This is a genomic window from Sphingomonas agri (assembly GCF_038148795.1).
GTDB classification, from domain to species: Bacteria; Pseudomonadota; Alphaproteobacteria; order Sphingomonadales; family Sphingomonadaceae; genus Sphingomicrobium; species Sphingomicrobium agri.
Genome location: NZ_JBAPEU010000001.1, coordinates 451,719 through 506,244 on the forward strand (window position 1 = coordinate 451,719; position 54,526 = coordinate 506,244).

General features: G+C 63.5%; 57 protein-coding genes and 1 pseudogene (2 of these 58 only partly in view). 38 read left to right on the plus strand and 20 right to left on the minus strand.

All coding sequences use genetic code 11. The annotated features are described in order from the left end of the window. The 4 genes in view from ftsE to V8192_RS02325 are tightly spaced (each overlapping or abutting the next) and all read left to right on the plus strand, a layout consistent with a single transcriptional unit that may run on beyond the window. Window positions 1-562: the 3' portion of a cell division ATP-binding protein FtsE gene (gene ftsE / locus V8192_RS02310; protein ID WP_341631442.1), read on the plus strand. 146 nt of this gene lie to the left of the window's left edge; the window shows 562 of its 708 coding nt (coding positions 147-708); its start codon lies beyond the left edge, outside the window; its stop codon occupies window positions 560-562. After that, window positions 562-1,431: a cell division protein FtsX gene (locus tag V8192_RS02315; protein ID WP_341631443.1), complete on the plus strand. Its 870-nt coding sequence runs from the start codon at window positions 562-564 to the stop codon at window positions 1,429-1,431. Before ftsE ends, V8192_RS02315 begins: the two co-directional genes overlap by 1 nt. Next, window positions 1,428-1,964: a YdcF family protein gene (locus tag V8192_RS02320; protein WP_341631444.1), complete on the plus strand. Its 537-nt coding sequence runs from the start codon at window positions 1,428-1,430 to the stop codon at window positions 1,962-1,964. Before V8192_RS02315 ends, V8192_RS02320 begins: the two co-directional genes overlap by 4 nt. Further along, window positions 1,961-2,665 (plus strand): lysophospholipid acyltransferase family protein, encoded by a 705-nt coding sequence (locus tag V8192_RS02325; protein WP_341631445.1) that lies wholly within the window; start codon window positions 1,961-1,963, stop codon window positions 2,663-2,665. Before V8192_RS02320 ends, V8192_RS02325 begins: the two co-directional genes overlap by 4 nt. On the opposite strand, the gene pheT is transcribed toward V8192_RS02325, so the two are convergent. Both pheT and pheS read right to left on the minus strand, forming a co-directional pair. Further along, window positions 2,642-4,996, minus strand: coding sequence for a phenylalanine--tRNA ligase subunit beta (gene pheT / locus V8192_RS02330; protein WP_341631446.1), 2,355 nt, complete (start codon window positions 4,994-4,996; stop codon window positions 2,642-2,644). The genes V8192_RS02325 and pheT overlap by 24 nt on opposite strands. Next, a complete protein-coding gene (pheS, locus tag V8192_RS02335) occupies window positions 4,993-6,054 on the minus strand; it encodes a phenylalanine--tRNA ligase subunit alpha (RefSeq protein ID WP_341631447.1) in 1,062 nt (353 codons plus the stop codon). The genes pheT and pheS overlap by 4 nt, the downstream gene beginning before the upstream one ends. A gap of 52 nt (window positions 6,055-6,106) precedes the next feature. Between pheS and V8192_RS02340 the strand changes: the two genes are divergently transcribed. Further along, a complete protein-coding gene (locus V8192_RS02340) occupies window positions 6,107-7,018 on the plus strand; it encodes a DUF5996 family protein (protein WP_341631448.1) in 912 nt (303 codons plus the stop codon). On the opposite strand, the gene V8192_RS02345 is transcribed toward V8192_RS02340, so the two are convergent. Next, the gene (locus tag V8192_RS02345) at window positions 7,015-8,430 is read right to left on the minus strand and encodes a helix-turn-helix domain-containing protein (protein ID WP_341631449.1); all 1,416 of its coding nucleotides are present in this window, start codon (window positions 8,428-8,430) and stop codon (window positions 7,015-7,017) included. The genes V8192_RS02340 and V8192_RS02345 overlap by 4 nt on opposite strands. A 124-nt stretch (window positions 8,431-8,554) precedes the next feature. Here V8192_RS02345 and aceA point away from each other — a divergent pair, with 124 nt between their 5' ends. From aceA to aceB, 3 genes are read left to right on the plus strand one after another with little or no spacing between them, the layout of a single operon-like run. Next, window positions 8,555-9,832 (plus strand): isocitrate lyase, encoded by a 1,278-nt coding sequence (gene aceA / locus V8192_RS02350; protein WP_341631450.1) that lies wholly within the window; start codon window positions 8,555-8,557, stop codon window positions 9,830-9,832. 9 nt (window positions 9,833-9,841) lie between these two features. Next, on the plus strand, window positions 9,842-10,039 hold the full coding sequence (locus V8192_RS02355; RefSeq protein WP_341631451.1) for a DUF4170 domain-containing protein: 198 nt from the start codon (window positions 9,842-9,844) through the stop codon (window positions 10,037-10,039). Then, window positions 10,036-11,616 (plus strand): malate synthase A, encoded by a 1,581-nt coding sequence (aceB, locus tag V8192_RS02360; protein WP_341631452.1) that lies wholly within the window; start codon window positions 10,036-10,038, stop codon window positions 11,614-11,616. Before V8192_RS02355 ends, aceB begins: the two co-directional genes overlap by 4 nt. Window positions 11,617-11,701: 85 nt before the next feature. Here the strand turns inward: aceB and rplT are convergent, their stop codons facing one another. Next, on the minus strand, window positions 11,702-12,070 hold the full coding sequence (gene rplT, locus V8192_RS02365) for a 50S ribosomal protein L20 (RefSeq protein WP_341631453.1): 369 nt from the start codon (window positions 12,068-12,070) through the stop codon (window positions 11,702-11,704). Between the two features lie 12 nt (window positions 12,071-12,082). Continuing rightward, complete coding sequence (gene rpmI, locus V8192_RS02370; protein ID WP_341631454.1) at window positions 12,083-12,286, minus strand: 50S ribosomal protein L35; 204 nt, start codon at window positions 12,284-12,286, stop codon at window positions 12,083-12,085. A 130-nt stretch (window positions 12,287-12,416) separates the two neighbouring features. On the opposite strand from rpmI, the gene V8192_RS02375 reads away from it, so the two are divergent. Next, window positions 12,417-12,872, plus strand: a complete 456-nt coding sequence (locus V8192_RS02375) for a VOC family protein (RefSeq protein WP_341631455.1) — start codon at window positions 12,417-12,419, stop codon at window positions 12,870-12,872. A 4-nt stretch (window positions 12,873-12,876) separates the two neighbouring features. Here V8192_RS02375 and V8192_RS02380 read toward each other — a convergent pair whose 3' ends face one another. Together V8192_RS02380 and V8192_RS02385 are read right to left on the minus strand one after the other, a co-directional pair. Beyond that, the gene (locus V8192_RS02380; RefSeq protein ID WP_341631456.1) at window positions 12,877-13,533 is read right to left on the minus strand and encodes an SDR family oxidoreductase; all 657 of its coding nucleotides are present in this window, start codon (window positions 13,531-13,533) and stop codon (window positions 12,877-12,879) included. A gap of 93 nt (window positions 13,534-13,626) precedes the next feature. Further along, window positions 13,627-14,562 (minus strand): ribose-phosphate pyrophosphokinase, encoded by a 936-nt coding sequence (locus tag V8192_RS02385; RefSeq protein ID WP_341631457.1) that lies wholly within the window; start codon window positions 14,560-14,562, stop codon window positions 13,627-13,629. 93 nt (window positions 14,563-14,655) lie between these two features. Here V8192_RS02385 and V8192_RS02390 point away from each other — a divergent pair, with 93 nt between their 5' ends. From V8192_RS02390 to ribH, 8 genes are all read left to right on the plus strand, one after another. Further along, entirely contained in the window at window positions 14,656-16,323 is a 1,668-nt protein-coding gene (locus V8192_RS02390; protein ID WP_341631458.1) for an NAD+ synthase, read from the plus strand. Beyond that, window positions 16,320-17,639, plus strand: a complete 1,320-nt coding sequence (gene gltX, locus V8192_RS02395) for a glutamate--tRNA ligase (RefSeq protein ID WP_341631459.1) — start codon at window positions 16,320-16,322, stop codon at window positions 17,637-17,639. Before V8192_RS02390 ends, gltX begins: the two co-directional genes overlap by 4 nt. Window positions 17,640-17,727: 88 nt before the next feature. Next, window positions 17,728-18,399 (plus strand): energy transducer TonB, encoded by a 672-nt coding sequence (locus V8192_RS02400; protein WP_341631460.1) that lies wholly within the window; start codon window positions 17,728-17,730, stop codon window positions 18,397-18,399. Between the two features lie 42 nt (window positions 18,400-18,441). Continuing rightward, on the plus strand, window positions 18,442-18,765 hold the full coding sequence (locus V8192_RS02405) for a hypothetical protein (protein WP_341631461.1): 324 nt from the start codon (window positions 18,442-18,444) through the stop codon (window positions 18,763-18,765). Beyond that, window positions 18,758-19,735 carry a bifunctional diaminohydroxyphosphoribosylaminopyrimidine deaminase/5-amino-6-(5-phosphoribosylamino)uracil reductase RibD gene (gene ribD, locus V8192_RS02410; protein WP_341631462.1) on the plus strand — a complete coding sequence of 326 codons (978 nt, stop codon included), beginning with the start codon at window positions 18,758-18,760 and terminating at the stop codon, window positions 19,733-19,735. The genes V8192_RS02405 and ribD overlap by 8 nt, the downstream gene beginning before the upstream one ends. 9 nt (window positions 19,736-19,744) lie before the next feature. Beyond that, window positions 19,745-20,353 (plus strand): riboflavin synthase, encoded by a 609-nt coding sequence (locus V8192_RS02415; RefSeq protein WP_341631463.1) that lies wholly within the window; start codon window positions 19,745-19,747, stop codon window positions 20,351-20,353. A 52-nt stretch (window positions 20,354-20,405) separates the two neighbouring features. Continuing rightward, window positions 20,406-21,689 carry a 3,4-dihydroxy-2-butanone-4-phosphate synthase gene (ribB, locus tag V8192_RS02420; RefSeq protein WP_341631464.1) on the plus strand — a complete coding sequence of 428 codons (1,284 nt, stop codon included), beginning with the start codon at window positions 20,406-20,408 and terminating at the stop codon, window positions 21,687-21,689. Beyond that, window positions 21,689-22,111 (plus strand): 6,7-dimethyl-8-ribityllumazine synthase, encoded by a 423-nt coding sequence (gene ribH / locus V8192_RS02425; RefSeq protein ID WP_341631465.1) that lies wholly within the window; start codon window positions 21,689-21,691, stop codon window positions 22,109-22,111. Before ribB ends, ribH begins: the two co-directional genes overlap by 1 nt. On the opposite strand, the gene V8192_RS02430 is transcribed toward ribH, so the two are convergent. Next, window positions 22,108-23,196 (minus strand): alkene reductase, encoded by a 1,089-nt coding sequence (locus V8192_RS02430; protein ID WP_341631466.1) that lies wholly within the window; start codon window positions 23,194-23,196, stop codon window positions 22,108-22,110. The two genes, ribH and V8192_RS02430, sit on opposite strands and share 4 nt — an antisense overlap. A 165-nt stretch (window positions 23,197-23,361) precedes the next feature. On the opposite strand from V8192_RS02430, the gene V8192_RS02435 reads away from it, so the two are divergent. From V8192_RS02435 to ssb, 5 genes are read left to right on the plus strand one after another with little or no spacing between them, the layout of a single operon-like run. Continuing rightward, window positions 23,362-24,258: a DMT family transporter gene (locus tag V8192_RS02435; protein WP_341631467.1), complete on the plus strand. Its 897-nt coding sequence runs from the start codon at window positions 23,362-23,364 to the stop codon at window positions 24,256-24,258. A gap of 5 nt (window positions 24,259-24,263) precedes the next feature. Continuing rightward, a complete protein-coding gene (locus V8192_RS02440) occupies window positions 24,264-24,911 on the plus strand; it encodes a COQ9 family protein (RefSeq protein ID WP_341631468.1) in 648 nt (215 codons plus the stop codon). Window positions 24,912-24,953: 42 nt separating this feature from the next. Beyond that, on the plus strand, window positions 24,954-25,220 hold the full coding sequence (locus tag V8192_RS02445) for a FeoA family protein (protein ID WP_341631469.1): 267 nt from the start codon (window positions 24,954-24,956) through the stop codon (window positions 25,218-25,220). After that, window positions 25,217-27,064 (plus strand): ferrous iron transporter B, encoded by a 1,848-nt coding sequence (gene feoB, locus V8192_RS02450; protein ID WP_341631470.1) that lies wholly within the window; start codon window positions 25,217-25,219, stop codon window positions 27,062-27,064. Before V8192_RS02445 ends, feoB begins: the two co-directional genes overlap by 4 nt. Window positions 27,065-27,091: 27 nt before the next feature. Further along, window positions 27,092-27,580 (plus strand): single-stranded DNA-binding protein, encoded by a 489-nt coding sequence (ssb, locus tag V8192_RS02455; RefSeq protein WP_341631471.1) that lies wholly within the window; start codon window positions 27,092-27,094, stop codon window positions 27,578-27,580. An 82-nt stretch (window positions 27,581-27,662) separates the two neighbouring features. Here the strand turns inward: ssb and V8192_RS02460 are convergent, their stop codons facing one another. Then, window positions 27,663-28,187, minus strand: a complete 525-nt coding sequence (locus V8192_RS02460) for a YceD family protein (protein WP_341631472.1) — start codon at window positions 28,185-28,187, stop codon at window positions 27,663-27,665. After that, a complete protein-coding gene (locus tag V8192_RS02465) occupies window positions 28,184-28,696 on the minus strand; it encodes a ubiquinol-cytochrome C chaperone family protein (protein ID WP_341631473.1) in 513 nt (170 codons plus the stop codon). Before V8192_RS02465 ends, V8192_RS02460 begins: the two co-directional genes overlap by 4 nt. 125 nt (window positions 28,697-28,821) lie before the next feature. On the opposite strand from V8192_RS02465, the gene V8192_RS02470 reads away from it, so the two are divergent. The 12 genes from V8192_RS02470 to V8192_RS02525 all read left to right on the plus strand — a co-directional run bounded on the left by V8192_RS02470 (window position 28,822) and on the right by V8192_RS02525 (window position 42,902). Further along, window positions 28,822-29,292, plus strand: coding sequence for an outer membrane protein assembly factor BamE (locus V8192_RS02470; protein ID WP_341631474.1), 471 nt, complete (start codon window positions 28,822-28,824; stop codon window positions 29,290-29,292). Between the two features lie 45 nt (window positions 29,293-29,337). Beyond that, entirely contained in the window at window positions 29,338-30,105 is a 768-nt protein-coding gene (locus tag V8192_RS02475) for a tryptophan 2,3-dioxygenase (protein WP_341631475.1), read from the plus strand. Next, entirely contained in the window at window positions 30,102-31,259 is a 1,158-nt protein-coding gene (locus V8192_RS02480) for a kynureninase/PvdN C-terminal domain-containing protein (RefSeq protein WP_341631476.1), read from the plus strand. The genes V8192_RS02475 and V8192_RS02480 overlap by 4 nt, the downstream gene beginning before the upstream one ends. Then, entirely contained in the window at window positions 31,256-32,524 is a 1,269-nt protein-coding gene (locus V8192_RS02485; RefSeq protein WP_341631477.1) for a spinster family MFS transporter, read from the plus strand. The genes V8192_RS02480 and V8192_RS02485 overlap by 4 nt, the downstream gene beginning before the upstream one ends. Window positions 32,525-32,646: 122 nt before the next feature. Then, window positions 32,647-34,248: a hypothetical protein gene (locus tag V8192_RS02490; protein WP_341631478.1), complete on the plus strand. Its 1,602-nt coding sequence runs from the start codon at window positions 32,647-32,649 to the stop codon at window positions 34,246-34,248. A gap of 75 nt (window positions 34,249-34,323) precedes the next feature. After that, window positions 34,324-34,929 carry a fasciclin domain-containing protein gene (locus V8192_RS02495; protein ID WP_341631479.1) on the plus strand — a complete coding sequence of 202 codons (606 nt, stop codon included), beginning with the start codon at window positions 34,324-34,326 and terminating at the stop codon, window positions 34,927-34,929. A 126-nt stretch (window positions 34,930-35,055) separates the two neighbouring features. After that, window positions 35,056-36,159: a DNA polymerase III subunit beta gene (dnaN, locus tag V8192_RS02500; protein WP_341631480.1), complete on the plus strand. Its 1,104-nt coding sequence runs from the start codon at window positions 35,056-35,058 to the stop codon at window positions 36,157-36,159. 16 nt (window positions 36,160-36,175) lie between these two features. After that, a complete protein-coding gene (locus V8192_RS02505; protein WP_341631481.1) occupies window positions 36,176-36,844 on the plus strand; it encodes a hypothetical protein in 669 nt (222 codons plus the stop codon). A 52-nt stretch (window positions 36,845-36,896) separates the two neighbouring features. Continuing rightward, window positions 36,897-37,949 (plus strand): DNA replication/repair protein RecF, encoded by a 1,053-nt coding sequence (recF, locus tag V8192_RS02510; RefSeq protein WP_341632289.1) that lies wholly within the window; start codon window positions 36,897-36,899, stop codon window positions 37,947-37,949. Window positions 37,950-38,165: 216 nt separating this feature from the next. Beyond that, window positions 38,166-39,536 (plus strand): DEAD/DEAH box helicase, encoded by a 1,371-nt coding sequence (locus tag V8192_RS02515; protein ID WP_341631482.1) that lies wholly within the window; start codon window positions 38,166-38,168, stop codon window positions 39,534-39,536. Between the two features lie 71 nt (window positions 39,537-39,607). Then, window positions 39,608-42,103 (plus strand): DNA topoisomerase (ATP-hydrolyzing) subunit B, encoded by a 2,496-nt coding sequence (gene gyrB / locus V8192_RS02520; RefSeq protein ID WP_341631483.1) that lies wholly within the window; start codon window positions 39,608-39,610, stop codon window positions 42,101-42,103. A gap of 34 nt (window positions 42,104-42,137) precedes the next feature. Then, a complete protein-coding gene (locus V8192_RS02525) occupies window positions 42,138-42,902 on the plus strand; it encodes an endonuclease/exonuclease/phosphatase family protein (RefSeq protein ID WP_341631484.1) in 765 nt (254 codons plus the stop codon). On the opposite strand, the gene rpoN is transcribed toward V8192_RS02525, so the two are convergent. The 5 genes from rpoN to V8192_RS02550 are packed head-to-tail and all read right to left on the minus strand — an operon-like array spanning window position 42,899 to window position 46,958. Further along, on the minus strand, window positions 42,899-44,359 hold the full coding sequence (gene rpoN, locus V8192_RS02530; protein ID WP_341631485.1) for an RNA polymerase factor sigma-54: 1,461 nt from the start codon (window positions 44,357-44,359) through the stop codon (window positions 42,899-42,901). The two genes, V8192_RS02525 and rpoN, sit on opposite strands and share 4 nt — an antisense overlap. An 11-nt stretch (window positions 44,360-44,370) precedes the next feature. After that, window positions 44,371-45,126, minus strand: coding sequence for an LPS export ABC transporter ATP-binding protein (lptB, locus tag V8192_RS02535; protein ID WP_341632290.1), 756 nt, complete (start codon window positions 45,124-45,126; stop codon window positions 44,371-44,373). A gap of 14 nt (window positions 45,127-45,140) precedes the next feature. Continuing rightward, a complete protein-coding gene (locus tag V8192_RS02540) occupies window positions 45,141-45,710 on the minus strand; it encodes an LptA/OstA family protein (protein WP_341631486.1) in 570 nt (189 codons plus the stop codon). Beyond that, window positions 45,707-46,342 (minus strand): LPS export ABC transporter periplasmic protein LptC, encoded by a 636-nt coding sequence (gene lptC, locus V8192_RS02545; protein WP_341631487.1) that lies wholly within the window; start codon window positions 46,340-46,342, stop codon window positions 45,707-45,709. Before lptC ends, V8192_RS02540 begins: the two co-directional genes overlap by 4 nt. After that, window positions 46,335-46,958 carry a ribonuclease D gene (locus tag V8192_RS02550; RefSeq protein WP_341631488.1) on the minus strand — a complete coding sequence of 208 codons (624 nt, stop codon included), beginning with the start codon at window positions 46,956-46,958 and terminating at the stop codon, window positions 46,335-46,337. The genes lptC and V8192_RS02550 overlap by 8 nt, the downstream gene beginning before the upstream one ends. Window positions 46,959-47,171: 213 nt before the next feature. Between V8192_RS02550 and V8192_RS02555 the strand changes: the two genes are divergently transcribed. After that, the gene (locus V8192_RS02555; RefSeq protein WP_341631489.1) at window positions 47,172-47,984 is read left to right on the plus strand and encodes a cold-shock protein; all 813 of its coding nucleotides are present in this window, start codon (window positions 47,172-47,174) and stop codon (window positions 47,982-47,984) included. 63 nt (window positions 47,985-48,047) lie between these two features. Here the strand turns inward: V8192_RS02555 and V8192_RS02560 are convergent, their stop codons facing one another. Genes V8192_RS02560 through V8192_RS02575 form a run of 4 tightly spaced genes read right to left on the minus strand, consistent with a single transcriptional unit; the run spans window position 48,048 to window position 52,879 of the window. Further along, window positions 48,048-49,589 (minus strand): S10 family peptidase, encoded by a 1,542-nt coding sequence (locus tag V8192_RS02560; protein WP_341631490.1) that lies wholly within the window; start codon window positions 49,587-49,589, stop codon window positions 48,048-48,050. Next, window positions 49,586-50,887 carry a metal-dependent hydrolase family protein gene (locus tag V8192_RS02565; RefSeq protein ID WP_341631491.1) on the minus strand — a complete coding sequence of 434 codons (1,302 nt, stop codon included), beginning with the start codon at window positions 50,885-50,887 and terminating at the stop codon, window positions 49,586-49,588. Before V8192_RS02565 ends, V8192_RS02560 begins: the two co-directional genes overlap by 4 nt. A gap of 48 nt (window positions 50,888-50,935) precedes the next feature. Further along, a complete protein-coding gene (locus V8192_RS02570; protein WP_341631492.1) occupies window positions 50,936-52,537 on the minus strand; it encodes a cisplatin damage response ATP-dependent DNA ligase in 1,602 nt (533 codons plus the stop codon). A 33-nt stretch (window positions 52,538-52,570) separates the two neighbouring features. Beyond that, entirely contained in the window at window positions 52,571-52,879 is a 309-nt protein-coding gene (locus V8192_RS02575; RefSeq protein WP_341631493.1) for a hypothetical protein, read from the minus strand. A 155-nt stretch (window positions 52,880-53,034) separates the two neighbouring features. Here V8192_RS02575 and rpmG point away from each other — a divergent pair, with 155 nt between their 5' ends. Beyond that, a complete protein-coding gene (rpmG, locus tag V8192_RS02580) occupies window positions 53,035-53,202 on the plus strand; it encodes a 50S ribosomal protein L33 (RefSeq protein WP_294075001.1) in 168 nt (55 codons plus the stop codon). A gap of 153 nt (window positions 53,203-53,355) precedes the next feature. On the opposite strand, the pseudogene V8192_RS02585 reads toward rpmG, so the two are convergent. After that, window positions 53,356-53,715, minus strand: a pseudogene (locus V8192_RS02585) (response regulator); the annotation flags it as partial. A gap of 34 nt (window positions 53,716-53,749) precedes the next feature. Here V8192_RS02585 and V8192_RS02590 point away from each other — a divergent pair. Further along, window positions 53,750-54,025 (plus strand): DUF3572 family protein, encoded by a 276-nt coding sequence (locus V8192_RS02590; protein WP_341631494.1) that lies wholly within the window; start codon window positions 53,750-53,752, stop codon window positions 54,023-54,025. After that, window positions 54,022-54,526: the 5' portion of an SDR family NAD(P)-dependent oxidoreductase gene (locus V8192_RS02595; protein WP_341631495.1), read on the plus strand. Its footprint extends 239 nt past the window's final position; only the first 505 of its 744 coding nucleotides appear in the window; the start codon lies at window positions 54,022-54,024; its stop codon lies beyond the right edge, outside the window. The genes V8192_RS02590 and V8192_RS02595 overlap by 4 nt, the downstream gene beginning before the upstream one ends.

Here is a 54,526-nt window from a genome sequence, read left to right on the forward strand (position 1 = left end):
ACTGCTGTACCTCGCGCAGCGCCCCACGCGCGGGCGAATCAAGCTCTTCGGCGAAGAGCTGACGGAAGCGCCACGCGATTCCTTCCCGCCCTTCAGGCGGCGGATCGGAGTCGTGTTCCAGGACTTCCGCCTCATCCGCCACCTCTCCGCCTTCGATAACGTCGCTCTGCCTCTGCGCGTCTCGGGTGCGAGTGAGGGGGACATCGAGGGCCCGGTCCGCGAAATGCTCGCCTGGGTAGGCCTTGCCGATCGAGCGAGCGCCCGGCCCCCGACCCTGTCCGGCGGCGAGCAGCAACGCGTCGCGATCGCTCGCGCGGTCATCAACCGCCCCGAGCTCCTGGTGGCGGACGAGCCGACGGGCAACGTCGATGCGGAGATGGCCAATCGCCTCATGGGTCTGTTCACAGCGCTCAATCGGCTCGGAACGACGGTCGTCGTTGCAACGCACGACATGGGCCTCGTCGATGCAACACCCGGTGCGCAGTCGATCAGGCTTGAAAACGGGACCCTCGTCGATCCGTCGGGGTCGCTGAGAAACCCGCGCTCAAAGGGCGCGAGCTGATGCTCGACTGGCTCTTGGTGACTCCTGCCGAACGACGGCTGCTGGGAACCGCGCGGCTCGGCGGGCCGACGCCTTGGGTCATCGCGATCATGAGCTTTTCAATCATGCTCATCGCGGCCTCGGGCCTCGCGCTGGCCAATACCGCCGCCGTGCTCAGCCAAGCTATCCAGGCACGATATGCGCTCGAGGTGCCGGGCGGGAACCCGCACCTCGACGCACTCGTGGCGGCCGTCCGTGCGGTGCCCGGCGTCTCTTCCGCCGAGGCCGTTCCCGAAAGCGAGATGCGAAAGACCTTGGCCAAATGGCTCGGACCGGAGAGCCAAAGCGCTGATTTGCCGGTGCCCGCGCTCGTCAATTTCGACGCGCCCGCAGGAACGGACCTCGCCGGCATCCAGCGGCGCATGCAACAACTCGCGCCCGGCGCACGGATCGTCGCGCATCGCGACAGTGTGGCGCCGCTGCTGCGGTCGCTGAGCGTGCTCCAGGTCGTGGCCTTCGGGCTCGTCCTGCTGCTGAGCGCGGCAGCGGCCGCCGCCGTCGTGCTGGCAGCGCGGGGTGCTCTCGATACGCACCGGTTCACGATTGAAGTCATGCATGGAATTGGGGCTACCGACCTACAGGTAACGCACCTGTTTCAGCGCAAGATCCTCATCGATGCATTCGTGGGGAGCGTTACCGGGGGAATAGCTGCAGCAGGCGTGCTCCTCCTTCTTGCCGGCGGCGCAGCGTTTGCGGGCGAACTCACCGGCGGTGCGACGCTGGGCCTCGTCGATTTCTTCGTCCTCGCGTTATTGCCGCTCGCGCTTACGGTGCTTGCGACCTGGGTTGCCCGCATCGCGGTGCTGAGAGCGCTGGGGGAGGCTCTGTGATCACCCGTCTGGGCTCCCTCTTGCTGCTCGTCTACGCCCTGGGGTTCGTGCTGTTCGCATTCACGCTCGGCAGGCCCGCTGCGGCAGATTTGGCGGCCAGTGATGCCGCCGTAGTGCTGACGGGTGGTCCCGGCCGGATCGAACATGCAATCGAGGTTCTAAGGACACACAAGGCACGGCGTCTCCTCGTTGCCGGGGTCGATCCTGCGGTCACCAAGCCTGATCTCGCGCGGCGAATCCCTGGAAGCAGCAAGTGGCTTGCCTGTTGCGTGGACCTGGGAAGCGAATCGGTCGACACGCGCTCCAACGCGGAGGAGGCGGGCCGCTGGCTCACCAAGCACGATTATCGCTCGTTGCGACTGATAACGAGCGACTGGCACATGCGCCGGGCCCGATACGAGTTCGAGAAGGCGCTCGGCAACAAATACGTGCTGGTGACCGACGCAGTTCGCACCGAGCCGAGCTTCCTCACCCTGTTCGGCGAATACAACAAATACCTGCTTCGCCGCCTGGCAGTGTGGGCGGACCTGTGAATGCGATAATCCGATCCCTGCTCTACGCGGCGATCTTCTATCCCGGAACCGTCCTTTGGGTGCTTGCCGGCATCGGCTCGCTCGTCCTTGGACGGCGGGCGACGCTCGCTGTCGTCCTCGGCTGGGTCGATTTCCATCACTGGCTTGCCACGCACATACTTGGCATCCGCACCCGCCTTGAAGGCGAGATCCCGCAAGGACCGCATCTGATCGCGGTCAAGCACCAGTCGATGTACGAGACGCTCGAGATGGTACGCATCGCGCATCTCCCCGCGATCGTTATGAAACGCGAACTTGCCGACATTCCGCTCTTCGGGACGCTGACCCGCCGCTACGGCGTCATTCCCGTCGAGCGAAGCGCGGGATCGAAAGCCCTCCGGCAGATGGTGGCGGCTGGCAAATCCGCGGTCGAGTCGGGCCGGCCCGTGATCATCTTCCCAGAAGGCACCCGGGTTCGCGTCGGCAATGCGCCGCCCCTGCGGCCAGGCTTTGCCGGTCTTTACCGTGCGCTTGGGCTCCCCGTTGTTCCGATCGCGCTCGACAGCGGAGTCGTCTGGGGCCGGGGCTTCGTGCATCGCGGCGGGACAGTCACGATGAGGATAGGCAAGACCATCCCTGCCGGTCTCAAGCGCGACGAGGTCGAAGCGCGCGTGCATCGCGCGATCAACGCCCTCGAGCTAACTCCTCAGGCGCGCTCCTAGCTTCTCGGCGGCTCCGACGATGCGCTGGGAGATTTCCGCGATCTCTTCATCTGTGAAGCTCTTCTCCACGGGCTGAAGAGTCACTTCGAATGCGAGGGACAGGCCGTCGGCCGCCTCAAAGCGGTCGAACAGCCGTGCCGAGGTTATCGCCGCTTTGTCGGCACCGCGGATCGCGCGCAGCAGCTTGTCTGCAGGTAAATCGGCCGGAACGAGGAACGCGAAGTCCCGGGAAACCGCCTGAAGTCCGGGGGGCGCATAGGCGCTTCGGGCACGTCCGCCCGGGCGTCCTGCGGGGATGGCATCGAAATAGATTTCCGCAGCCACCGCCCCTGCTGGAGCCTTGAGGCTCCTGGCGAGACTTGGATGCAACTCGCCGAAAGCGGCGATGATCTGCTTGGGCCCGAGGCACAGCTTTGCCGAGCGGCCAGGATGCCAGGTGGGCCCCGCGTCCGCGACGACCTGCAGGTTCGCGACAGGCGCATCCGCGGCATCGAGGAGCGCTACGACCTCGGCCTTTGCATCGAAAGCGTCGAAGCTCTCGCCCTTGCCCGATTGCCAATGGCGCCGGCGGCGCTCGCCGGCGAGCAGCAGCGCGAGCGTTGGGTGTTCGCTGTCGCTCAGATAGCGGCGGCCGATCTCGAACAGGCGAACGGCCGAGGCGCCGCGGTCGAGGTTCCTTCGGGCGGCGGCGATGAGGCCTGGCAGTAGCGAGGGCCGCATGACCTTGAGCTCTTCGCTGATCGGATTGGCGAGCTTCCAATCGCCGCCGCCGAAGGCGTTCGCCTCGTCTTCGGAAATGAAGCTCCAGGTCACCGCCTCGTCCAGGCCCCGAGCAGCAGCGGTGCGGCGAACCTGCCGCTCCATGAGCTGCGAACGGGTTGCGGTCGGCTTGGCAACTCCCGGGGTGCGGGCCAGCGGCGCCGCCGGGATGAGGTCATAGCCCGTCATCCGCGCAATCTCTTCGACGAGGTCGGCAGGGCCCTCGACGTCACGCCGCCACGTCGGAACCGTCACCTTGTTGCCACTTACCTCAAATCCGAGACGTTCGAGGATCTCGCGCTGGCCCTGCTCCGGCACGTCGATGCCGCCAAGTGATCTTGTCCGGCCGAAATCGAAGTCGATTGTCCGCTTTTCGATCGGCGGGTCGCCGATCCGGAGCGCTGCCGATGGCTCGCCTCCGCAGATGTCGAGGATGAGGCCGCTCAGGATCGCCAGGCCGTCGTCGAGAAAGGCAGGGTCGACACCGCGTTCGAACCGGCTTCGAGCATCGCTTGTGAGGCCGAGCGCCTGGCCGGTCCTGGCGATGTGGTCGGGGGTAAAATAGGCAACCTCCAGCATCACGTCCTGGGTGTCGGGATCGACGCCGGAATCCTCGCCGCCCATGATCCCTCCGATGTCGTGGACCTGCTTGTCGTCAGCGATGACCGTCATGAAGGGTTCAAGCGCGTACTCTTTCTCGTTGAGCGCGAGGACCTTTTCGCCCGGCTTGGCTGCTCGGGCGGTGAGAGCGCCGCTCAGTTTGGCGATATCGTAGGCATGAGCAGGACGGCCCTGGTCCAGCATCACGTAGTTCGTGATGTCGACGAGCGCCGAGATTGGACGCTGTCCAGCCGACTTGAGACGGCGTTGCATCCACTCCGGCGAGGGACCGTTCCTTACGCCGCGGATCGCGCGGCCAAAGAAGGCTGGACAGCCTTCCGGGTCCTCGATCCGGATCTGGACGGGTGAGGGCTCAAGCCCCTCGATCTCTGGGACGGCGAGCGGCTTCAGTTTGCCGATACCGGCAGCAGCAAGGTCACGGGCGATGCCGCGAACGCCCATCGCATCTTGCCTGTTGGGAGTGACGTTCACGTCGAAGACCGGATCGTCGAGCCCCGCCAGATTGGCAAAGGCTTCTCCAACCGGCGCGTCGGCAGCCAATTCGATGATCCCGCTGTGGTCGTCGCCGAGCTCGAGCTCGCGAGAAGAGCACATCATGCCGCGGCTCTCGACGCCGCGGATCGACGCAACCTTCAACGTGATGTTGCTGCCGGGGATGTAGGCACCGGGGGGCCCAAAGACGCCGATCATGCCGGCGCGCGCATTGGGCGCTCCGCAGACGACCTGGACGGCCTCGCCAGTGCCGGCATCGACCGTCAGGACCTGGAGCTTGTCGGCCTGCGGATGCTTGCGTGCGGTAAGGACCTTCGCGATGCGGAAGGGCGCGAGCGCCTCCGCCGGATTGGTGACGCCCTCGACCTCGAGTCCTATGGCAGTCAGCTTGTCGGCGATCTCTTCCGCGAAGGACGCGGTGTCGAGATGCTCCTTGAGCCAGCTCAGGCTGAATTTCATGCGCCGACCCCGCCGGAGATCGTCGGGACGTCGAGCGCTCGGAAACCGTAGTGCTTCAGCCAGCGAATATCGCCGTCGAAGAAGGCACGCAGGTCGTCCATCCCATATTTGAGCATTGCGAGGCGATCGATTCCGCAGCCGAAGGCGAACCCTTGCCACTCGTCGGGATCGAGCCCGCAGTTGGCAATCACCCGGGGGTGGACCATTCCGCTGCCGAGGATTTCCATCCAGCCCTCGCGTCCTCCAACGACGCGCCGGCCATTTTCGAGGGACCAGCCGATGTCGAGCTCCGCCGACGGCTCCGTGAAGGGGAAGTAGGACGGACGAAACCGCATTGCGATGTCGTCGCGCTCGAAGAAGGCTTTGACGAACGCCTCAAGAGTCCACTTGAGATGGCCAAGGGTGATTCCCTTGTCGATCACGAACCCCTCCACCTGGTGGAACATCGGCGTGTGGGTGGCATCGCTGTCCGAGCGATAAACCCTTCCCGGCGCGATGACGTAGATCGGCGCCCCCCGCGCCTCGCCCGCTCGGATCTGCACTGGAGAGGTGTGGGTGCGCAGAACTGGCGGCTCTTCGCCGGGCACCTGCGGCTCCAGGTAGAAGGTGTCCTGCATCGCTCGCGCCGGATGGTTCTCGGGCATGTTGAGCGCGGTGAAATTGTACCACTGGGTCTCGATCTCGGGCCCTTCGGCGACGGAGAAGCCAAGATCGGCGAAAATCTCGGCAAGCTCGTCCATCACCTGACTGACGGGATGAACGGTTCCCGAGACTGTTTCTGTCGGCGGAAGCGAGAGGTCGATCCTCTCGGTCGCAAGCTTTCGCTCCAGCTCGTCCCGTTCGAGCGCGGTCTTGCGGCTGGAGATCGCTTCGGTGACCTGTTCGCGAAGGGCGTGGATTGCCGGCGCCTCGGCGGCGCGCGTCGCCGCGTCCATCGATCCCAGCAGCTTGAGCTTGGCGGTAATTTCGCCCGACTTGCCAAGCAGCGCGACACGCACGGAGTCGAGCTCTTGCAGGTCAGCGGCGGAGGCGATGCGATCGAGCAGAGCGTCGGACATGGTCAATGGCCTCTAGCAATGCCGCACTGCAAAATGCAAAGGCAGGGAACTCATGAGCGACTGGCCTCAGCTCAGCGCGACAAGCGACCATGAAACGCTGGCGATCCTTCACCTCGCCGCGCAGATGCTCGGCAAGATCCGGGTTGCCCATGCGCCGTGGACGAATCACGGCTGGCACGTTGCGCTTCAGCCGAATGCGCGAGGGCTCTCGACGCTTCCTACAGCTGCAACGGACGGCCGTACCTTCACCCTGACGCTCGATCTTTGCCGCCATGCGATGGTGCTGTGGGTCAGCGACGGCTCACGCGAGGAAGTTCCGCTGAACGCAGGCAGCGTCGCGGCGCTTCACAAACGCCTCATTGGCATCCTGGAAAGGCACGGTCTGCCGTCACGCTTCAATGGACGCCCAAGTGAAATTCCGGAAGCAATCCCGTTCGCCAAGGACACGGCGCCGCGCGAGTATGACCGGGACTCGGCCGATCGTTTGCGTGAAGCGTTTGCAGCAATGCTGCCGGTCTTCGGCCGCTTCCGCGCCGGCTTCAGCGGTAAGGCGAGCCCGGTTCATTTCTGGTGGGGCAGCTTCGATCTTTCAGTGAGCCGCTTTTCGGGCCGCAAGGCGCCTCCGCACCCTGGCGGCATCCCTGGCCTGCCGGACCGGATCACCCGTGAAGCCTATAGCGACGAGGTCGCAAGCGCGGGGTTCTGGGCGGGAGGCGTCACTGCGGCCGAGCCTTTCTTCTACAGCTACGTCTATCCGGAACCCGACGGTTACCGTTCCTCCGCCCTCAAAGAGGGCCGCTTCGACGAGACGTACGGCGAGTTCGTTCTACCCTATGCAAGGGTTCGCGCATCTGCGGATCCGGAGCGGATGCTCATGGAGTTCTTCCAGGCCGCCTATGATGTCGGCGCCGACCTTGGAAAATGGGACCGTAAGGCCCTCGAGCGCGAGCCGGTAGCGCCCTAGGTCGGCACGAACGGATAGGGCGAGATGGATTTGCGATTCTCTTCGACGGCAAGCATCCGTCCCGCCGGCGGCGTGGCGCGATAGGCGCACTGGAGCCGGGGACAGATGGAGCAGGCCGGTCCGACCGGTGTCGCTGCGGTGTTCGTAAGATCGAGACCGTCGGCGTAGGCGATCCGGCGCGCATGTTTGACGTCGCAGCCCAGACCCACCGCCAACAGTGCATCGTCTCGCAGATCGGGCCGGATCGGTCGCTCTATGGTGCGGCTGATGGTGAAGAAGCGCTGCCCATCGGGCGTTTCGATCAGCTGCCGGATCGTCTGTCCGGGCGTTTGGAACGCGGCGTGAAGATGCCAGCGCGGGCACGTGCCGCCAAAGTGTGAAAAGGGAAAATTCTCGCCTGCGTAGCGCTTCGAGATATTTCCGGCCGGATCGACGCGTAGCATGAAGAAGGGAACTCCCTTCGCTCCGGAGCGGCCGAGCGTGGTGAGCCGATGGGCCACCTGTTCGACATTGGCGCCGAACTGGGCAGTCAGTCGATCGATGGCGTAGCGATGCTCTTCGGCCGCCCGGAGAAACTTGCCATAAGGCATCATGATTGCGCCGGCAGCGTAATTGGCGAAGCTCATGTGCAGAAGGCGGCGGCTGCCCGGGTCGGGTGGTCGTGCCGTCTCGAGCATCTGCGCGATGATCGTCGAGAATTCGAGCAACGCCAGCTGGTAGGCTATCCCGAACGTGCGGTTTTCCGAGCGCAGTAGCGAAGACAGCATCAGGACCCGGCGCTGCGGATCATAATGTTGGCTCGCGTCTTCGAGGATTTCTGGATCGACGACCCGGACCTCGACGCCCCAGGCCCCCTTCAGCCGCTGACGGAGCGGCTCCGATATCGACAGTGGGTGCGCCAGCGCCCCGCCCAAGGTTTCCGAAGCTTCCTCGAGCTCGGGATAATGGTTCCGCTGTGCCTGGATGTAATCGCGGACCCAGGTTTCCGGAGTGATCAGTACCCGGGGATCGGCGCCGCCCGTGTCCGGCTGCTCGGGGTGACGCTGCAGATCGCGAAGGGCGGTATAGAGCCTGGTAATGCCTTCGGCGACGATCGGCGCATTGTCGGCAAGTTCGACCAGTTCGTATCGGCTGACCCCGAGGTCGGCCAGCATGGGGTCGGAGAAGATCTCGCTGAGCTGAGTTGCTCCTCCGCCCTCGCCGCTTTCAGATGCGAAGGCCTTCACATCGACATCGAAGGCTTCCGCAAGGCGCAGGAGGATCCCGGCCGTGACCGGGCGCTGGTTGCGCTCGAGATGATTGAGATAGGAGCCCGAAATGCCGAGGGCATCGGCCATCTGGCTCTGGTTCAGCCCACGCTCGCGGCGCAGCCGCTTGAGGCGCGCACCAAGGAAGAGCTTGCGCTGAAGCATCTGGTGATGTTGTCAAGAATTTCACAAGAACACAAGTCTGAACATGACATGTTAGCACTTTTTCGTGCGACTTTTACCTTGAGGATGAGGTTTCCTGCGCCTGACAGTCGAGGGAGTCGGTGCAATGCGTGATTTTGGAATGGTTGTGACGGCACCGGAGGGCCGCTTCGAGGGTATCGAGCGCCCCTACAGCGTCGAAGACGTATTGAGACTTCGGGGGTCCATTCCGATCGAGCACACACTTGCCCGGCGCGGCGCATTGAAGCTCTGGCAGATGCTGAATGACGAGGAGCCGGTCCGGGCCTTGGGCGCGCTGAGCGGCAATCAGGCAATGCAGATGGTAAGGGCGGGTCTGGAGGCAATCTATCTTTCGGGCTGGCAGGTCGCGGCCGACTCGAACTCCAGCGGCTCGATGTACCCGGACCAGTCGCTTTATCCCGCCAATTCAGGCCCGGACCTTGCGCGCAAGATCAACAAGACGCTGAGCCGCGCCGACCAGATCGAACATCTTGAGGGGGGTGCGACGCGCGATTGGTTCGCGCCGATCATCGCCGACGCCGAGGCAGGCTTTGGCGGACCACTCAACTGTTTCGAGATCATGAAGGCTTATATCGAAGCCGGCGCTGCCGGCGTTCACTTCGAAGACCAGCTCGCAAGCGAAAAGAAGTGCGGTCATCTTGGCGGCAAGGTGCTGATCCCGACCCGGGCCGCGATCCGCAACCTCGATGCAGCGCGCCTCGCGGCGGACGTTTGCGGTGTTCCCACAATCCTCGTTGCGCGCACGGATGCGGAGAGCGCCAAGCTCATCACGAGCGACATCGACGAGCGCGACGTCGAATTTATCACTGGCGATCGCACGGCCGAAGGGTTCTTCCGGCTGAAAGACGGGACCGGCCTTGATCACTGCATTGCCCGCGGCCTCGCCTTTGCGAGCCACGCCGACCTTCTGTGGTTCGAGACCAGTAACCCGAACGTCGAGGAAGCCCGGCGTTTCGCAGAAGCGATTCACGCCCGGTATCCTGGTAAGCTGCTCGCCTACAATTGCTCGCCCAGCTTCAATTGGAAGGCGAAACTTGGCGAGGAGAGCATCGCCAGCTTCCAAAGGGAGCTCGGGAGCATGGGCTATAAGTTCCAGTTCGTCACGCTGGCTGGCTTTCACAGCCTCAACCACGCGATGTTCGAGCTCGCCAGCGCCTACCGCGATCGCGGCATGGCCGCCTATTCGGAGCTGCAGCAGGCCGAGTTTGCAAGCGAAGCAGCAGGCTACAGCGCGACCCGCCACCAGCGCGAAGTGGGCACCGGCTATTTCGATGCAATCGCAAGCGCGGTCTCAGCGGGCGAAGCCTCGACCGTCGCGCTTCAGGAATCCACCGAAGCCGCGCAGTTCGCGGCGGCACAATAGGAGGAAGAGATGGGACAGCGTTACTGGGTCATCGGCGGCCACTACCAGGACTGCCGCTTTCGCGAACTGGAGCCGGGTACCGAGGTCGTCCATGGGCCCTACAGTGACGAACTCAAAGCCCGCACCGAATGGCAGAGGCTGACCTTCCGCGACCGTTGCGGTGCGACAGAGCGGTACTCGATCTGCGTGGAGCCGGTGCTACAGTGAGTGACGTGCTTGAACTTCCCGCAACCCAGCGCCGCATCATTGCCGAACCCTCCAGGGTCGCCGGGGCCGACGAGGTCCTGACCGAGGCGGCGCTCGATTTCCTGGCCGAGCTCCATGAGCGTTTCGATTCTCGCCGGCGCCAGCTCCTCGTCCGGCGCGAGGAACGGCAGGCGTTGTTCGATGCCGGAACCCTGCCCGACTTTCCCGAAGACACACGCGAGCTGCGCGAGGCGGACTGGACGGTGGGCGACATCCCGCGGGACCTGCTTGATCGGCGGGTTGAAATCACGGGTCCCACCAATGCCAAGATGCTGATCAATGCGCTCAACAGCGGCGCAAAGGTGTTCATGGCCGACTTCGAGGACGCCACGAGCCCGACCTGGGAGGAACTCGTCCAGGGCCAAGTGAACTTACGAAACTATTGGCTTGGCCGCCTCGACTTCACCGATCCTGACACTCTCAAACATTATAAAGTCGGCGACAATCCCGCAGTGCTGATGGTTCGCCCTCGCGGCTGGCACCTGCCCGAGGATCATGTGACGGTCTCCGGCGAGGTGGTCGCCGGCGCGTTGTTCGATTTCGCACTTTACCTCTGGCACAACGCACGCGGAGCGCTTGCGAGGGGTTCCGGCCCTTATTTCTACCTTCCCAAGCTCGAGAGCCGACACGAAGCGGCGCTGTGGAGCGATGTCTTCGCTTACGCAGAAGCCAAGCTCCGGCTCGAGCGCGGCACAATCAAGGCCACCGTCCTGATCGAGACACTGCCAGCGGCGTTCGAGATGGACGAGATCCTCTTTGCCCTGCGCGAGAATATCGTGGGGCTCAACTGCGGGCGCTGGGATTATATCTTTTCCTACATCAAGCGTCTTGGGCGCACCCCTCAGCGACTGACTCCCGACCGTTCGCTAATGACCATGGATAAGGCGTTCCTAGCCGCCTACTCGCTACGGCTGGTCGCGACCTGTCATCGGCGCGGCGCGTTCGCGATGGGCGGAATGTCCGCCTTCATCCCTGTGAAGGGCGACGAGGAAAAGAACGAGGCCGCACTGGCGAAGGTCCGCGCCGACAAGCAGCGGGAGGTAGGCAATGGCCACGACGGGACCTGGGTCGCCCACCCGGCGCTGGTACCGGTGGCGATGAAGGCCTTCGAGGTGATGCACGGGCCCAACCAGCTGTCGGCGATGCCGGAGCAGGTACCGGGGCGGGACGAGATGCTGAAGCTGCACGAGGGCCAGCGCTCGGAAGCGGGAGCCCGCGAGAACATCCGCGTCGGTGTCCAGTATCTCGCCGCCTGGCTCGGCGGGAAGGGCGCCGTCCCGCTCTACAACCTCATGGAGGATGCTGCGACCGCGGAGATCTGCCGCACCCAGCTCTGGCAGTGGCTGAAGTTTCAGGCGCCCCTCGACGATGGACGACTGTTCAACCTCGACCTCTTCGAACAATGGTTCAGCGAGGAGGTCGGCCTCCTTGCGGAGGTTCCAAATATCGCGGAAGCCGGCCGACTGATGCACAACATGATTGTCGCCGACGACCTCGTCGAATTCCTGACCCTACCCGCGTACGAACTTCTCGACTGAGCTGCGCAAATCTGTTGGTTCCAGACAAAAAGGGCGCCCCGAAATGCTCCGGAGCGCCCCACTCGTTCTTTGGTCTTTAAGCGGCCTAGGCGGCCTTCTGGTCAAGCGCGCCCTTCGCCTGGGCGATGATGGCGCTGAATGCCTCGGCCTCGTGCATTGCAATGTCAGCCAGCACCTTGCGGTCCAGCGTGATGCCGGCGAGCTTCAGCGCGTGGATGAACTGGCCATAAGTGAGACCTTCGGCCCGGACTGCAGCGTTGATGCGCTGGATCCACAGAGCACGAAAGCTCCGCTTCTTCACCTTGCGGTCGCGGTAGGCGTATTGCCCTGCCTTCTCGACAGCCTGGCGAGCAACGCGGATCGTGTTCTTGCGGCGGCCGTAATAGCCCTTTGCCTGCTCGAGAATGCGCTTGTGCTTGGCGCGGGTGGTCACACCCCGTTTGACGCGTGCCATGGGATGACCTCCTTACTTCAGGCCGTAGGGCGCCCAGCGCTTCACCGTTGCCGTGTCGGCGTCGGAAAGCAGCGAGGTGCCGCGGTTCTGGCGAATATATTTGGCGTTGTGGCTGATCAGCCGGTGGCGCTTGCCCGCGACCCCGTGCTTGATCTTGCCGGTCGCCGTGAGCTTGAAGCGTTTCTTGACGCCGCTCTTGGTCTTCAGCTTGGGCATTTTTGTCTCCCGACGTTGTTGAACAGCCACGGCAGCCCTTACCGGCCGGGCCGTTCGTCTGATTTTCCAACTGCTGTGGAAAGCGCGCGCCTATAAGGAGCTCCCCTCTGCTTGGCAAGGAGTCGAGTCGATGGAACGCAAGGACGACCAGGGGCCCGTTGGCGGAATAACTCCCCACATCACCATTCGTGACCGTCGCGCAGGTGAAGCGATCGATTTCTACAAAAAGGCGTTCGGCGCGGAGGAAGTGATGCGCCATCCGACCGAGGACGGACGCCTCATGCATGCGCACCTCAAGATCAACGGGGGGTCGCTGATGCTCCATGACGACTTTCCGGAGCACATGGGCGGGCCCTCCCAGCCTCCCGCCAGTCTGGTCCTTCACCTCGATGTCGCCGACGCCGACGCAGCCTGGAAGCGGGCACTGGGTGCCGGGGCCGAGGTGCGCTTCGAGCTTTCGGACCAGTTCTGGGGCGACCGCTATGGCCAGGTCACCGACCCGTTCGGCTTTATCTGGGGGATTGGGTCACCGATCCGGCAAGCCCAGCCGGCGCCTTCGCATCAGGCAATCCCAGCGGCGATCTAGGGACTTACCAGGAGAGCTTCGATCCGTTGCGGCGAAGGAAGCTGCCGCTGTCCTCGATCGACAGGCGCTCGATGAGCGCCCGCATGCCGGTGACGCTTTCGTCTGCGGTGATCTCGGCGCCGACGCCGCCCATGCGCGTCTTCACCCAACCGGGGCTCAGCAGCACGCAGGCGATGCCCAGCTCGCGAGCTTCGAGTGCAAGACAGCTCCACGCCATGTTCAGCGCAGCTTTGGAGGTCCGGTAGGGAACCCAGCCGCCGCCGTTGTCGCCGATGCTCCCCATCCCGCTTGAAACGGCGATCATCTTCGCGCCCTTCGTCGCTTGGCCCAGGAGGGCCTTGGCGATCTGGTAGGGGGCGATGGCGTTGATCATCATCATCTCCTGCCAGGAGCGCGCATTGGCAGCGCCCTTCGTGTTCATGGGCTCGTTAGTGCCGGCATTGGCGATGAAAAGATCCAGCGGGCTCTCGATCCTGGCAGGAAATGCAGCGACGTCCTCGGCATCGGCGAGGTCGAGGGTTTCGACCCGGATATTGAGCGCATTGAGCTCGGGACTGGAATGACGCGCGGTCGCGATCACGTTCCAGCCGTCCCGCGAATATTGGCTCGCGAACTCAAGGCCGATGCCGCGGTTCGCGCCGGTGATGAGGACTGTAGACACGTAGCCGTCCTTCTCAATTGGCGTTGGCCGAACGCCGGACTGCATCGCTTGTGCCCGAGCGCAATTTCGCCTCGCCCGGTTCGACAGGGAAGGTCAGTCGAACAGGCTCGAGACCGAGGCCTCATCGGAAATCCGCCGTATTGCCTCGGCGAGGAGTGGGGCGATCGTCAGCCGGCGGATCCTGCAATCCTTGGGGTCAGCCTCACCGGTAAAGATGGTGTCGGTGACGACGAGCTCGCTAAGTTCGGACTTTGCGACACGCGCGGCCGCGGCGCCCGAGAGGACGCCATGAGTGCAATAAGCGAACACCTCGAGCGCCCCCTGTTGTTTCAAGGCCGCCGCGGCGTTGCAAAGGGTACCGGCGCTGTCGACGATGTCGTCGATGAGAATGCATGTTCGCTTGTCGACCTCGCCAATGATGTTCATCACCTCGGATTCGCCGGCGCGTTCGCGGCGCTTGTCGACGATCGCCAGAGGCGCGTTGTTGAGTCGCTTGGCAAGACCGCGGGCGCGGACCACGCCTCCGACGTCGGGCGAGACAACAATCAGTTCCCGGTTGCCAAAACGAGCCTGGATGTCGGTCGCGATGACAGGGGACGCGAACAGGTTGTCGGTGGGGATGTCGAAGAAGCCCTGGATCTGTCCGGCGTGCAGGTCGATCGAAAGCACGCGATTCGCGCCGGCGGTGGTGATGAGGTTCGCGACGAGCTTGGCCGATATCGGCGTCCTGGGACCAGGCTTTCGATCCTGCCGGGCATAGCCGAAATAAGGAAGCACGGCGGTAATCCGCTTGGCCGACGCGCGGCGAAGCGCGTCGATGCAGATCAACAGCTCCATGAGATTGTCGTTAGCCGGATAGCTCGTCGACTGAATGACGAAGACATCCTCTCCGCGAACGTTCTCATTGACCTCGACGAAAATCTCCTCGTCCGCAAAGCGCCGGACGCTCGCGTCGGTGAGCGGCATCTCGAGATAGTCGGAGATCGAGCGGGCCAGCGGCAGGTTGCTGTTCCCGGCGAGCAATTTCATCGGCTTGTTTCCCCAGCGGTCATGCGGGCTTTAGCGAGGCAGTCGCGGTGCCGTAAAGGTTGCCGGGAACGGGATCGTCGCTAAATCGGCCGCATGACCGACCAGCTGAAGATTGCTCTTGCCCAGATGAACCAGCGGGTGGGCGATCTTGAGGGGAACGCCGCGGGGATGCTGGAGATGCGGCGCAAGGCGGCTGCTGCCGGCGCGGATCTGCTCGTTTGCCCGGAACTGCAGCTCGTTGGCTATCCGCCGGAAGACCTCGTGCTGAAACCCGAATTCGTACGCCGCGTCCACGAGTGCACCGATGAGCTCGTCCGCGCGACGATCGAGCCCGGGCCCGCTATCCTGGTTGGCACGATCGTTCAGGAGGGGGGGCAGAACTTCAACACCATGCTGCTCGCCGAGGGCGGGAGCGTAATCGGCCGCACGTTCAAGCACGAGCTTCCAAACTATGGCACGTTCGATGAGAAACGCATTTTCTCACCCGGGCCGCTTCCCGACCCGATTTTCTGGCGCGGACTGAGGGTGGGCGTGCCGGTGTGCGAAGATATGTGGCTTGAGCCCGTCTGCGCGCACCTTGCCGGGCTCGGCGCCGAATTCTTCATCGTTCCGCACGGAAGCCCTTACGAGCTCGACAAGATCGATACGCGTGATCGCCTTGCGCGCGCACGGACGACCAGCACTGCCCTGCCACTCATCTTTCTCAACCGCGTGGGAGGGCAGGACGAGCTGGTCTTCGACGGATCCTCATTCGTGATGCACCCGGATGGCGAAAGAGTGGTTCAGATGGCCGACTGGGAAGAGGACTTCCTTCTCACGGATTGGATGCGCGGCCCCGACGGCTGGCGGTGCCTCACGCGCTGCCATCACGAACTGGATGAATTCCCGACCGACATATATCGCGCGATGATGATCGGGCTTCGCGACTATGTGGACCGGAACGGATTTGCGGGCGTGATCCTTGGGCTTTCGGGAGGAATCGACAGCGCTCTCTCGGCCGCGATCGCGGTCGATGCCCTTGGTCCGGACAGGGTGCGGGGCGTAATGCTGCCCTCCAGATATACGAGCGATGAGAGCCTCGAAGACGCGCGCGGATGCGCGCAACTGCTGGGCTGCCGCCATGACGTCATTTCGATCGTGCCCGGGATCGAGGGTATCGATCGGATGCTGCCGCAGCTCACTGGCCTTGCCGCCGAAAACGTCCAGGCCCGCCTCAGGATGGTGACGTTGATGGCGCTTTCCAATGCCGAGGGGCAGATGCTGCTCACGACCGGGAACAAGAGCGAGATGAGCGTCGGCTACGCCACGCTCTACGGCGACATGGCCGGCGGATATTCGGTGCTGAAGGACGCCTACAAGACTACGGTCTTCGCGCTCTCTCGGTGGCGCAACGAAAACAGGCCCGAAGGCGCGCTCGGCCCCGATGGGCCGGTGATGCCTGCACGTGTGATCACCAAACCCCCGACCGCGGAGCTGAGACCGGACCAGAAGGACGAGGACAGTCTGCCGCCCTACGCCGTCCTCGACCGCATCCTCGAAGGGCTGGTCGATAAGGAAATGTCGGTCGGGGAGGTTGCGAATGCCACCGGCGAGGACGTGGTTCTGGTCGCGGACATCGAAACAAAGCTTCTCAAGGCCGAGTACAAGCGCCGTCAGGCGCCGCCAGGCGTGAAGATCGGGAACCGCAATTTCGGCCGCGATCGGCGCTACCCGATCAGCAACTTCTTCCACACCGGTCCGCGCGTGAAGGCGTCCCGATGACGGTGGTAACGCGCTTTGCTCCCTCGCCGACCGGGCGGCTGCACGTCGGAAACATCCGGACCGCGCTGCACAATTATCTCTTCGCACGGAAGAATGGCGGCACGTTCATCCTAAGGATCGATGACACGGACCAGGAGCGTTCGACCGCGGCCTTCGACCAGGCGATCCGCGATGATCTCGAATGGCTCGGCCTCGTGCCTGACAAGTCCGTCCGCCAGTCGGAACGTTTCGATGTTTATGAGCGCGAGTTCGAGCGGCTGAAGCAGTCCGGGCGAGTCTATGCGTGCTACGAAACGGCCGAAGAGCTTGAACTTCGCCGCAAGGTTCTGCTCGGGCGGGGCCTTCCCCCCGTTTACGAACGCAAGGACAGCGGGGAACCCACGCCAGAAGGCCGTGAGCCCCACTGGCGTTTCAGGCTCGATCACGACGCTCCCATCGTATTTTCCGACCTGATCCGGGGCGAACAACGTTTCGACCCGAAGCTGCTCAGCGACCCCGTGGTGAGACGGGAAGACGGGAGCTGGCTTTATCTGCTCCCGAGCGTGATCGACGACATCGACCTTGGCGTCACCCACGTCGTGCGCGGTGAAGATCATGTATCGAACAGCGCCGCCCAAATTCAGATGTTCGAGGCGCTCGGTGCAGAGCCGCCCGAATTCGCCCACGAGGCGCTCCTGGTCGCGGCGGAAGGCAAGTTGTCGAAGCGTCTTGGCTCCTATGGCGCTGAACATCTTCGCGAGGAAGGCGTCGAGCCAATGGCCTTGCTCGATGTCCTTGCCCGGATCGGGACATCGCAGCCCGTGGAGCCCATCGCGAGCCTCGATGAACTTGCTGCCAGTTTCGATTTTTCGAGGTTCGGACGCGCTCCTGCGCATTTTGACCCGCACGAGGTCGAGCTGGTCAATGCGCGGCTGCTTCACCAACTGCCTTATGACGTGGTCGCGAGGCGTTTGCCGGAGAACGCGGACGAGCAGGATTGGCTGCTGCTTCGCCCGAACCTTGAACGCCTCAGCGACTTTACCGACTGGTTCGCCGTCTTGAGAGGGGACATTGATCCAACCGAACTCGGCCACGAGGAGCGCCTGCTCGTGAAGGAGGCGGCGATAACTGCCGAAAAACTGGATTGGACGGCGCAACCGTGGCGTGCGCTGACCGACGAGCTCAAACGGGCCACGGGCAAGAAGGGCCGGGAGCTGTTCCACCCCCTGCGGGTCGCGCTCACGGGGCGCGAAAGTGGACCGGAGATGGCGGGGCTGGTCGAGCGGATGGGTAAGGACCGGGCTCTCCGCCGTCTCGAAGCCGTCGCCAAGCGCTGAAGTCCGGCGCCTTCAGCGCATTTTCCTTGGCGAAACAGATGTAATGATGTAACATTCCGTTATCGAATGCTGCGTGAAGGAGGGTTTTATGCTCGCTTACGCCGCCAATCGGCCGTTGGCCGGCAAGCGCCAGCCGAGTCCCAATGCACTACTCGCGGTCATCAGCGTCCATGTCGCCCTTCTCGCCGTCGTGATGAGCGCCAGGATGGACCTCCCTTCGCGCGTTCATGAGCCGCCCACGACCATCCAGCTTCTTCCCCGGCCCGCTCCGCCACCAGCGGACCAGGTTAAAACCCGCACCAGGGTCCAGCAAACGCCGGTCAGAGCTCCGATTGACAAGGGCCCGCCCCCCGTCTCAACTCCCACCATAACTGGTGCGCAGCCGGAGCCAGCCATGCCGCTCGACTTCGGTAAGCTCCTTGGAACCAACGAGGGAACCCTCGGTCCCGCCGAGCCGGGGCGCGTGCCCGCGACAATCCGGCACGAGGCGCGTCTTCTCACGCCTTCGTCCGAGCTCAAGCCTCCCTACCCGGCCTCCAAGCTCGCCAGCGAGGAAGAGGGCGTGTTGACCCTGAGGCTCTCGATTGACGAGCGCGGCCGCGTCGTCGCTGTCGATCCTGTCGGTGCCGCGGATCGGGCATTTCTCGATTCTGCCCGGCGCTATCTGATCGCACACTGGCGCTACCAACCAGCGACCCAGGGCGACCGACCAGTGCCCTCCACGGTGACGATCACGCTGCATTTCCGCCTCGACAGCTGAGCGGTCTGGCGGTTGCTGGCCGTCTTTCCTATCTTTGTGCGCATGTCCTGGTTCCCGCATCCTTCGAGTCCAAGAGCGGCGCTGCGTGATCTTGCAGCCTTCATGCGCCACCGCAGCCGCGAGCAGGTGATCGGAGGAGCGCTGGCGTTGCTCGTCACGGCCGTGATCGTCTTCGAATTCGTGATCGATGCGAAATTCGGCATGTCGATGCCCCCGCAGGTCGTCGAGGTCGAACTCTATCCTTCCAACCGAACGGACGCCCAGATCATTGCCGACCAGAAGAAGGACATGGCCGACAAGCTCGCCGCCCAGAAGGAACAGCAGCGGCAGTACCAGAAGCTCGCGAAGCAGTTCGGGATTGACTGACGATCTGCGGTGGATGGACCAGGCCCTCGCACTCGGCGAGAGCGTGAGGGGCCAAAGCGCTCCCAATCCGAATGTCGGATGCATCATCGTTTCGCCGAGCGGCCGCGTTGTGGGCCGCGGCGCCACTGCGCGGGGTGGGCGGCCGCATGCGGAAGCCGTCGCGCTCCAGCAAGCCGGCGGCCGCGCAACGGATGCGACCATCTACGTCACGCTCGAGCCCTGCGCGCATGACAGCGCCCGGGGGCCTGCGTGCACCGACCTTATCCTTGAGGCGAAGCCGCAGCGGGTCGTGATTGGATTGAAGGATCCTGATCCGCGCACCTCCGGCAAAGGGATCCGCCGCCTGCGGCGTGCCGGGATCGAGGTGACTCTCGGAACCGCGCGGGAAGCTGCCAGGCGCTCGCTCGCCGGCTGGCTCACGCAGCTGAAGCTCGGGCGACCGCGGATCACGCTCAAGCTTGCGCTCTCGATCGATGGCAAGATCGCGCTTCCCTCCGGCGAATCGAAATGGATCACCGGCGAGGATGCGCGCCGGCACGTGCATTACGAACGCGCCCACAGCGACATGATCCTCGTTGGCCGCGGCACTTACCTCGCTGACCGTCCCCGACTGGATGTGCGCTTGCCAGGGCTCGAGCAGGCACCGCCGCGTCGTGCCCTGCTCAGTCGGGGCGAGCCAGTGGAAGGATGGGAAATCCTTAGAAATCCGCACGATGTGCAGCAACTTCATGACGTCAACGAGCTCCTCGTCGAGGGCGGCTCGGTGACGGCCACCGCTTTCCTCGCCGAGGACCTGGTTGATCGCATCCTCATCTACCGCGCTCCCATTATCGTCGGCGAGGGAAAGTCCAGTTTCGGCTATGTCGGACTGGACGCGATAGCCGACGCTCACGGCCGCTGGCGGCTGGTCGACGAGCGAAGGCTCGGAGTGGATCGGCTCGAAGTTTACGAGCGCTCTGCCCGGGACTAAGCGAACGCCATGTTCACGGGGATCGTCACCGACGTCGGCAGCGTCCGAAGCGCCGAGCAACGGGGAGACCTACGGCTCACCGTCGGCACCAGCTACGACCTCGACACCGTCGATCTTGGCGCTTCCATTTCCTGTTCCGGGGTTTGCCTCACCGTCGTCGACAAGGGCGTTGACTGGTTCGCGGTCGATGTTTCGGCCGAAACCATCTCGAAAACGGCCGCAGATCATTGGCGCAAGGATGCGAGACTGAACCTCGAGCGCGCGCTGCGCCTCGGTGACGAGCTTGGCGGCCATATCGTCACCGGTCACGTCGATACCGTCGCCCATGTCGTCGAGGCCAGGTCCGAAGGCGATTCGATGCGCCTTGCTCTGAGGGTCGCAAGGGACTTTGCCCCGATGATTGCCCAGAAAGGCTCCATCACGCTCGACGGCGTTTCCCTGACCGTCAACAACGTCGGAGAAGAAGACCCGGCGCATACATGCTTTGACGTCAACATCATCCCGCACACAGCCCATTGCACGACGCTTGGCGAGGTGAGGCAGGGTCAACAGTTAAATGTCGAGATTGACGTCCTTGCCCGCTACATTGACCGAATGATGGCCGCCCGCGCACATTAGCAACAGATTTGTTCCTGCTTTTTATCACATTCGAGTGTGATATATCGGGGCGATGAGCACGACCCTTATCGAGCGCCTCAACGCTATCATCGAGACCGGAGAAGTCAGCCGGGCGGGATTGGCCCGCGCTGCCGGGCTTCATCCCAACAGCCTTCGCAAGCTCGGACAGGCCGACTGGAACCCGACTGCCGATACCCTCGGGCGGCTCGAGAGGCTTATCCAGCGTGGCACTGCCGACGTGCTGGTCGGCCCGGAGGAGATTATCAACGAGGCGCGAAACGGGCGCATGTTCATCCTGGTCGACGACGAGAGCCGCGAGAATGAGGGCGATCTCGTGATCCCGGCACAGATGGCGACCCCCGAAGCTGTGAATTTCATGGCGCGGCACGGACGCGGGCTCATCTGCCTTGCGATCACCAAGGAGCGTGCGGACCAGCTCGGGCTCGAACCAATGACGCGAACCAACCGCAGCCGAAACGAGACAGCGTTCACCGTTTCGATCGAGGCGAAGGAGGGAATCACGACCGGGATCAGTGCCGCCGACCGCGCCCGCACGATCGCCGTGGCTATAGATGCAACTTATGGCCCCGAGGCCATCGTGTCCCCTGGCCACGTCTTCCCGCTGATCGCAAAGCCGGGCGGGGTTCTGGTGAGGGCGGGTCACACCGAGGCGGCCGTCGACGTCTCGCGTCTCGCGGGTCTCAATTCGAGCGGCGTCATCTGTGAGATCATGCGCGAGGACGGAACCATGGCCCGGCTCGAGGATCTCATGGATTTCGCGCAGACCCACGGCCTGAAGATCGGCACCATCCGCGATCTCATCGCCTACCGACTGAAGAAGGACCATCTCGTCGAGAAGGTCGCCACTGCGAACTTCACCGCGAGCAGCGGAGCTCCCTGGCAGGCCCAGGTCTTCCGCGACAAGGCCAGCGGCGAGGAACAGCTTGCGCTTGTCCATGGTACGGTCGATCCGACGCAGCCCGTACTGGTCCGCATGCATAGCCTTGACCTCTTCGCCGACGTGATCGGCGAATCCTGTGCTCGCTCCGGCGTGCTTCAGGCATCGATGAGGATGATCGAAGAGGAGGGGTCAGGAGTAGTGGTCACTCTTCACGCAGCCGCACCGGGCTCGCTCTCCCGCTCGATCGATCTTCGCGCCGGCAAGCCAGCTGACGGCGGGGACGCAGTGCGCGGCTATGGCACCGGCGCGCAGATCCTCGCAGCGCTTGGAATTCATGACATGATCCTGCTCACAAACACGCACCACGCACCCATTGGCCTGTCGGGCTACGGTCTGGCCATCATCGAGGAACGCGCGATCGAGGCGCATTGCTGATGGCGACGATCCTCCTGGTCGAGGCGCGTTTCTACCCGCACCTCAACGACATGCTGCTCGCCGGCGCTCGCGCGGTGATCGAGAACGCTGGACACGAACACGAGACTCTGACGGTGCCCGGCGCGCTCGAGATTCCCGGTGCGATCGCGCTTGCCGCGAGGAGCGGCCGCTACTGCGCATTCGTCGGGCTTGGCGTCGTTATTCGTGGCGAGACCTACCACTTCGAAGTGGTCTCCAGCGAAAGTGCGCGAGGGATCATGGATCTGGCGCTGCAGGGTTATGCCGTGGGTAATGGGGTGCTGACTGTCGAAAACGAGGCCCAGGCGATCGTCCGGTGCGATCCGGCGCAGCTCGACAAGGGAGGCGGCGCTGCGGCGGCCGCGCTCGCCCTGTTCGATCTGCGCGAGAAATACGCGCCCTAAGCAGCTTTCGTCTCATCGAGCCTTGTATAGTCCACATAGCCGGCCGCTCCCCCTTCGTAGAAGGTCGAGCTGTCGCCTTCGTTGAAAGGTGCTCCGAGCGCGATCCGTTTCACGAGGTCCGGATTGGAAATGAACAGCCGGCCGATGCTGACGCCGTCTGCAGTCCCGTCGACCGTGGCTCGAAGGGCATCGCACCAATTGCTGTCCGCATTGATCAAAATGCGCCCCGAATAGACGTCTCGCATTGCCGGGCTGACAGGCGCGGTTGGAATGACTCCGGCCGTCGTTGGCAGTCGCGGCTCGCGCAGCTCGACCCAGGGCACTTTCAGCTGCTCCAGGCGCCCCGCTACGGCTTTGTAGAGAGAAATCGGGTCTCCATCCTCAACGCCCTGGGAACGGATGTTGGGCGAGAAGCGGATGCCGACGCGGTCCATGCCGACGCTTGCTCCGACGGCTTCGAGCACCTTGCTCATGAAGTGGATCCGGTTCTCGATCGAACCGCCGAAATCGTCTGTTCGGAAGTTCGCGCCATCCCTCAGGAACTGGTCGACGAGATAGCCATTCGCGCCGTGGATCTGGACTCCGTCGAACCCGGCAGTGATGGCGTTGCGCGCCGCCGCTGCGTAATCGCCGAGAATCCGTTCGATGTCGTGTTCCGTTGCGGAGCGCGGCTCGACGTAAGGTTTCTTGCCCTCATAGGTGTGAGCGTAGTCGGGTGCGGTCACTGCCGAAGATGAAACCGGTTCCATTCCGCTGACGCTCGGGTGCACGAGCCGGCCCATGTGCCAGAGCTGCGCAACGATGCGCCCGCCGGCTCGATGAACGGCCTCGGTGACCCTGCTCCACCCTTCGACCTGTGCCTCGTTCCAGAGGCCGGGTGCATTTGGCCAGCCAAGGCCCTCGCGGCTGATTCCGGTCGCTTCCGATATGATCAGGCCCGCTTCTGCGCGCTGGGCATAATAGGTCGCCATCAACTCGTTGGGGACGGCTTCGCGGCCGGCGCGGGCGCGGGTAAGGGGCGCCATGACAATCCGGTTTGGGAGCGCGAGCGATCCCATCTGGAGCGAGTCGAACAATCTGGACATCGACAATATTCCTCGTGAACTGCGATCCCCTGAGCTCGCGGCGCAGATAGTTTTGGAGCCAACCCAATCAAACTCGGATCTGACGGGTAGACCATAAGTACAGTTTATTGCCTGGGGCGCGGTTCCGGCTATCTTCGAACCGTACAAGACCCTAACCGGTCCCGCGTGCGCCACTCTGCCGAACCCCATCGCCTAGCCTTTCCCGCCTTGCTCCTCGGTAATGTCGCACTCGCCTTTGGCCCGTGGATGGTCAGGTTGGCCGACGTCGGACCCGTAGCTGCGGGGGTATGGCGCCTTGGGCTGGCTCTGCCCCTGCTGTTCGCCGTCGCCCGCATTTCCGGGCAGCGTCCTCACTGGCCCCGTCGGTCGCTCATCGTCACGATCCTGATCGCCGCCGTCTTCTACTCGCTCGACCTTGCGAGCTGGAACGTGGGCATCCGGATGACCAAGCTTGGCAACGCCACCCTGTTCGGCAACGTCGGCAGCTTCGTGTTCGCCGTCTACGGCTTGTGCATCGCTCATAGCCGCCCGTCCGCCCGGCAGGCCGGAGCGCTGGTTTTCGCAGTAGGAGGCGCTGCGCTACTGATGAGCGGCAGCTATGAACTCAGCCCCACGAATTTTGCGGGCGATCTTCTGACGCTAGTCGCAGGCCTCCTATACGGCGGCTACCTGATCTTCGTTGAAAAGGGCCGGGCAAGCCTGGAGCCTCTGCCTCTGCTCATTCTTGCGACGACGTTGTCCATCCCCATTCTGCTTCCGATCAGCCTTGGCCTTGGCGAACAGATCTGGCCGCACAACTGGACCCCGCTGATCATCTTTGCACTCTCGAGCCAGGTGATCGGCCAGGGGCTCCTCGTCTATTCGATCGGGACTCTTCCGCCGCTCATCGTTGGACTTGCGCTTCTGACCCAGCCGGCGATCAGCGCCGCAATCGGCTGGTTCGCTTATGGCGAGCGCCTGTCGGTGACGGACGTCGTCGGCGCGGTCGCAATTGCCTTTGCCCTCGTCATCGTGCGCCTTCCGGAGCGGGGCTTGCGCGCGGCTGCGGTCCAGCCCAGTTGAGCCGTATGGAATCGCCGTCCCCTCTCGAGCGGCTGCGCCGCGAGCTGGCCCTCGCGGTCGGCGAAAACGCCGTGTTCGACGGCTGGACGCGGGGTGCCGTCGACAGCGCTGCGGGCCAGCTCGGGATTGACCCCGTCAAGGCCCGACTGGCGATGCCCAAGAGCCAGACCGGCTTGATCGATGTGTACGTCCAGGAGGTCGACCGGGCGCTGGAAGCCTATTTTTCTCCCGAACGAATCGCGGGATTGAAGATCCGCGAGAAAATCCGCGCCCTTATCTGGCGCCGCCTCGAGGTGATGGACCCTGCTCGCGAGGCGGTGCGGCGCGCACTGGCGATCCTCGCGATGCCCCAGAATATTCCGCTTGCCCTTCGCATCGGGTGGCGCACAGCCGACGTCATGTGGCGGATCGCGGGCGATACGAGCACCGATTTCAATCACTACAGCAAGCGAATGACGCTGGGCGCGGTCTATGGCTCGACCTTGCTCGCCTGGCTCGACGACAAGAGCGAGGGCTTGGCGGACACCGCTGCCTTTCTCGACCGCCGCATCGACGATGTCATGAAATTCGAGAAGCTCAAGGCGGACTGGCGAGGCTCGGAACACTTCAGCCCATCGCGGTTCCTCGGACGATTGCGTTATCCCCCGCGCTAGCGGCTTCACAGCTGCCGCAGTAAATGATAATCAGTCGCAACAATGAACTCGCCCTTTCAGCCTGACGTAACGAGTCTGGACCGACTGGCGGTCGGGACCAAGGCACGTGTCCGCACCGTCGACTGGGCCTCGCTCGATGAGGCCGAGGGGTGTCGCTTGAGGCACTTCGGTTTCGACGAGGGGGTTCTGGTCGAACCGCTGCACCTTGGTCCATTCGGGCGCGACCCGATCGCGATTCGCGTCGGCCGGATGACGGTCGCGATCCGGCGCAGGCACGCGGGCGCGATCCAGGTCCAGCCCATCCAGTGAACCCCTTACCTTTAGTCGCCGTCGCCGGCAGTCCCAATGCCGGCAAGAGCGCGCTTTTCAACGCGCTCACGGGCGCGCGCCAGAAAGTCGGCAATTATCCTGGCGTTACCGTCGAGCGCCATTCGGGTCGCTTGACGCTGGCCGATGGACGCCCGGTCGAGATGGTCGATCTGCCCGGTGCCTACAGCCTCGACCCCGCGAGCCCGGATGAGGCCGTCACGCGGGACGTTCTCCTCGGCGAGCAGAAAGGAGAGCGTCAGCCAGATGCGCTGGTCATCGTGGTCGATGCCTCCAATCTCGACAACCACCTCCGCTTCTGCCTGCAGCTGATCGAGCTTGGACTGCCGACCATCGTCGCGCTCAACATGGTCGACCTCGCCAAGCGCGACGGACTGGAACTTGATCCGGGCGTGCTGGAAAAGCAGCTGGGCGTCCCCGTCGTGGAGACGATCGCCGTTCGTCGCCGCGGTATCCAGGAACTTCAGACCGCTCTCGACGACATGCTTTCCGCGCCGTTCTGCGGGGTTCACGAACGCGTGAGGACGGATCTTATTCACCTGCAGCGCCGTGCGCGCGAAATCGCGACTGCGGCCGTGGTGAGCGAAACACCGGTCCGGCGCTGGACCCATCGGCTCGATGCCGTGCTGCTTCACCCAGCTCTCGGTCCGATCATCCTTGCGCTCATCATGTTCGTCATGTTCCAGGCCGTGTTCGCGTGGAGCGAGGTCCCCAAGACGTGGATCGAGGAGGGCGTTGCAGCGCTGTCGAATTTCGTCGGCGGCGCGATGCCGGCCGGACTTCTTCGCTCGATGGTCGTCGATGGCGGGATCGCGGGAGTGGGAGCCGTCATCACCTTCCTTCCGCAGATCCTCATCCTGTTCTTCTTCATTCTGCTTCTTGAAGGCACCGGCTACATGGTCCGTGCAGCATTCCTCATGGACCGGCTGATGCACGGCGTTGGCTTGTCCGGCCGGGCCTTCATTCCCTTGCTCTCGAGCTTTGCGTGCGCGGTCCCCGGGATCATGGCCACCCGCACCATCGATGATCCCAAGGACCGGCTGACGACCATTCTGGTTGCTCCGCTGATGACCTGCTCTGCGCGCCTGCCGGTCTACACCTTGATAATCGCGGCCTTCATCCCGAACACCCGCTTGGCCTGGGGAGTGGGACTGCAGGGCCTCGTCATGTTCGGGCTTTATGTCACGGGGATTGCCGGCGCGCTGCTCGCAGCACTGGTGCTGCGGCGGGGCGTGCTGAAGGGCAGCAGCGGCGGGTTCATGATGGAACTGCCGAAATACCAATGGCCCCCTTTCAAGGACGTGGTCATCGGCATCCTCACGCGGGCCCAGATTTTCTTAAAGCGCGCCGGGACGATCATCCTTGGCACGACGATCATCCTGTGGGCGCTCGCAAGCATTCCGCAGGCCGGCCCCGGGCAGAAGCAATCGGAAGTCTCGATTGCAGGGCATATCGCCAACGGCATCGAAGCCGTCGTCCGGCCGATCGGCTTCAACCACGACATCAGCCTCGCCTTGTTGCCCGCTATGGCCGCCCGCGAGGTCGCGGTGAGCGCTATCGCGACGGTTTATTCGATCGACTCGCCCGATCAGCAGGCCGGGGCCGGAAGGCTCGAGGACAAACTGCAGCATCGCTGGTCACTTGCGACCGCTCTCGCCTTCCTCGCCTGGTTCGTATTTGCTCCGCAGTGCATCTCGACGATTGCCGTCACGAGGAGGGAAACCAACGGCTGGAAATGGCCGCTGGTGATGGTCTCCTATCTCTTCGTGCTCGCCTATTGCGCAGCCGGCCTAACCTACTGGACGGCGGTCGCGCTGGGTTTATAGCTGCTCTCGAGAAGAGGAGAGTGCGACATGGCGGGCGTGAACAAGGTGATCCTGGTTGGCAACCTCGGTGCGGACCCGGAGGCGCGTTCACTCAACAACGGCGGCGAGGTGGTCAACATCCGGGTCGCGACTTCCGAGCAATGGAAGGACCGCGACGGTAACCGTCAGGAGCGGACCGAGTGGCATAATGTCGTGATCTTCAACGAGAACCTCGGCCGGGTCGCCAAGCAGTATTTGCGGAAGGGTTCGAAGGTCTATCTTGAAGGGCAGTTACAGACCCGCAAGTGGACGGACCAGAGCGGCAGCGATCGCTATTCGACCGAAATTGTCCTTCAGCGGTTTCGTGGCGAACTGGTCCTGCTCGACAGCCGCGAGGGCGCAGGCGCGGCTGGCGGCCGCAGCGCGTTCGGCGAGGATTACGACGAATTGGGCGGGGCCACCGCTCCGCAGCGGGCGCAATCGCGACCCCAGCCCGCAGCATTCGACAGCGACCTCGACGACGACGTTCCTTTTTGATCGGCCGATCTCGGGGCTTTATGAAACCTCGAGCCTCCCACGACTGCCAAGCAGCGGCCCCGCCGCATGCTCTGTCGGGGTTTCAGCCCTCGCTGCCGCCGAGCTTCAGTTTCGCCAGGGCTGCGAACGGGCTGGCTTGCTCCTCGGTCATCACGCCTGCTTCCTTGAGCGCCGCATCGGCACCGGCGCTACGCGGATAGGGATCAAGGCTGAGCGCAAGCGTGTCGGCGATCGCGCCGCCAAGGTCGATCACCGCCCCGTCATAAAACACGGTGTCGCAATCCGCTTCACCAAGCTCGATCTCCTCGTCGGCAGAGACTTTTGAAGGTTCAGGGATGAAGAGGATTGCGAACGGTTCGTCGACATGTGCCGCGACAGCATCTCCGGTGACGACGCAGCTTTGATCGAGCGCTGCGACGATGCGGCCTTCGGCGCGAACGACGTTCCCCGTCCGACCAATGCAGACATGCGCTTCGAATCGCTCCAGAGAAAGAAGTGCAAGCCGCTTGGCGATGCCGGCGCGCTCCGTTTCGTCAGCAACGAGATCAAGGCGCTCACCGTCCCTGATCTGGTCGAGGCGAAGCTGGTGCGCGAACCGGTCGTTCATGCGATTCTTCCCTGCTGGAGCTCGGCCAGCCCCGTTTCATCGAGGTGCTTGGCGAAGCGCTGCAACTCGGCGGTGCTGTGTCGAAGCGCCTCCGGGTCGGCCGCGCCCTTGTAAAGACCTTCTCGCGCAGCCTCTGACCAAGACATTTCGCCGGCCGTTGCGGAGCGCAGTAGATCTGCGCGGCCGCCCATCATCCCTACCAGCTTTCGCACCGTCTTGCCGAGCGTCGGGTCACCGAGGCCCATTTCGCGATGCTCGCTTTCCATTACCTCGATGAAGCGCTCGGTAAGGGCGGCGCTTAGCGGATTTGCCTCTTCGCCCATGTCCTCGAGGCGAACGAGCGCCAATGCCGTGAGACTAGCCAGGACCGCGAACCTTCCGTCGAGCGTATCGGGAACCTTGCCCTCAACATACCAGTGGGGTCGCCGGGCCTCGGTTATCAATGCATCGAACAGTGCGGCGCCCGGCGATGGTTTCGCCGTTAATCCGCGGAACAGGAAACCTAGCATAGGTCGAGAGTGCGCCTCGCGTTTGCGATTTTGAAGAGCTCCAACTTGCGTCGCTCCTTGCCTCCCGCATATTGAGGCGCTGGTGGCCGCGTGCAAGCGGCCCGCTCCCTTAGAAGGTACGACGGATGAAGCTTGCGGTCTTGAAGACGGTGACCATTGCGGCAGCGGTGCTGCTTGCCGGGTGCGCGCAAATGCGCTCGCACAAGGGAGTAGTCCTTGATCCGCAGCTCATCGGCGCGATCCAGCCCGGCGTCGACAACAAGGATTCCGTCGAGAAGGCAATTGGGCGCCCCAGCTTTGTCGGCCAGTTCACCCCCAACGACTGGTATTATGTATCCCGCGACGTGAGCCAGGTCGCGTTTAGAAATCCGCGGGTCAGGAAGCAGACCGTGTTCATCGTGCGCTTCGACCCGAAGGGCAATGTCGCCTCGGTCCAGCGCACTGGCCGCGAGCTGGTGATGAACGTCGAGCCGACGCACCGCATGACACCAACCCTGGGCCGGAAGCGCAGCTTCTTCGAGGAGCTGTTCGGAAATATCGGTTCGGTAGGCGCGGGAGGACTTGGCGGTCCTGGCGGCGGAGACAGCGGCCCCTAGTGGGAGCGCTTCCGCGCGGCAGCCGTTTCGCTTAAGCGTCCCATCATGACTGCGACGCCGGCCGGCATGACCTATGCCGATTACCTCGATCTGAAGGATCTGCTGGGCGCTCAGCGCCCCCTGTCGGACCTTCACGACGAGATGCTGTTCATCATCATCCACCAGACCAAGGAATTGTGGATGAAGCAGCTGCTGCACGAGCTGAGATTTGCAGTTCCGCTGGTCGAGGCGGATCGCTTCGCCGAGGCGTACAAGGCGATGGCGCGGATCAGCCGTATCCAGGCTGTGATGACCCTGTCCTGGGATGTCCTCTCAACCCTGACGCCGGTCGACTATCTCAAGTTCCGCAATGTCCTTGGGACCTCGTCCGGCTTCCAGTCCGAACAGTTCCGGGAGATCGAATTCCGCCTCGGCCTCAAGGAGCCCAACTTCGTAAATCATTATGCGCAAGAGAGCCGCGAGCGTGCCGCGCTCGAAAAGGCGCTTAAGGAGACCAGTCTTCGCGAAGCTTCGCACGGCGCGTTGGAGCGGGCCGGATTTGATCTTGGCGACCGATCGGTCGAAGCGATCGCGAAGGCCTGGCTCGAAGTCTATCGGAACGCGGAGCGCTGGTTCGACCTCTACGAGCTCGCCGAGAAGCTCGTCGACATCGATGACGCGCTTGCTGGCTGGCGTCACAAGCATGTGCTGACGGTCGAACGGATCATCGGCAACAAGCAGGGTACGGGAGGATCGGCTGGTGCGCCCTATCTCAGGGCAACGCTCGAAAAGCGCGTGTTTCCCGAGCTCTGGGCGCTGAGGACTGATCTTTGAGCTTCAAGGGGCTGTTCTCGCGCAGTCTATCGGCAAATCCCAACCGGCTGCATTTTGCCGCGCACAGCCATCATCTCTGGCCCGATGCAAGCTTCGAAGGGCACCTCGAGGCGTGGAACGACGCCGCGCGCTATGCCGACCGCAAGTGGGACAGGGTGATGGGCGAAATTTGGCCGTCGGCCCAGGCGGAGGTCGCTGCCGAGCTCGGCACGCAACAGCCCCAAGCCATAGTCTTTGCTCCCAACACCCATGAGCTCCTCGTTCGTCTGCTTGCCTCCGTTCCCTGTCCCTTGCCGGTCCGTGTCCTGACCAGTGACGCTGAGTTCCACAGCGCCCGCCGGCAGCTTGAGCGGCTGGAAGAGGCCGGCATCGCACGGGTTGAACGTGTACCGGCCGAGCCGTTCGATACGTTTTCGGGCCGCTTCCTGGAGCGTGCGCGGACGTGCAGCCACGATTTCATCTTCGTCAGTCAGCTTCTCTTCGGCAGCGGGCGGACCTTCGATCGGCTCGAAGAATTGGCTGGCCTTGGAGCGCTCGAGGGCCCGTGGGTCGTCGTCGACGGCTACCACGCCTTCATGGCGCTTGCGCATCCGTTCGGGAAATCCGCGTCCAAGACTGCCTTCTACCTCGGGGGCGGCTATAAATATGCAATGTCCGGCGAAGGGTGCGCGTTCATGCACGCACCTCCGGGCTTTGCCCCGCGGCCGCCGATCACTGGCTGGTTTGCAGAGTTCGAGGATCTCAGCCTTCCCCCGGGGCGGGTGGGCTACGCCAAGGATGCCAGTCGCTTCCTCGGCGCTACATTCGATCCCTCGGCCCTTTACCGGTTCGTCGCGGTGCGGCGGATGCTGGCGGACAATGGTCTCTCGACGGCTCGCATCTCGGCTCACTGCGAACGGCTGCAGGAACGCCTGCTCCGCGCGTTTTCGGCGACCGCGCTGGGCCGCGCCGAGCTTCTCAACCCGCTTGACGGCGGCCCTCATGGCCGATTCCTCGCGTTCCGCAGTCCGGATGCCCAACGCTGGCACTCGGATATGAAGGAGAAGAATTGCATCACCGACGTCCGGGGCGACGTCCTTCGGATCGGTTTCGGAATCTATCAGGACGAGGAGGACGTCGACCGTCTCGTCGAGCTGCTGGGGACGCTTCGATGACAGGGACCCTGCACCGGCTGAGGTCGAGCGCTTCGCTCGTTCTTGCTCTTCTCCTCATCGCCTACATCTTCAATTATCTCGACCGCCAGATCCTCGGGATCCTGGCAGGTCCGATCATCGGCGACCTGCATCTCAACGACCGCCAGTTCGGCGCTCTGAGCGGCCCGCCGTTCGCCATTCTCTACTCGGTGCTCGGCATTCCGTTTGCCTACCTTGCCGACCGCACCGGGCGCAGCCGCGTCATCGCTGGGGCGGTTGCCTTTTGGAGCGCCTTCACGGCTCTTTGCGGAACGGCGGCATCTTTCTGGCAGTTCTTCATTTTCAGGATGGGCGTCGGGATCGGCGAAGCCGGCGGCGTCGCTCCTTCCTATGCCCTGATCGCGGATTATTTCGAGCCGCGCCGCCGCGCCCGCGCGCTGGCGGTCTTCTCGCTTGGAGTGCCGATCGGACTGGCACTTGGGACCTTGCTTGGCGCCTACATCGCGCATGCCATCAGTTGGCGCGCGGCATTCTTCACCATGGGGATTGCAGGTGTCCTGCTGGCGCCTGTCCTCGTTCTTGTCGTTCGCGATCCTCCGAGGGCAAAAGCGCCGGACGCGGCGCCCATCGGCCAGGTTTTTCCAATGCTCGCAAGGAAGCCTGTCTTCTGGCTGATAGCCTTCGCAGCCTCCTCAAGCTCGCTTTGCGGCTACGGCCTTGCGACCTGGACTCCCTCGGTCCTCGAGCGCAGTTTCCACCTCGGCCTGATCGAACGCGGGGAGTTCATGGCGTCGGTCGTCTTCATCGGCGGCTGCGTCGGCGTATTTGCAGGGGGTTGGCTCGCAGACCGGTTCGGTACAGTCGACCGCGGCTGGTACGCCAGGCTCCCCGCCATAGCCTGGCTCATCACGGCCCCCACGTTCGCGGCGGGCCTCATGGCTCCGAGCCTCTGGCTCGCATGGCCGTTACTGCTGATCCCCAACGCCCTCAATATTTTCTGGCTTGGCCCGGTGATCACGGCGGTTCAGCACCTCGTCCCGCAGCGCATGCGCTCGACTGCCTCGGCGAGCTTCCTCCTTATAAACAACCTCATCGGACTTGGGGTCGGACCCTATCTCATCGGGTCCGTGTCTGAGTCCCTCAAGAAGAGCTATGGCGCCGAGGCCCTTCGCTATGCAGCGGTCGGCTCCACCGTCTTTTATCTCCTCGCATCGTTCCTGATGTTCCTCTGCGTCTCGCGCCTGCGTTCGAGCTGGCTCGACGATCATCTCCCTAAACCCGCTTAAGTACATGAATATTCCCGACATTTCAGGTTCATCCTGGTGCGGTAAGCCGGCGGTTCCATCCGTTTAACTGTTGGAACGGTGCGGCGGACGGGCCGTTTTCCCCGTTCGAAAGGAGATTTCTCATGCGCAGGCTATTCCTCGCAGCAGGCGTCGCGTCCCTCGCGATTGCTGGCGTCGCTGCAGCGAAGCCCGGCGGCGACCACGGCGGTGGCGGCGGCAATCCCCACGGCGGCGGCGGTGGCGGCGGTAACCCGCACGGCGGCGGGGGGGGCGGTGCTCCGGTCTTTGCCGGCGGCGGGGGTAACCCGCACGGCGGCGGCGGCGGCGGCGGCGGTGGGGCTCCGGTCTTTGCCGGCGGCGGCGGTCATGGCGGCGGTAACTTTGCCCCGATGTTCACGCGCGGAGAAGGCGGCGGACGCGGCCATGGCGGCGGCTTTGCGGCGCCCCAGATGCGGGCCTTTGGCGGTGGCGGTCATGGCCACGGCGGCGGAGGTTTCGCAGCGCCGCAGATGCGTGCGTACGCAGGAGGCGGCGGACATGGCCGCGGCGGCGAGCGCCGGCAGGCCCGGGCCTTCGCGGGCGGACATGGCTTCGGCCGCGGTCAGCAGGGCGTTGCCCGCGAGCAGGCGCGCGCATTTGCAAGCCAGGGTCATGGCCACGGTCAGCATGGCATTGCCCATCAGCAGGCCCGCGCATTTGCGGGCGATGGACGCGGCCGGCAACAGGAGGCCGGGCGTTTAGCGCGTCAGCAGACGCGCGGCTTCGAGCGCCAGCAGGCGCGGATGGCGCAGGGCCAGCAGCTGCGCGCCGGTGGCATGCAGGCGGCGGAGCGGCAGGCACTCACCAACGAACGCTTCAATGGACAACAGTTCGCTGGCGGCAAGGCACTCAGCGGAAATACCGCCCAGCTTGCGAACCAGCCCGCCTGGACTGGCGTCTCGCCCTACCAATCGCTTTCTTACGGGAATAACGTCCAGATCCTGCCCGTTCAGCAGGTCGAGCAGTTTGTGGGCGCTCCCGTGGCGAACGTCGCGGGCTTCGCAGCGCTCGCGCCGCTGCCCTCGAGCATCCAGTATCTCTATCCCGACACGCCCGATTATTATTACCGCTGGGGCGACGGTTACCTGTACCAGGTCGACCGGACGGATAATCTGATCGCCGCGCTGATCCCGCTCCTTGCAGGCGGTTATCTGCCGGGACAGTATCTTCCGCAGCCCTACATGGCGAGTTACGTGCCGAGCGATTACGGGTTCAACAGCTTCTATCCGGACTACGGTGACGTCTGTAACCGCTATTATGACGGCGTCGTCTACCAGGTGGATTGCAGTGATGGCTACGTCGAGAATGTGATCCCGATGTACGCGGGCGGATATGGCGTCGGCCAGCTGCTTCCCTCGGCCTATACTTACTACAACCTTCCCCTGCAGTACCGGGATCTCTATTCCGACACTTCGGACTACGGCTATTGGTATGCTCCCGGCGCGATCTACCAATATGATCCGCGCACCAGCGTGATCACGTCGGTAGCAGCGCTGATGTCGCCGGGTTTTGCGGTCGGCCAGCCGTTGCCGGTCGGGTATGACGCCTACAACGTGCCCTATGCCTATCGGGCAACTTACTATGACACGCCCGATGCGTGGTACCGTTACAACAACGGGTACATCTACCAGGTCGACCCGGTAACTCAGGTCGTGACGGCGATCGTCGCCTCGCTTCTAACCTGAGCGCGGCAAGGATGCCCGGCGGGAACTCAAACCCCGCCGGGCCATTTCGTATCGAGAACGAACAAGGAGGAAGTCATGAGAACCCGGGCGTTCGCGCTTGGCGTCGCAGCCGCCGCATTGCTTGCGACGGGCGCATGCAACGAGAGCAGCAAGACCGCGAGCGGCGCCCCGCAGGCGCAAACGAAAAAGGCGCAGAAGATCGCGGGCACGAAGACGATTGCCGCCGGGCTGGCGCCTGCCGGCCGCTTCATGGCCGCAGCAAAGGTGGCTGGCCTCGACCAGACTCTGGCTGGACCGGGGCCTTACACGGTATTCGTTCCGGACGATTCCGCCTTCAACGGCGCGCCGGCCGGCACGTTCGATCCAAAGCCTGAGAATCGTGCCCAGCTCACCGGCGTCCTCACCAACCTCATCCTTCAGGGAACGGTCATGACCGCCGACATCGACAAGGTGATCGACCGCGGCAAGGGCAAGGGCATGCTAGCGACCACCGGCGGCGGACTTCTCACCGCAACCAAGGACGGCGGAAAGATCGAGCTCGCGGACGCGGGCGGCCACAAGGCGACGATCACGCAGGGCGACGAGCAGTACACGAACGGCGTCGTTCACCACATCGACGCGGTGCTGATGCCCTCCAAGCCGGCCAAAGGACCAGCCGTCGGCAAGAAAGCTGGGAGGTAGCCCCTAGATATTGGGGCGAGATCGTCGCTCGACCCCAGATAGGCTTTGCTCATCATTCTACTTCCGCGCGCCGAACGGCTCGCTATAACCGTGCCGTTAACGCGCGGATGATGGGGCTTGAGCGACATGAAAGCGACGATTGAGCGGGCGACCCTTCTGAAGAGCCTGGGCCACGTCCAATCGGTCGTGGAGCGAAGGAACACGATCCCGATCCTTTCGAACGTGCTGCTGGAGGCGCGGGAGGACGGTGTGCTGAGGCTGATGGCTACGGACCTCGATCTCCAAGTGGACGAGACGGTGCCGGCAAACGTCACTCAGTCGGGTGCAACGACCGTATCGGCTCACACCTTCTTCGATATCGTACGCAAACTGCCTGAAGGCAGCCAAGTCGAGATCACCGCCGCGGAAGGCAAAATGCAGGTCGTTGCCGGCCGGGCGCGGTTCAATCTATCGACGCTTCCGCGCGACGATTTTCCGGTCATCGCCGAGGGGGAGCTGCCCACGCGGTTCGAGCTTCCCGCTGCTACCTTGCGCCAGATCATCGAGAAAACGCGCTTTGCGATCTCGAGCGAGGAGACCCGCTACTATCTGATGGGCATCTTCCTGCACGTGGTCGACGACCAGCTGCGAGCTGCCGCCACGGATGGCCACCGGCTCGCTCGTATCACCGTGGATCGCCCTGACGGCGCCGAAGGCATGCCCGACGTGATCGTTCCGAGGAAGGCGGTCACAGAGCTTTACCGGCTCCTCGAGGAGCTCGAGGGTACGGTCGAGATTTCGCTCTCCCCAACCAAGATCCGCTTCGGCCTTGGCAGCGCCATCCTGACCAGCAAGCTGATCGACGGCACGTTCCCGGACTATAACCGGGTCATCCCCACCGCAAACGACAAGCTCCTGAAGCTTGATCCAAAGAGTTTTTCGGCCGGAGTCGATCGTGTTTCGACGATCGCTTCTGAAAAGACCCGCGCCGTGAAGATGAGCGTTGACCGGGACAGGGTCACGCTGTCGGTCACCTCGCCTGAAAATGGCGTTGCGACAGAGGAGCTCGCTGCCGACTATGGCTCCGACAACCTCGAGATCGGGTTCAATGCCCGCTATCTCCTCGATATCCTCGGCGAAATCGATGGTGACACCGTCGAGGTGCATCTTGCCGATGCCGCTGCGCCGACGCTGCTTCGCGAAAATGACAAGGCAAACGCTCTCTACGTGCTCATGCCGATGAGGGTCTGAACCAAAGCGAGGGGCCATGGACGTCGAGATCGAGAAGCCTCACGTCCACCATCGCAAGACGGGTATTCGCCGCCTCGACCTCGTTCTGCCGCTCGCGGCGCTTTTCATCTCGTTCGTATCGATCCTGATCGCTTGGCATCACGGGGAAGTGATGACCCAGCTCGTTCACCAGAACGAACGTCTCGTTGAAGCCGAATCGCTCCCCTATCTGCAAATCGAGATGAGCAACCTCGAAGCGGATCTTCATTCGCCTGCGCTGCGGCTGACCGTACAAAATCAAGGCGTCGGACCGGCTCGTCTCGCCGAGATCGTGATGACCGTGAACGGCAGGCCCGTGCGGGATTTCAATACCCTCATCGACCATTGCTGCGCTCCTGGCCTTCTTCAGTCGGCAAGCGTTGGGAGCAAGCAGTTCCGCGGCATTCGCAGCGGCGAAGTCATCCTGTCCAGGCTGCGGGACCGGATGATCCGTCCAGGCGAGGCGGTCGACGCCTTCGACTGGCCAATGACTCCGGCCAACCAGGCGGTCCTCGATCGCCTGAGGTCGCAATATGCGACAAATGCCGTGAACACCTCGATCTGCTACTGCTCGGTCTTCGACGATTGCTGGGTGAGGACGGACGAGGACCGGCGTCCTGTTCCCGTGAAGCAGTGTCCGGCGGCAAGAGTGCCGTACGACCAGTGACCCTGTACGTCGCGGATTGCGCCGCGGCCCCGTGCTGCTCAATGAGGACGGTGTGCCAGTCAGCCACCTGACCCTCACCGACTTTCGTTCCTACGTCTCGGCGACTGTCGATCCGGGGCAGGGCTTCGTGCTGCTGTACGGCGAGAACGGGGCAGGGAAGACCAATCTCCTCGAGGCAGTATCAATGCTGACCCCTGGCCGCGGCCTTCGCGGCAGCTCCCTGTCGGAGATGGGCCGGCGGGGCGGGAGCGGGGATTGGGCGGTTGCCGCGAAACTGGGCGACATCGACATCGGCACCGGGACGCGGCCGAACGGTCCCGAGCGCCGCGTGGTACGGGTGAACGGCGCGCCAGCATCGGTGAACAGCCTGTCGGAATGGCTCTCGGTCCTGTGGCTGACGCCGGCAATGGACCGCCTGTTCATGGGGAGCGCCGGCGACCGCAGGCGTTTCCTCGATCGGCTGGTCCTGGCGCTCGAGCCGAGCCACGCCCACCATTCTGCGCGCTACGACGCGGCGATGCGGGCGCGCAACAAGCTACTCGCCGATGACGGATGGGACGAACTGTGGCTGACCTCGCTCGAACTTGCGATGGCCGAGCACGGCTCGGCGATTGCCGAAGCCAGGGCACGGGCCGTCGAGGCGCTCGACGGGCAAATCGCCGCTGCGCCCGAAGCCGAGTTTGCGCGGGCGGAAATTTCCCTAGTGGGATGGGCACCGAGGAACCTCGTACCGGTCCTTCGAGCCGGTCGCGCGCGCGATGCTGGTGCCGGGAGGGCGATCGAGGGGCCACATCGACAGGATCTTTGCGTGGTCCACCGCGCCAAAAAGATGCCGGCCGCCCAGGCATCGACCGGTGAGCAGAAGGCTCTTCTTCTGGGCCTCGTGCTGGCACACGCGGATCTCGTGGCCAGTCGGCACGGCCATCCGATCCTGCTCCTTGACGAGGTGGCCGCGCACCTCGACCCCGTGCGCCGCGCCGCGCTGTTCGGGCGCCTGGAAGGACGTGGGCAGATATGGATGACTGCAACCGAAGCGGACTTGTTTGACGGCATCGGCGCCGCCTCTCGTTTCCGGATCGAACAGGGACAAGTCCTGCCCGACTGACACTGAGGTGGACTTTCCGCCGCTTTGCCCTATATTGCAGTGCAACACGAGACGCTCGTTGAAAGCGGCGTGAACGATTCCTCGAAGTTTTTAGCGAGGAGCTGGCCCGCGTCTCGATTTTTCTGCTCTCCTATTCACGCGGGGCGCTTTTTGACCCCGCTCGCGGCCCTCGCGCTGAGGCGCTTGCCGCGCGCGCCCAATCATTTGGAGCAATTCATGTCATTCCATTCACTGGGGCTCTCGAAGCCCCTGCTCGCCGCTCTCGCCGCCAGGGATTATTCGCTGGCGACACCGATCCAGCGGCAGGCAATACCTACAGTCCTCACCGGCCGCGATCTTTTGGGAATCGCGCAGACGGGCACTGGCAAGACCGCCGCCTTCATGCTTCCCTCTCTTGACCGGCTTGCAGCAGCCCGCCGTTCGCCCCGGCCCGGGCACGCGCGAATGCTGGTGCTTGCACCGACGCGCGAGCTCGCTGCACAGATCGCCGCCAGCGCCGAGGCATATGGCAAGTTCATGCAACTGTCCGTTGGCGTGATCTTTGGCGGCGTACCCAATAACAAGAGCGTTCGGACCGTAGCTGGCGGTCTTGACGTCCTCGTCGCTACTCCCGGACGCCTTCTCGACCTCGTTGACCAGCGGGTCCTCTCGCTGCGCGAGCTAGAGATCCTGGTCCTCGATGAAGCCGACCAGATGCTCGATCTCGGCTTCATCCACGCACTGAGGCGGATCGTCAGCCTTGTTCCCGCGAAGCGACAGACGTTGTTCTTCTCGGCGACCATGCCGAAGTCCATCCGGGAGCTTGCCGACAAATATCTCACCAACCCGGCCGAAGTGTCTGTCACTCCAACGGCGACGACAGTCGCCCGCATCGAGCAGAGCGTGACGATGGTGAACCAGGCCGAGAAGGCGGCACTGCTCGCGCTCTACCTGGAAACCAATCCGATTGAGCGTGCGCTGATTTTCAGCCGCACCAAGCACGGCGCTGACAAGATCGTGAGACAGCTGGAAGCGGCCGGTTTCACCGCGAGCGCGATCCATGGCAACAAGAGCCAGGCTCAGCGTGAACGGGCGATTGCGGCTTTCCGGTCAGGGGATGTCCCCGTGCTCGTCGCTACCGACATCGCGGCGCGCGGGATCGACATTCCGGGTGTCAGCCACGTCGTCAATTTCGATCTGCCGGACGTTCCGGAGCAATATGTCCACAGGATCGGGCGAACCGCCCGTGCAGGTGCCGACGGGATCGCCATCGCTTTCTGCAGCCCGGAGGAGCGCACAAATCTGCGCGACATCGAGCGCACCACCCGTCAACGGATTTTTGTCGCACCACTTCCCGCCGAGTTCGCCGCCGCAGCAGAGGCCTTCAGGCGACTGAAGCCGGCACCCAAGGCGCGACCGGCCCAGCATTCCGCCACCAAATCCGACAGGCGTGCTGTCGGGCAGCAGCGCCAGGCGCGCAACCATCGCCAGGGTCGCCATGCGCAGCGTAGCGAGGGCCATCCCGCGCACCGCAGCGACGGCGCTAATCCGGAGCGCAAGGCAGGCAGGCGCCGCCGCCGGAACGGACCGCAGCGCTCTCACGGGTAGAGCGCCGCGCTTCACGCGTGCGCGCACGCGCACGCGCGTGACTTCCGGCTTAAAATCCCTATATCCGGACTATGGCATCTACCCCCGACAGCAACAGCAATTCCTATGGCGCCGACAGCATCAAGGTGCTCAAGGGCCTCGACGCCGTGCGCAAGCGGCCCGGCATGTATATCGGCGACACCGACGATGGCTCGGGGCTCCATCACATGGTGTTCGAGGTTTCAGATAATGCGATCGACGAAGCCCTCGCAGGTCACTGCGACCGCGTCCTGATCACGCTCAATCCTGACGGGTCGGTGAGCGTCGAAGACAATGGCCGGGGAATTCCTACGGGAATCCATGCCGAAGAAGGCGTCTCGGCGGCCGAGGTCATCATGACGCAGCTCCATGCCGGGGGTAAGTTCGAGAACACCTCGGACGACAATGCGTACAAGGTTTCGGGGGGACTTCACGGCGTCGGCGTCAGCGTCGTCAATGCGCTCAGCGAATGGCTCGATCTCATCGTCTGGCGAGACGGTGAGGAGCATTTCATGCGGTTCCGGCACGGCGATGCCGAGGCACCTCTCAAGGTAGTGGGCAAGACGGAAAAACGCGGAACGCGCGTCACCTTCATGCCCTCGGGCGAGACGTTCAAGCAGATCGAGTTTGACTTTGACCGTCTCGAGCACCGCTTCCGCGAACTTGCCTTCCTCAATTCCGGCGTTCGGCTGGTCCTCACCGATGCGCGGCACGAGGAACCCAAGAGCGTCGAGATGTTCTACGAGGGAGGGATCGCCGCTTTTGTGAAGTGGCTCGACCGCGCAAAAACGCCGCTCATCGCCGATCCGATCTCAATTACCGGCCAACGCGATGACATCGGAATCGATGTCGCGCTGGAGTGGAATGATTCCTATTACGAGAACGTTCTCTGCTTCACGAACAACATCCCGCAGCGTGACGGCGGGACGCATCTCGCGGCCTTCCGCGCAGCGCTCACCCGGACGCTCAACAATTATGCGGAGCGCTCGGGCCTGTTGAAAAAGGAAAAGGTCGCGCTGACCGGCGAGGACATGCGCGAGGGTCTGACGGCGATCGTTTCGGTGAAGCTGCCCGACCCCAAGTTCGGCTCGCAGACCAAGGACAAGCTCGTCAGCTCGGAGGTGCGCCAGCCACTCGAGGGTCTGATGGCCGACAAGCTGAGCGAGTGGCTGGAGGAAAATCCAGCCCATGCGCGGACCATCGTCCAGAAGATCATTGATGCGGCGGCGGCGCGCGAGGCTGCGCGCAAGGCCCGCGACCTTACGCGGCGCAAGGGCGTGCTCGACATCGCTTCCCTCCCGGGCAAGCTTGCGGACTGCCAGGAGCGCGATCCCGCGCTCAGCGAACTCTTTCTCGTCGAGGGCGATTCAGCAGGAGGCTCGGCAAAGCAGGGGCGTAACCGTCACAACCAGGCGATCCTTCCGCTGCGCGGCAAGCTCCTGAACGTTGAACGGGCGCGGTTTGACCGGATGCTGTCTTCCAAGGAGATCGGAACGATGATCCAGGCCCTTGGCGCCGGGATCCGCGAGGACTTCGACATTGCGAAGCTGCGTTATCACAAGATCGTCATCATGACGGACGCCGACGTCGACGGTGCCCACATCCGTACTCTTCTCCTGACCTTCTTCTACCGGCAGATGCCGCAGCTAATCGAGAACGGACACCTCTTCATTGCCCAGCCTCCCCTCTACAAGGTGAGCCGTGGCCGCTCGGAAGTCTATCTCAAGGACGATGCCGCGCTTGACGACTATCTCGAGGCAGCCGGGCTCGAAGGCCTGGTCCTCGACACATCCGAGGGGCAGCGCAGCGGCAATGACCTGAAGGCGCTCGTCGATCATGCGCGGCGGATGCGGACGCTGATGCGCTACGCGCCGCGCAAGTACGATCCGCCACTCATCGAGGCGCTCGCGCTCGAGGGCGCGCTCAAGCCCAATCTGGACAAGGACAGCAAGACAAGCGCGGTCGCCAAGGTTGCCGCCTGGCTGAACGCAGGCGATCTCGAAGCCAGCTGGTCGGGCGAAGTTGCTGCAGAAGGCGGTTACTTGCTCAGGCGTGTCTGGCGCGGGGTCACCGACGCCTACATTATCGAACCGAGCTTTCTCGTCTCTGCCGAAGCCCGCAAGCTCGACTCGCTCGCGAAGGAACAGGCGGCCGCTTACGCAAAACCTTCCACGTTGCGGACCATCAAGAAGGGTGTGCAGGCTGACCAGGAAGAAGCGGCCATCGCCGACGATGCTGCCGAACAGGCCGTCAGTGAAAGCAAGGGCAAGCCCACCGCTGTCACTCGTCCCTCGGAGCTGCTCGACGCAGTGCTTGCGGCGGGCCGCAAGGGCCTCTCGATCCAGCGCTACAAGGGACTGGGCGAGATGAATGCCGAGCAATTGTGGGAAACCACCCTCGACCCCGCCAACCGGTCGCTTTTGAGGGTCGAAGTGGCCCAGGCCGACGTCGCTGACGAGATCTTCACGAGACTGATGGGTGATGTCGTGGAACCCCGCCGGGAGTTCATCCAGGACAATGCGCTGAGCGTCGCAAACCTCGACGTCTAGGAACCATTCACGAGCAACGGCTATTGGCGGTGACGTGACCGGCGGCTCCTGCATCACCCTTGCATCGTACAACATGCACAAGGCGGTCGGCCTTGATGGGCGCCGCGACCCGCATCGGGTGCTCAAGGTGCTTCAGGAGATCGACGCCGACGTCGTTGCATTGCAGGAAGCCGACAAGCGCGTCGGCGGACGTGGATCGACGGTTCCGCACGAGCTCATCGACAGTCACGGCATGTACAAGCCGGTCCATCTTGGCGTCCGCCACAAGCGCGTGTTCGACAAAGCGCGCCGACACACCGACCGGCTGTTGAAGATCGACACTCGCAATATCGGCTGGCACGGGAACGCGATTCTCGTGAAGCGTCACGTCGGCGTGCTCGATTGTGCGGCGCTCGAACTGCCGACGCTCGAACCGAGGGGCGCCGTGATTGCCGAGTTGCTGATCGGCGAGCAGCCTCTCCGCGTTGTCGGAATGCACCTTGATCTGTCGGGGTTGTGGCGAAGGCGGCAAATGCGCTCCATCCTTCAAGCGGTGGCGCGCCGACCGCAGAAGATGCCGACGGTATTGATGGGCGACACCAATGAATGGCGAACCGTCGCTGGATGTCTCAATGAACTCGAACCGGAGTTCCACATCGCACCGACCGGCCCCAGCTTCCATGCCCGCCATCCAGTGGCCCAACTCGACCGCATCATCGTCCACAGGGATCTCAATATCGAGGCCTCGGGCGTCCACATGAGCGCTGCTGCGCGCCGCGCGTCGGATCACCTCCCGATCTGGGTGCGCCTGAGCGCCTAGCCCGCAATCTTCCGCAGGCGCCGTCGCTGGATCGAGGACCCGATTCCCATTGCCTCGCGGTATTTGACGACGGTCCGTCGAGCAACGTCGAAGCCCTTCTGCTTCAGCAGTGCAGCGATCGCGTCGTCGCTTAAGATGTCGGATTCCGCCTGGATGATGTCGCGTATCCCCGCCTTTACTGCCTCGGCGGCTGCGCCGTCGCCCTCGGCCGAGGAGACGCCGGAGCCGAAGAAATATTTGAGCTCGAACAGCCCCTGATCGCACAGCAGATATTTATTGGAGGTCACCCGGCTGACGGTCGATTCGTGCATTCCGATGGCCTCGGCCACCTCGCGCAGAGTCATCGGCTTCATTGCTGCTACCCCGCGTTCGAAGAACCCCTGCTGGCGCTTCACTACCTCGCTGACGACCTTCATGATCGTCCGCGCACGCTGGTCGAGCGCCTTTACGAGCCAGTTGGCGCTTTGAAGACATTCGCTCAGCCAGGCGCGCGACTTCTTGTCCTGCGGTCCCGACTTCAGCTCCTGATAGTAGCGGCGGTTGACGAGCAGCCGGGGCAGCGTTCCCTGGTTGAGCTCGACAGCAAAACCGCTTCGCGTGCGCCGGACGAATACATCGGGCGTGACGTCCTCGGCAGGCTGCCCGGAAAACTGGCAACCGGGTTTGGGATCATAGGCACGAAGCTCGCGGATCATGTCGGAGAGATCTTCGTCGTCGACGCCGCAGATACGCTTGAGGTCTGCGGTGCGCCCCCTCGAGAGGAGATCCAGGTTGTCGATCAATCGCGCCATCGCGGGATCGTACCGATCTGCCGCCCGCGCCTGCAGGGCGAGGCACTCGGCAAGCGAGCGCGCACCCACTCCCGGTGGCTCAAGGCCCTGAATTAGCTCCAGCGCTTTCTCGAGAAGCGCCATGGGAGCGCCCGTGAGCTCCGCGATTTGATCCAGCGGCATGCTCAGATAGCCGGTTTCGTCGAGAGTCTCGGCGATGATGCGTGCAAGGTCGCCAAGATCGCCCGCCTGGCCGTGAAGCTGGTCGATCAGATATTCGGCGAGCGAGCTTGCGGCATATTGCACCCGGTCGAAATCAAACCCCTCTTCGGAGCTTCCCGAGGTGACGACGTCGGAGAAGCTGTCGGTCTCAAGCGCTTCGGATTGCCAGTCGACATCCAGCGGCCGGTCGTCTTCAGCGTGGCCCCTGATGAGATCGTCAGCACCGGGATCGTCGGGCGGCTCCTCGTCGAAAGTCTCACCATCGCTCCCGGGGTCGGCCGAAGGAGGAGCTTCCTCCCCTTCCTCCGGGGGCGATTCCAGGAGCGGGTTCTTCGAGAGTTCCTCGGCGAGGAAGGCGTCGAGCTCGAGATTGGAGAGCTGCAGGAGCTGGATGGCCTGCCGCAACTGCGGCGTCAGGACCAACTGCTGTGACTGGCGGATGCTTAGGGAGGGGCCCAGGCCCATAAGTGAACTCGTTACAGCGCGAAGCTCTCGCCGAGGTACAGGCGCCGGACTTCCTGATCGGCGACCAACGCTTCGGGAGTACCTGCAAACAGGACCTGCCCATCGTAGATGATGCAGGCGCGATCGACGATGTCGAGCGTCTCGCGGACATTATGATCGGTGATCAGCACTCCGATTTCGCGGCTCTTCAATTCCCTGACCAGCTCTCGGATGTCGGCGATGGAGATCGGATCGATGCCGGCGAAAGGCTCGTCGAGCAGCATGATCGAAGGATCGGCGGCCAGTGCTCGCGCGATTTCGCAGCGTCGCCGCTCTCCGCCCGACAGCGCCATGGCCGGCGAATCCCGAAGGGCGGTAAGTCCAAATTCATCAAGCAGCCGCTCCAGCCGCTCCTTGCGCCTGTCCTTGTCCGGTTCGCCGGCCTCCAGCACTGCAAGGATGTTCCCCTCGACGGTCATTCCGCGGAAGATCGAGGTTTCCTGCGGAAGATATCCGAGACCCAGAATTGCCCGCCGGTACATTGGCAGTTCGGTGATATCCTTGCCGTCGAGATAAATGAGCCCGCTGTCGGGCTTCACCAGGCCCATGACCGAATAGAAGCAGGTCGTCTTGCCAGCCCCGTTGGGGCCCAGGAGTCCGACCACCTCGCCCCGGTGAACCTCCAGACTGACGTCATGGAGGACCGTGCGCTTGTCGTAGGACTTGGCAATCGAACGTACTTCGAGGCCGCCGTCGACTGGCCGCGTCTTGGCAGCCCGACGGGGCATCGTGGCGGTCTCGTTCACTGCTTTGGCTGATTTTGCTGGTGTTGAGGAACGCTGAAGTGGCCGGTTACCCGTCCGCCGCTCGAGTTGACCCCGGGAGGGCCGCCGTCAACGACGGCGCGGCCCGAGTCGAGGTCGATCACGAGACGCGAGCCATTCACCTGGTTGTTCTCGCGGTTGAGCTGAACGTTCCCGATGAGAGTGATGAGCTTGCGATCAAGGTCATAGATACCGAAGTCACCGCGCGCCGTTTCCGATGGGCTTTTGACGACGACGCCGCCCGCGGCGTCGAGGCGGTGGATCTGGACATTGTTGTTGGCGCCGCCGGCGCCTCCCGAATAGGCAACCGTGAGGCGCGGCGTCTCGAGGGTCATCTCGGCCTGGGTTGCATGAACATTGCCCGCGAAGATCGCCCGGTCGGCGCGGTCCTGGACTTCAATGCGGTCCGCAGTGACGTCGACGGGCGCGTTGCTGTTGTGGCCCTTGAGTGCCGATACCGGCTGTACTTGCTTCACCTGCGCCGGCGCGGCGGTGCCGGCGAGCGCTGTCACTGCAAGGATGATGCCAAAGAACCGCACGTGGCTCATCTGACCGCCCCCTGCACGATTTTCAAGCGAGCACCGCCATCGAGCACGACGGTGCGCTCGCCAAGGTCGGCGCGGATCTGGCGTGCCTGGAACTGTCCGAGGCGCATTTCACCGGTCGCCGGACCCTGGCTGGCCAGCTGGCGCTGCTTCATGTCGACCGTCACATCGCTGGTCTGCAGGTGGAATCCGTCGGCACCAGTGACCTTGACCGGTCCGACGATCGCGACCTGCTGCGTGTCGATATTGTACCGGCCTTGGTCGGCAAAGATCTGCAACGGCCCCTGGGCCTGCTTGAGCTGGGCTGACATTCCCGTGATGTCCACCAGCGGGTCGTCGGAGCTGCGCTGAATGGCCCTGTTCGCGATGATCTCGAACAGCTGCCCCTTGTCGTCAGTACCGGTATAGCGCGCCGCCTCGACACGCATGCGCTCGGGAGCGCTCTGCACCTTCTTCTTGTCGAGGATGAAGCTGACGTCCCCTTTCCTGTCGAGCGGGGCAAGGGCGAGGATTGCAACAAGGACGCCGACGGCGGACGGCAGGACGATCTTCGACCAGTGCACGAGCCGATCGTGGGCGCTCCCAGGCTCCGCCCACCGGTGCTTGAAGCGTTCGCGGGCACTCGCCTCAGCCATCGTGAGCAAAAATGTCCTGTTCGGGCCAGCCGGCAAGATCGAGCAGTGCGCGGGTGGGAAGGAAGTCGAAGCACGCCTGCGCAAGCGCCGATCGGTCCTCGCGAGCGAGGCGCTGATCGAGCTTGTCCTTCAGCTGGTGAAGGTAGCGAACATCACTCGCGGCATAATCGCGCTGGGCATCGCTGAGCTCGGGCGCCCCCCAGTCGCTGGTCTGCTGCTGCTTGGAAACGTCGATGTTGAGCAATTCCTTGACGAGGTCCTTCAGGCCGTGGCGGTCAGTGTAAGTCCGGACCAGCCGCGAGGCGGTGCGTGTGCAGTAGAGCGGCGCCGCCATGATTCCGAGATAGGCGCTCATGATACCAATATCGAATCGGGCGAAATGATAGAGTTTCAGGCGCCCGGCGTCGGCGAGGAGCGCCTTGAGGTTGGGGGCCGAATAATCGCTTCCCGCGCCAAACCGGACCAGATGTTCATCCCCTTTGCCGTCGGACAGCTGGACCAGGCACAGGCGGTCGCGGCCGGGGACAAGACCCATGGCTTCGGTATCGACGGCGATGGGGCCCTCTGCGAATCTCACCTCGGCGGGGAGATCTTCCTCGTGCAAGTGAACTGCCATTCTCACTCCTGAAACAAGCGCTGGAAGCGCTTTAGTCCGCCTCACGCCTGCCTTGCCAGCCCCGTCCCAAATTGAGTCACTAGAGCCGCTCCCAATTTTCGAGTAAGGGCATGAACGGTGCGTGAGTGGATTACGCGCCATGACCAGTTGCGCCATTTAGCCCGAGCGCGTTGGTTTCAGGGATAGGCGGGCTCTTTTAAGTTCGGACGGTGCATGGGTTTCGATAGAGGGCGCAAGGGGGACCGCGGCGGGCGCGGTCGTGACAAGCGCGACAGTTTCGGTGGCGAAGATACTTTCGCGGGTGAGTTCGGCGGCGGCGGATTCCAGGAGCGCGGCGGCTACGGCGGCGGCGGCGGCGGTCGCGGCGGCTACGGCGGCGGCGGTGGCGGCGGCGGTTATGGTGACCGCGGCGGCTTCGGCGGCGGTGGCGGCTATGGCGGCGGTGGCGGCGGCGGCGGTTTCCGCGGCGGCGGCGGTGGCGGCGGTTTTCGCGGCGGTGGCGGCGGAGGAATGCCTCCGCAGGTCGTTGGCGAGGGCAAGGGCATCGTCAAATTCTTCAACCCGCAGAAAGGCTTCGGCTTCATCGTGCGCGACGATGGCGGCGAGGACGTCTTCGTTCACATTTCAGCGGTCGAACAGGCCGGCCTGACGGACCTTGCCGACGGGCAGCCGCTTGAATTCACGCTCGTCGATCGCGGCGGCCGGGTGTCGGCTACCAACCTTCGAATCGAAGGTGAGCCAATGGCAGTCGAGCGGAGCGGCGGCGGGGCCGGCGGCGCCGGTGCAGGCGGACCACAGCGCCAGCTGACCGGCGAGAAGGCGAGCGGAACGGTCAAGTTCTTCAACGCCATGAAGGGCTTCGGCTTCATCCAGCGCGACGACGGACAGCCTGACGCCTTCGTGCATATCTCGGCGGTCGAACGTGCGGGGATCCCGACTCTCAACGAGGGCGACCGGCTCGAGTTCGAGCTCGAGGTCGATCGGCGGGGCAAATATGCCGCGGTGAACCTGCAGCCGATCAGCTGAGCTCGCTGAAGTTCAAGGGGGCGGAAGGGCCGGTGGATCGCTCCGCCGGCCCTTTTCCTTTGTCTACATCGCGCTCGCGTAGAAGGCCGCGAGATCGGACTTGAGCTTCTGTGCGGAGTGCGGGTCGATGTACATCATGTGACCTGCCGTATAGTAAGTGTAGCGGATGTTCGCCCGGAGCTGAGGTTCCAGCGCCATGTGGCGGAACTCATATTCCGCGCCGAAGAAGGGCGTCGCCAGGTCGTAGACGCCGTTGACCGACATCACTTTCATTCGCGGATTTTGCCGCATCGCGTCGGCAAGATCCGAGCTTGTGTCGGCCAGCTGCTGCCGGCCATCGGGCGACTTGTGCTGGAAGTTCCAGTTCCCGCCCTGCGTCTCGGCATAGTTGTTCGGACGGTAGGTCAGTGGCGTCCTGTAGCCGAGACTGCCCAGGAGATAATCGTTGAGCGCGCCCACGAAGCCGCCGGTGATGGCACTCCCCTGCGGGTCATAATCGGCAGAATCGCCGACGAGGTCCGCTTCGGTGCCGAGGTAACGCGAATCGATCCGGCCGATGATCTGGTGGCGATCGCGTAGTAACTCCCGCCGGAAACGGCCCGGGTCGACACGCAGGTTCGAACGGATGATGTAGTCCGACGTCAGGCCGGTCAGCTGGGCCATTTGCTGAGCGACCTGCTGCTTCTCTGCCTCGCCGATGAGATTGCCCTTCTGGAGCGCCGACGCATATGGCCCGCTGGCGAACTGACGCGCCTGGTCAAGAAAGACATCGAGCGGCGGCTTTCCGGCAATCTTTCCGTGGTACCATGCGTCCGCGGCATAGGTCGGAAGGAAGTTGATCGCCGCCTGGTCTCCCTGGAAATCGGCGAAATTCAGCACCGTCGACATGAAGGTGACGCCGTTGACCTGCACTCCGGCGTTGAGAAGCGAGTCGACCAGGCCTGCCGCGCGGGTCGTTCCATAGCTTTCGCCGATGATGAATTTGGGGCTGTTCCACCTCTGGTATTTCGTGAGGTAGCGCTGGATCGTCCGCGTGAAGACGTCGATATCCGGATCGACGCCCATCACGTCCTTGTTTTCCGCCTTCCCGAGCAGGCGCGAGAGCCCGGTGGTCGGAGCGTCGATGAAAACCAGGTCGCTGATGTCGAGAAGAGTGTCGGGATTGGCCACGTAACGGAATGGCGGTCCCGCAATCGTTTCGGGAATCGAGGCGTCGACCTTGACGGGGCCGAACGAGCCCATGTGAAGCCACATGGTCGAGGAACCGGGGCCGCCGTTGAACAGGAAAGTCACCGGCCGGGACCGCCCCGGCGAGGGGATCGTGTACGCGACATAGAACATGCTGACGGTCGGCTCCCCCTTCTCGTTGCGAATGGTGAGGTGACCCGGCGTCGCAGTGTAGGCGAGCGTTCGACCATGGAAGGGGATAGAGCGCTGAACGGGCTGCGCGTCTTCCTCCACGCTGGCCTTGACGACGTCCTTGTCCTCCTTGGCCGCATCGGCCTTCATGTCCTTGGGCGGGACGTCGCCGGCGGGGGCCTGGTCGGCGGCAAAGGCCGGCGCGCTCAACAGGAGCGAAATGGCAAGGAGGGACGAACGCATCATTGTCCTTTCATCGGGATGGGATTGCCGCCGACCATGACATAGTCGACGCGCTGCACAGCCGTCGGATCGACCAACGGGTCTCCCTCTACTGCAATCAGATCGGCAGATTTGCCGGGATCAAGCGTTCCGGTTTCTCCCGACAGGTTCATGAGATCGGGACCGCCCTTGGTTGCCGCTATCAACGCATCGCGCGGGCTCATTCCGCCCTTGCTCACCATGAGCTCGACTTCATGATTGGCGAGCGTATGGGGCGCGACTGCGCTGTCGGTACCAAGCGCAATCTTGACCCCGTTGCGGTAGGCAAGATTGAGGCCCTTGCCCCAGACGCTCAGGGTCTGACGCGTCTTGGCTTCGCTCGCAGGCGTCAAGATGCCCTTGCCGAGCGCGTTCGCAACCCCGCTGAAGGCCATGAGGGTTGCCACATAATAGGTGCCGCGGGCCTTCATGTCCTTGACGCCCTGCTCGTCGATGAAAGTGCCATGCTCGATCGAATCGACCCCGGCACGGACCGCTGCATCGATGCCTTTTGCGCCATGGGCATGCGCCGCGACCTTCAGCCCGTTGAAATGGGCCATGTCACAAATGGCCTTCATTTCTTCGTCGGTGAAATGCTGATCCAGTCCCCGCGTGCCCGGGTCGAGGACGCCGCCGGTCGCCATGATCTTGATCCAATCAACGCCGGCCGCCGCGAGCTGGCGGACGACTTTCTGGCACTCCTCTGCTCCCGTGCAGACGGAAGGTGTCAGATGCGCGTCGTTCATTGCCTCGGCAAGTTCGGGCGGAAGGCCGGTCGTCGCGTCTGCGTGGCCGCCGATGATCGACAGCGGCGCGCCCGCAACCTTGATCCGCGGACCGGGGAACCGGCCCTCCGCTACCGCATCGCGAACGGCGATGACCGCGCTCGTCTCTCCGCCAAGATCACGCACCGTGGTGAAGCCGCCGCGCGCCATTTCGAGGGCATGCGTGAGACCCATGGTCGTATCATACGGGTCCGAATATTTCTTGGTGTAGCGAGTGTACCAGGGCTGACCGCTGGTGTCGGTAAGGTGCACGTGGGCGTCGGTCATGCCGGGCATGACGGTCCGGCCGCGCTGGTCGATGACGATTGCGCCAGAAGGCGCGGTGAAGCCGGGTTCGATCCGGCTGATGCGACCGTTTTCAACAATCACCGTCGAATTGCCGCGCTCTTGCTGCGCGGCATCAACGATGAGATGGCCTGCCTGGATCGCGTAGGTTTGGGCGTTTGTGACCGTCGCCATGGCCAGCGCCGCGGCACCGGCCAAGAAAGTCTTGAACATTGAGATCCTCCCCGAGAAGCGAGACGATTAGCGCCTCTCGCGCCGCCTTCAAGTTACCAGTGACAGCAGGGCCTCGATCGTGTCCGCCTCGCGTGCGGGCTTGTCGGTGCGAATGCGGCTGATCCGCGGAAAGCGCATTGCAAGACCCGACTTGTGCCTCGTGCTCCTGTGGATCGAGTCGAACGCAACTTCGAGGACCAGATCCTTCGCGACCTCGCGGACGGGTCCGAAACGCTGCACGGTGTGACTTCGGATCCAGCGGTCGAGCCATTTCAGCTCCTCGTCGGTGAAGCCGAAATAGGCCTTTCCTACCGGGAGAAGTTCGCCGGACGCGGTCCAGCAACCGAAGGTATAGTCGCTATAATAGCTCGAGCGCTTCCCCGAACCCCGCTGCGCGTACATCAGCACGCAGTCCGCGATGAGCGGGTCACGTTTCCACTTGAACCAGAGGCCCGTCCGGCGTCCGGCGACATAGGCGCTGTCGCGCCGTTTCAGCATGATCCCTTCAATCGCCACGTCGCGCGCATTGAGGCGAAGATTCTCAAGCTCCTCGAAACGCTGAGCATCGATCAGCTGCGACAGGTCGAATCGCTCCGGATCAAGCGCGGCCGCGAACGATTCCAGCCGTCTTCGGCGCTCCTGCCAAGCCAGATCGCGAAGGTCCTCGTCGCCTTCAAACAGAATGTCGTAAAGGCGCACGAATGCCGGATAGGCATTGAGCGTCTTTGCACTGACCTTCTTGCGGCCGAGCCGCTGCTGCAGTGCATTGAAGCTCGCCGCGGCGCCGCCGTGAACGTCGGGAACGCCCTGCTCTGCGCCTCGCACGAGGAGCTCGCCGTCAAGCACGGCCTTCGTCCGGAACGCATCCGCGATCTCGGGGAAGCTGCGCGAGATGTCGTCACCCGTTCGGCTGTAGAGGCGTGTCTCGCCGCCGGCGTGGACCAGCTGGATCCTGATCCCGTCCCACTTCCATTCGGCCGCGTAATCATCGAGCGAGACCCGGGTGGCCTCGAGCGCATTGGCGAGCATGAACGGCCTGAATACCGGGACATCGCGCACTGAGGGCCGGTCGGCGCGTCCCTCGGCCCAATCGAACAATGCCGTGAACGGCGGTCTCAGCGTGTGCCACACTTCCTCGACGGCCCCGATCTCAAGACCAAAGGCATCGGCAAGTGCCTGTTTTGCCAGGCGCGCATTGATCCCGACCCGCAGTTCGCCAAGAGCAAGCTTCAAGATCGCGTAGCGACCCGGCGCATCGAGATGGTCGAGCATTCCGGCAAGCACCTGCGGGGCGTCCATTCTCGAGGCGGAACGCAGTCGCTGGACTGCCTCCCCGATCCGGATTGTCGCGTCGTCGATTTGCTGAGGCTCGCCCGTGCGCTTGGGCCAGAGGAGCGAGACGGTCTCGGCCGTGTCACCGACGTAGTCGCGGCTCATGTAGAAGAGCACAGGATCGATCCGCTCCTCGACGAGGCCGCGGATTGCCGCAGGCTTCACGTGGGGGATATCGAGCGTGCCCGTCAGTGCTGCGAGCCCATATCCCCGGTCCGGGTCAGGGGTTTCCTTGAGGTAATCGCCGATCAGCCTGAGCTTGGTATTGCGCGAGCGCGTGTAGACGAGATCGTCGAGCAGCTGCGAAAAGGCGCGCATTGCGCCTCTTAATGCACGAACGTCGTTAGAGTGTCAGTGCAACCGGACAGCGAGCGCTGCAAGGATCGTCGAAAAGTCGGTCTCGCGTTCGCTGTCGATCGCGACATCAACATGTTCAAGACAGGTCTGCACGGCGACCCGGTGGCCAGGCAACAGGGCGAGCTGCGCCGAGCAGCGCGCTAATCCCTCAAGAGTCGCAAGACCGTTGAGAGCCGCGAGGTGTCGAATGGCGTCCATCCGGGCATAGAGGTCGAGCGGTGAGAGGCGAGGGCCCGCTTCGCGGATTTCGGCCACGCGAAGGCCGATCTCGTTTCTCACCCTGGCGAGCGGATCGGCGGCCATTCAACGTTCCTCCTGTTGAACGCAGATTCGCCCAGATTGGTTAAGCGGCCGTTACAGTGCTGCATCGGTTGACATTTTGAGGGTGCTGCGTCATTGGCGCGACACACGAGCGGCGACACGCCGCTCTTCTTTTTTCAACCATTTGGGACTGTCCGATGGCCAAGCCGGCAACCGTCAAGATCAAGCTCGTCAGCAGCGCCGACACGGGCTTTTTCTACGTGACGAAAAAGAATCCGCGCACCCAGACCGAGAAGCTGAGCTTCAAGAAGTATGATCCGGTCGCGCGCAAGCACGTCGACTTCAAGGAAGCGAAGATCAAGTAAGCTGGAAGTGGCGCGAAATCGCGCCCGCTTCGGTCCACGACCTTTAAGCTACACTTCCTCTCCGCCGGGCTCACCGCCTCCCGGCGCATCATTGGTTTCGTTTGCCCAACTTGCCTGCGATTCGCCCGTAGGATCACTGTCGCCGCCGTTCTTGAGCAACTCGTCGACAGTCTGAGCGAACTTAACGACGGAAATCGGTTTCGACACGTAGGCCTGCGCGCCCGCTGCCCTGATTCGTTCCTCGTCGCCACGCGCGGAATAAGCCGTGACAGCCATGATCGGGACCGAGGCCAGCTGTTCGTCCTTGCGTATCATGCGGATGAGATCGAGTCCGCTGACGTGCGGGAGCTGGATATCGGTGATCACAAGGTCCGGGCGGAACTCACGGGCCGCATCCAGTGCGTTTCGGCTATCGGTTACGGCCTCCGGCTTGTGGCCATGCGCAGCAAGCAGGTCACAGAACAACTTGATGTTGAGGGCATTGTCCTCGACGATCAGGATCTTGGCCAAAATATTCCCTCTAAACCGCTATCGACTGTCTTAGGCCTTGGCACATTCTATCGACAATGACCCCATCGCGCTTGCCCTAGCCGCTTTAGCGGCAACGCTTGGTTGTGACAGGCGGGCGCAGCGGTTCGTCGATTTGACCGGAATTGGGACGGATGAGCTGAAACGCAGAGCGGCGGATCCGCTGCTGCTCGCTGCGCTCCTGCGGTTCCTCGAGGCCCATGAGCCCGATCTTGTCGCCGTTGCTGGAGAGCTTGGCGCTGACCCGCTCGACCTCGTAGAGGCGCGGCGCAAGCTTGAAGAAGGAAGTCGATGAAGACGATCTTGATCACGGGCGCGACGGCGGGATTTGGGGAAGCGGCCGCGCGCAAGTTCGTTGCCGGCGGATGGCGGGTGGTTGGAACCGGTCGGCGCGGCGACCGGCTGAAGGTTCTTCAGCAAGCGCTCGGCGCATCATTCCTCCCGCTCGAAATCGACATGCGCGACCGCGAGGCGCTCGAAAGCCTCGCGCGCCTTGAGGCGCCATGGGGCGAGATCGACCTCTTGCTCAACAACGCGGGGCTTGCCCCGGGGACGGACCCCTTGCCGGACACCGAGTGGCAGCGCATCGAGCAAGTGATCGATACGAACGTGACGGGCCTTGTTGCGCTGACGCGCGCCCTGCTTCCCAAGCTCGTCGAGCGCAGGGGGCAAATCATCAATCTTTCTTCGGTTGCTGCGACCTATCCCTACAAGGGTGGGGCGGTCTACGCAGGTACAAAGGCGTTCGTCCGCCAATTCTCGCTTGATCTTCGATCCGATCTTGCAGGGACCGGGG

Excerpts from the sequence above, each read along its gene's own strand:
- V8192_RS02315 (WP_341631443.1), top strand. The coding sequence starts at position 562 with ATGCTCGACTGGCTCTTGGTGACTCCTGCCGAACGACGGCTGCTGGGA.
- pheT (WP_341631446.1), bottom strand. The coding sequence starts at position 4,996 with ATGAAATTCAGCCTGAGCTGGCTCAAGGAGCATCTCGACACCGCGTCC.
- pheS (WP_341631447.1), bottom strand. The coding sequence starts at position 6,054 with ATGTCCGACGCTCTGCTCGATCGCATCGCCTCCGCCGCTGACCTGCAA.
- V8192_RS02340 (WP_341631448.1), top strand. The coding sequence starts at position 6,107 with ATGAGCGACTGGCCTCAGCTCAGCGCGACAAGCGACCATGAAACGCTG.
- V8192_RS02345 (WP_341631449.1), bottom strand. The coding sequence starts at position 8,430 with ATGCTTCAGCGCAAGCTCTTCCTTGGTGCGCGCCTCAAGCGGCTGCGC.
- aceA (WP_341631450.1), top strand. The coding sequence starts at position 8,555 with ATGCGTGATTTTGGAATGGTTGTGACGGCACCGGAGGGCCGCTTCGAG.
- V8192_RS02355 (WP_341631451.1), top strand. The coding sequence starts at position 9,842 with ATGGGACAGCGTTACTGGGTCATCGGCGGCCACTACCAGGACTGCCGC.
- rplT (WP_341631453.1), bottom strand. The coding sequence starts at position 12,070 with ATGGCACGCGTCAAACGGGGTGTGACCACCCGCGCCAAGCACAAGCGC.
- rpmI (WP_341631454.1), bottom strand. The coding sequence starts at position 12,286 with ATGCCCAAGCTGAAGACCAAGAGCGGCGTCAAGAAACGCTTCAAGCTC.
- V8192_RS02375 (WP_341631455.1), top strand. The coding sequence starts at position 12,417 with ATGGAACGCAAGGACGACCAGGGGCCCGTTGGCGGAATAACTCCCCAC.
- V8192_RS02385 (WP_341631457.1), bottom strand. The coding sequence starts at position 14,562 with ATGAAATTGCTCGCCGGGAACAGCAACCTGCCGCTGGCCCGCTCGATC.
- V8192_RS02390 (WP_341631458.1), top strand. The coding sequence starts at position 14,656 with ATGACCGACCAGCTGAAGATTGCTCTTGCCCAGATGAACCAGCGGGTG.
- gltX (WP_341631459.1), top strand. The coding sequence starts at position 16,320 with ATGACGGTGGTAACGCGCTTTGCTCCCTCGCCGACCGGGCGGCTGCAC.
- V8192_RS02400 (WP_341631460.1), top strand. The coding sequence starts at position 17,728 with ATGCTCGCTTACGCCGCCAATCGGCCGTTGGCCGGCAAGCGCCAGCCG.
- V8192_RS02405 (WP_341631461.1), top strand. The coding sequence starts at position 18,442 with ATGTCCTGGTTCCCGCATCCTTCGAGTCCAAGAGCGGCGCTGCGTGAT.
- V8192_RS02415 (WP_341631463.1), top strand. The coding sequence starts at position 19,745 with ATGTTCACGGGGATCGTCACCGACGTCGGCAGCGTCCGAAGCGCCGAG.
- ribB (WP_341631464.1), top strand. The coding sequence starts at position 20,406 with ATGAGCACGACCCTTATCGAGCGCCTCAACGCTATCATCGAGACCGGA.
- ribH (WP_341631465.1), top strand. The coding sequence starts at position 21,689 with ATGGCGACGATCCTCCTGGTCGAGGCGCGTTTCTACCCGCACCTCAAC.
- V8192_RS02430 (WP_341631466.1), bottom strand. The coding sequence starts at position 23,196 with ATGTCCAGATTGTTCGACTCGCTCCAGATGGGATCGCTCGCGCTCCCA.
- V8192_RS02440 (WP_341631468.1), top strand. The coding sequence starts at position 24,264 with ATGGAATCGCCGTCCCCTCTCGAGCGGCTGCGCCGCGAGCTGGCCCTC.
- V8192_RS02445 (WP_341631469.1), top strand. The coding sequence starts at position 24,954 with ATGAACTCGCCCTTTCAGCCTGACGTAACGAGTCTGGACCGACTGGCG.
- ssb (WP_341631471.1), top strand. The coding sequence starts at position 27,092 with ATGGCGGGCGTGAACAAGGTGATCCTGGTTGGCAACCTCGGTGCGGAC.
- V8192_RS02460 (WP_341631472.1), bottom strand. The coding sequence starts at position 28,187 with ATGAACGACCGGTTCGCGCACCAGCTTCGCCTCGACCAGATCAGGGAC.
- V8192_RS02465 (WP_341631473.1), bottom strand. The coding sequence starts at position 28,696 with ATGCTAGGTTTCCTGTTCCGCGGATTAACGGCGAAACCATCGCCGGGC.
- V8192_RS02470 (WP_341631474.1), top strand. The coding sequence starts at position 28,822 with ATGAAGCTTGCGGTCTTGAAGACGGTGACCATTGCGGCAGCGGTGCTG.
- V8192_RS02475 (WP_341631475.1), top strand. The coding sequence starts at position 29,338 with ATGACTGCGACGCCGGCCGGCATGACCTATGCCGATTACCTCGATCTG.
- V8192_RS02485 (WP_341631477.1), top strand. The coding sequence starts at position 31,256 with ATGACAGGGACCCTGCACCGGCTGAGGTCGAGCGCTTCGCTCGTTCTT.
- V8192_RS02490 (WP_341631478.1), top strand. The coding sequence starts at position 32,647 with ATGCGCAGGCTATTCCTCGCAGCAGGCGTCGCGTCCCTCGCGATTGCT.
- V8192_RS02495 (WP_341631479.1), top strand. The coding sequence starts at position 34,324 with ATGAGAACCCGGGCGTTCGCGCTTGGCGTCGCAGCCGCCGCATTGCTT.
- dnaN (WP_341631480.1), top strand. The coding sequence starts at position 35,056 with ATGAAAGCGACGATTGAGCGGGCGACCCTTCTGAAGAGCCTGGGCCAC.
- V8192_RS02505 (WP_341631481.1), top strand. The coding sequence starts at position 36,176 with ATGGACGTCGAGATCGAGAAGCCTCACGTCCACCATCGCAAGACGGGT.
- V8192_RS02515 (WP_341631482.1), top strand. The coding sequence starts at position 38,166 with ATGTCATTCCATTCACTGGGGCTCTCGAAGCCCCTGCTCGCCGCTCTC.
- gyrB (WP_341631483.1), top strand. The coding sequence starts at position 39,608 with ATGGCATCTACCCCCGACAGCAACAGCAATTCCTATGGCGCCGACAGC.
- rpoN (WP_341631485.1), bottom strand. The coding sequence starts at position 44,359 with ATGGGCCTGGGCCCCTCCCTAAGCATCCGCCAGTCACAGCAGTTGGTC.
- lptB (WP_341632290.1), bottom strand. The coding sequence starts at position 45,126 with ATGCCCCGTCGGGCTGCCAAGACGCGGCCAGTCGACGGCGGCCTCGAA.
- V8192_RS02540 (WP_341631486.1), bottom strand. The coding sequence starts at position 45,710 with ATGAGCCACGTGCGGTTCTTTGGCATCATCCTTGCAGTGACAGCGCTC.
- lptC (WP_341631487.1), bottom strand. The coding sequence starts at position 46,342 with ATGGCTGAGGCGAGTGCCCGCGAACGCTTCAAGCACCGGTGGGCGGAG.
- V8192_RS02550 (WP_341631488.1), bottom strand. The coding sequence starts at position 46,958 with ATGGCAGTTCACTTGCACGAGGAAGATCTCCCCGCCGAGGTGAGATTC.
- V8192_RS02555 (WP_341631489.1), top strand. The coding sequence starts at position 47,172 with ATGGGTTTCGATAGAGGGCGCAAGGGGGACCGCGGCGGGCGCGGTCGT.
- V8192_RS02560 (WP_341631490.1), bottom strand. The coding sequence starts at position 49,589 with ATGATGCGTTCGTCCCTCCTTGCCATTTCGCTCCTGTTGAGCGCGCCG.
- V8192_RS02565 (WP_341631491.1), bottom strand. The coding sequence starts at position 50,887 with ATGTTCAAGACTTTCTTGGCCGGTGCCGCGGCGCTGGCCATGGCGACG.
- V8192_RS02570 (WP_341631492.1), bottom strand. The coding sequence starts at position 52,537 with ATGCGCGCCTTTTCGCAGCTGCTCGACGATCTCGTCTACACGCGCTCG.
- V8192_RS02575 (WP_341631493.1), bottom strand. The coding sequence starts at position 52,879 with ATGGCCGCCGATCCGCTCGCCAGGGTGAGAAACGAGATCGGCCTTCGC.
- rpmG (WP_294075001.1), top strand. The coding sequence starts at position 53,035 with ATGGCCAAGCCGGCAACCGTCAAGATCAAGCTCGTCAGCAGCGCCGAC.